Annotated in this window: 58 protein-coding genes, 1 tRNA gene and 1 pseudogene (1 of these 60 only partly in view); 38 read left to right on the forward strand and 22 right to left on the reverse strand. The window is 72.0% G+C overall.

Going from position 1 to position 54,000, the window contains the following annotated elements:
• Window positions 1-45: 45 nt before the first annotated feature.
• Window positions 46-972, reverse strand: a complete 927-nt coding sequence (mshD, locus tag AB8A24_RS28855; protein ID WP_328962706.1) for a mycothiol synthase — start codon at window positions 970-972, stop codon at window positions 46-48.
• Window positions 973-1,140: 168 nt separating this feature from the next.
• On the opposite strand from mshD, the gene AB8A24_RS28860 reads away from it, so the two are divergent.
• Window positions 1,141-2,958: a bifunctional UDP-sugar hydrolase/5'-nucleotidase gene (locus tag AB8A24_RS28860; RefSeq protein WP_369478006.1), complete on the forward strand. Its 1,818-nt coding sequence runs from the start codon at window positions 1,141-1,143 to the stop codon at window positions 2,956-2,958.
• A 107-nt stretch (window positions 2,959-3,065) separates the two neighbouring features.
• Here AB8A24_RS28860 and AB8A24_RS28865 read toward each other — a convergent pair whose 3' ends face one another.
• Window positions 3,066-3,854 (reverse strand): alpha/beta fold hydrolase, encoded by a 789-nt coding sequence (locus AB8A24_RS28865; protein WP_369478007.1) that lies wholly within the window; start codon window positions 3,852-3,854, stop codon window positions 3,066-3,068.
• A 126-nt stretch (window positions 3,855-3,980) separates the two neighbouring features.
• On the opposite strand from AB8A24_RS28865, the gene AB8A24_RS28870 reads away from it, so the two are divergent.
• On the forward strand, window positions 3,981-4,550 hold the full coding sequence (locus AB8A24_RS28870; protein ID WP_328962709.1) for a TetR/AcrR family transcriptional regulator: 570 nt from the start codon (window positions 3,981-3,983) through the stop codon (window positions 4,548-4,550).
• A gap of 141 nt (window positions 4,551-4,691) precedes the next feature.
• Window positions 4,692-5,552: a phosphatidylinositol-specific phospholipase C gene (locus AB8A24_RS28875; RefSeq protein WP_369478027.1), complete on the forward strand. Its 861-nt coding sequence runs from the start codon at window positions 4,692-4,694 to the stop codon at window positions 5,550-5,552.
• Here the strand turns inward: AB8A24_RS28875 and AB8A24_RS28880 are convergent.
• The 3 genes from AB8A24_RS28880 to AB8A24_RS28890 all read right to left on the reverse strand — a co-directional run bounded on the left by AB8A24_RS28880 (window position 5,532) and on the right by AB8A24_RS28890 (window position 9,061).
• The gene (locus tag AB8A24_RS28880) at window positions 5,532-6,965 is read right to left on the reverse strand and encodes a sensor histidine kinase (protein WP_369478008.1); all 1,434 of its coding nucleotides are present in this window, start codon (window positions 6,963-6,965) and stop codon (window positions 5,532-5,534) included. The two genes, AB8A24_RS28875 and AB8A24_RS28880, sit on opposite strands and share 21 nt — an antisense overlap.
• Window positions 6,962-7,693, reverse strand: a complete 732-nt coding sequence (locus tag AB8A24_RS28885; protein WP_328962711.1) for a response regulator transcription factor — start codon at window positions 7,691-7,693, stop codon at window positions 6,962-6,964. The genes AB8A24_RS28880 and AB8A24_RS28885 overlap by 4 nt, the downstream gene beginning before the upstream one ends.
• Before the next feature lie 75 nt (window positions 7,694-7,768).
• Complete coding sequence (locus AB8A24_RS28890) at window positions 7,769-9,061, reverse strand: S1C family serine protease (RefSeq protein ID WP_369478009.1); 1,293 nt, start codon at window positions 9,059-9,061, stop codon at window positions 7,769-7,771.
• A 141-nt stretch (window positions 9,062-9,202) separates the two neighbouring features.
• Here AB8A24_RS28890 and AB8A24_RS28895 point away from each other — a divergent pair, with 141 nt between their 5' ends.
• Window positions 9,203-10,276, forward strand: coding sequence for a MerR family transcriptional regulator (locus AB8A24_RS28895; protein WP_369478010.1), 1,074 nt, complete (start codon window positions 9,203-9,205; stop codon window positions 10,274-10,276).
• Window positions 10,277-10,283: 7 nt separating this feature from the next.
• On the opposite strand, the gene AB8A24_RS28900 is transcribed toward AB8A24_RS28895, so the two are convergent.
• Together AB8A24_RS28900 and AB8A24_RS28905 are read right to left on the reverse strand one after the other, a co-directional pair.
• Window positions 10,284-11,306 (reverse strand): LacI family DNA-binding transcriptional regulator, encoded by a 1,023-nt coding sequence (locus tag AB8A24_RS28900; protein ID WP_030728501.1) that lies wholly within the window; start codon window positions 11,304-11,306, stop codon window positions 10,284-10,286.
• A gap of 24 nt (window positions 11,307-11,330) precedes the next feature.
• A complete protein-coding gene (locus tag AB8A24_RS28905) occupies window positions 11,331-12,146 on the reverse strand; it encodes a response regulator transcription factor (protein WP_369478011.1) in 816 nt (271 codons plus the stop codon).
• A gap of 459 nt (window positions 12,147-12,605) precedes the next feature.
• Here AB8A24_RS28905 and AB8A24_RS28910 point away from each other — a divergent pair, with 459 nt between their 5' ends.
• The 13 genes from AB8A24_RS28910 (at window position 12,606) to AB8A24_RS28970 (ending at window position 22,500) form a co-directional block, all read left to right on the forward strand.
• Window positions 12,606-12,860 carry a MoaD/ThiS family protein gene (locus AB8A24_RS28910; RefSeq protein ID WP_030387258.1) on the forward strand — a complete coding sequence of 85 codons (255 nt, stop codon included), beginning with the start codon at window positions 12,606-12,608 and terminating at the stop codon, window positions 12,858-12,860.
• A gap of 10 nt (window positions 12,861-12,870) precedes the next feature.
• Window positions 12,871-14,469 (forward strand): hypothetical protein, encoded by a 1,599-nt coding sequence (locus AB8A24_RS28915; RefSeq protein WP_369478012.1) that lies wholly within the window; start codon window positions 12,871-12,873, stop codon window positions 14,467-14,469.
• Between the two features lie 63 nt (window positions 14,470-14,532).
• Window positions 14,533-15,249: a DUF2993 domain-containing protein gene (locus AB8A24_RS28920; protein WP_266383691.1), complete on the forward strand. Its 717-nt coding sequence runs from the start codon at window positions 14,533-14,535 to the stop codon at window positions 15,247-15,249.
• 161 nt (window positions 15,250-15,410) lie between these two features.
• Window positions 15,411-15,494: a putative leader peptide gene (locus tag AB8A24_RS28925; protein WP_350206375.1), complete on the forward strand. Its 84-nt coding sequence runs from the start codon at window positions 15,411-15,413 to the stop codon at window positions 15,492-15,494.
• A 176-nt stretch (window positions 15,495-15,670) separates the two neighbouring features.
• Window positions 15,671-16,516, forward strand: coding sequence for a sulfurtransferase (locus tag AB8A24_RS28930; protein WP_328962716.1), 846 nt, complete (start codon window positions 15,671-15,673; stop codon window positions 16,514-16,516).
• 63 nt (window positions 16,517-16,579) lie between these two features.
• Window positions 16,580-16,870: a DUF1416 domain-containing protein gene (locus AB8A24_RS28935; RefSeq protein WP_030011783.1), complete on the forward strand. Its 291-nt coding sequence runs from the start codon at window positions 16,580-16,582 to the stop codon at window positions 16,868-16,870.
• 145 nt (window positions 16,871-17,015) lie between these two features.
• On the forward strand, window positions 17,016-17,279 hold the full coding sequence (locus AB8A24_RS28940; RefSeq protein ID WP_033225902.1) for a DUF3099 domain-containing protein: 264 nt from the start codon (window positions 17,016-17,018) through the stop codon (window positions 17,277-17,279).
• 197 nt (window positions 17,280-17,476) lie between these two features.
• Window positions 17,477-18,184 (forward strand): hypothetical protein, encoded by a 708-nt coding sequence (locus AB8A24_RS28945; RefSeq protein ID WP_369478013.1) that lies wholly within the window; start codon window positions 17,477-17,479, stop codon window positions 18,182-18,184.
• Window positions 18,181-19,032: a hypothetical protein gene (locus AB8A24_RS28950; protein ID WP_369478014.1), complete on the forward strand. Its 852-nt coding sequence runs from the start codon at window positions 18,181-18,183 to the stop codon at window positions 19,030-19,032. Before AB8A24_RS28945 ends, AB8A24_RS28950 begins: the two co-directional genes overlap by 4 nt.
• Entirely contained in the window at window positions 19,029-20,090 is a 1,062-nt protein-coding gene (locus AB8A24_RS28955; protein WP_369478015.1) for a hypothetical protein, read from the forward strand. The genes AB8A24_RS28950 and AB8A24_RS28955 overlap by 4 nt, the downstream gene beginning before the upstream one ends.
• A 280-nt stretch (window positions 20,091-20,370) precedes the next feature.
• Window positions 20,371-20,943 carry an FABP family protein gene (locus AB8A24_RS28960; RefSeq protein WP_030659031.1) on the forward strand — a complete coding sequence of 191 codons (573 nt, stop codon included), beginning with the start codon at window positions 20,371-20,373 and terminating at the stop codon, window positions 20,941-20,943.
• 105 nt (window positions 20,944-21,048) lie between these two features.
• The gene (locus AB8A24_RS28965; protein ID WP_266483812.1) at window positions 21,049-21,504 is read left to right on the forward strand and encodes a Fur family transcriptional regulator; all 456 of its coding nucleotides are present in this window, start codon (window positions 21,049-21,051) and stop codon (window positions 21,502-21,504) included.
• Between the two features lie 21 nt (window positions 21,505-21,525).
• Window positions 21,526-22,500: a folate-binding protein gene (locus AB8A24_RS28970; RefSeq protein ID WP_328962720.1), complete on the forward strand. Its 975-nt coding sequence runs from the start codon at window positions 21,526-21,528 to the stop codon at window positions 22,498-22,500.
• Here AB8A24_RS28970 and dtd read toward each other — a convergent pair whose 3' ends face one another.
• On the reverse strand, window positions 22,501-22,926 hold the full coding sequence (dtd, locus tag AB8A24_RS28975; RefSeq protein ID WP_369478016.1) for a D-aminoacyl-tRNA deacylase: 426 nt from the start codon (window positions 22,924-22,926) through the stop codon (window positions 22,501-22,503). It abuts the gene before it with no gap.
• 136 nt (window positions 22,927-23,062) lie between these two features.
• On the opposite strand from dtd, the gene AB8A24_RS28980 reads away from it, so the two are divergent.
• The 7 genes from AB8A24_RS28980 (at window position 23,063) to AB8A24_RS29010 (ending at window position 27,735) form a co-directional block, all read left to right on the forward strand.
• Window positions 23,063-23,638, forward strand: a complete 576-nt coding sequence (locus AB8A24_RS28980) for an AmfC protein (protein WP_328962721.1) — start codon at window positions 23,063-23,065, stop codon at window positions 23,636-23,638.
• Window positions 23,639-23,699: 61 nt separating this feature from the next.
• Window positions 23,700-24,944, forward strand: a complete 1,245-nt coding sequence (locus AB8A24_RS28985; protein ID WP_369478017.1) for a GNAT family N-acetyltransferase — start codon at window positions 23,700-23,702, stop codon at window positions 24,942-24,944.
• Between the two features lie 36 nt (window positions 24,945-24,980).
• Window positions 24,981-25,742: a putative protein N(5)-glutamine methyltransferase gene (locus tag AB8A24_RS28990; RefSeq protein ID WP_328962723.1), complete on the forward strand. Its 762-nt coding sequence runs from the start codon at window positions 24,981-24,983 to the stop codon at window positions 25,740-25,742.
• Window positions 25,743-25,746: 4 nt separating this feature from the next.
• Window positions 25,747-26,196 (forward strand): hypothetical protein, encoded by a 450-nt coding sequence (locus AB8A24_RS28995; RefSeq protein ID WP_328962724.1) that lies wholly within the window; start codon window positions 25,747-25,749, stop codon window positions 26,194-26,196.
• A gap of 109 nt (window positions 26,197-26,305) precedes the next feature.
• Window positions 26,306-26,689 carry a helix-turn-helix domain-containing protein gene (locus tag AB8A24_RS29000; protein ID WP_030728460.1) on the forward strand — a complete coding sequence of 128 codons (384 nt, stop codon included), beginning with the start codon at window positions 26,306-26,308 and terminating at the stop codon, window positions 26,687-26,689.
• 23 nt (window positions 26,690-26,712) lie between these two features.
• On the forward strand, window positions 26,713-27,255 hold the full coding sequence (locus AB8A24_RS29005) for a hypothetical protein (RefSeq protein WP_369478018.1): 543 nt from the start codon (window positions 26,713-26,715) through the stop codon (window positions 27,253-27,255).
• Window positions 27,256-27,396: 141 nt separating this feature from the next.
• Window positions 27,397-27,735: a DUF2516 family protein gene (locus tag AB8A24_RS29010; protein ID WP_030768091.1), complete on the forward strand. Its 339-nt coding sequence runs from the start codon at window positions 27,397-27,399 to the stop codon at window positions 27,733-27,735.
• An 83-nt stretch (window positions 27,736-27,818) separates the two neighbouring features.
• Here the strand turns inward: AB8A24_RS29010 and AB8A24_RS29015 are convergent, their stop codons facing one another.
• The 3 genes from AB8A24_RS29015 to AB8A24_RS29025 form a co-directional block, all read right to left on the reverse strand.
• Window positions 27,819-29,195 carry a SpoIIE family protein phosphatase gene (locus tag AB8A24_RS29015; RefSeq protein ID WP_328962726.1) on the reverse strand — a complete coding sequence of 459 codons (1,377 nt, stop codon included), beginning with the start codon at window positions 29,193-29,195 and terminating at the stop codon, window positions 27,819-27,821.
• Between the two features lie 438 nt (window positions 29,196-29,633).
• Window positions 29,634-30,683, reverse strand: coding sequence for an NlpC/P60 family protein (locus AB8A24_RS29020; protein WP_328962727.1), 1,050 nt, complete (start codon window positions 30,681-30,683; stop codon window positions 29,634-29,636).
• Between the two features lie 262 nt (window positions 30,684-30,945).
• Window positions 30,946-31,767, reverse strand: coding sequence for a class I SAM-dependent methyltransferase (locus AB8A24_RS29025; protein ID WP_328962728.1), 822 nt, complete (start codon window positions 31,765-31,767; stop codon window positions 30,946-30,948).
• 230 nt (window positions 31,768-31,997) lie between these two features.
• Here AB8A24_RS29025 and mshA point away from each other — a divergent pair, with 230 nt between their 5' ends.
• Both mshA and AB8A24_RS29035 read left to right on the forward strand, forming a co-directional pair.
• The gene (gene mshA / locus AB8A24_RS29030) at window positions 31,998-33,368 is read left to right on the forward strand and encodes a D-inositol-3-phosphate glycosyltransferase (RefSeq protein ID WP_328962729.1); all 1,371 of its coding nucleotides are present in this window, start codon (window positions 31,998-32,000) and stop codon (window positions 33,366-33,368) included.
• The gene (locus AB8A24_RS29035) at window positions 33,361-33,846 is read left to right on the forward strand and encodes a YbjN domain-containing protein (RefSeq protein ID WP_033225935.1); all 486 of its coding nucleotides are present in this window, start codon (window positions 33,361-33,363) and stop codon (window positions 33,844-33,846) included. The genes mshA and AB8A24_RS29035 overlap by 8 nt, the downstream gene beginning before the upstream one ends.
• A 74-nt stretch (window positions 33,847-33,920) precedes the next feature.
• Here AB8A24_RS29035 and AB8A24_RS29040 read toward each other — a convergent pair whose 3' ends face one another.
• The gene (locus tag AB8A24_RS29040; protein WP_328962730.1) at window positions 33,921-35,216 is read right to left on the reverse strand and encodes an MFS transporter; all 1,296 of its coding nucleotides are present in this window, start codon (window positions 35,214-35,216) and stop codon (window positions 33,921-33,923) included.
• Window positions 35,217-35,369: 153 nt separating this feature from the next.
• Between AB8A24_RS29040 and AB8A24_RS29045 the strand changes: the two genes are divergently transcribed.
• Complete coding sequence (locus AB8A24_RS29045) at window positions 35,370-36,131, forward strand: phosphoglyceromutase (protein WP_030728436.1); 762 nt, start codon at window positions 35,370-35,372, stop codon at window positions 36,129-36,131.
• 78 nt (window positions 36,132-36,209) lie between these two features.
• Here AB8A24_RS29045 and AB8A24_RS29050 read toward each other — a convergent pair.
• The 3 genes and pseudogenes from AB8A24_RS29050 to AB8A24_RS29060 form a co-directional block, all read right to left on the reverse strand.
• Window positions 36,210-36,344, reverse strand: a pseudogene (locus AB8A24_RS29050) (site-specific integrase); the annotation flags it as partial.
• Between the two features lie 171 nt (window positions 36,345-36,515).
• On the reverse strand, window positions 36,516-36,806 hold the full coding sequence (locus AB8A24_RS29055) for a hypothetical protein (protein ID WP_328962731.1): 291 nt from the start codon (window positions 36,804-36,806) through the stop codon (window positions 36,516-36,518).
• Between the two features lie 353 nt (window positions 36,807-37,159).
• Entirely contained in the window at window positions 37,160-37,753 is a 594-nt protein-coding gene (locus tag AB8A24_RS29060; RefSeq protein ID WP_328962732.1) for a DUF2867 domain-containing protein, read from the reverse strand.
• A 96-nt stretch (window positions 37,754-37,849) separates the two neighbouring features.
• Between AB8A24_RS29060 and AB8A24_RS29065 the strand changes: the two genes are divergently transcribed.
• Window positions 37,850-38,407 (forward strand): TetR/AcrR family transcriptional regulator, encoded by a 558-nt coding sequence (locus tag AB8A24_RS29065; RefSeq protein WP_369478019.1) that lies wholly within the window; start codon window positions 37,850-37,852, stop codon window positions 38,405-38,407.
• 16 nt (window positions 38,408-38,423) lie between these two features.
• Here AB8A24_RS29065 and AB8A24_RS29070 read toward each other — a convergent pair whose 3' ends face one another.
• From AB8A24_RS29070 to phoU, 3 genes are all read right to left on the reverse strand, one after another.
• A complete protein-coding gene (locus AB8A24_RS29070; RefSeq protein ID WP_369478020.1) occupies window positions 38,424-38,642 on the reverse strand; it encodes a hypothetical protein in 219 nt (72 codons plus the stop codon).
• Entirely contained in the window at window positions 38,630-38,779 is a 150-nt protein-coding gene (locus AB8A24_RS29075; protein WP_167344738.1) for a hypothetical protein, read from the reverse strand. The genes AB8A24_RS29070 and AB8A24_RS29075 overlap by 13 nt, the downstream gene beginning before the upstream one ends.
• A 185-nt stretch (window positions 38,780-38,964) precedes the next feature.
• Complete coding sequence (gene phoU / locus AB8A24_RS29080) at window positions 38,965-39,642, reverse strand: phosphate signaling complex protein PhoU (protein WP_030009600.1); 678 nt, start codon at window positions 39,640-39,642, stop codon at window positions 38,965-38,967.
• Window positions 39,643-39,859: 217 nt separating this feature from the next.
• Between phoU and AB8A24_RS29085 the strand changes: the two genes are divergently transcribed.
• Both AB8A24_RS29085 and AB8A24_RS29090 read left to right on the forward strand, forming a co-directional pair.
• Window positions 39,860-41,059, forward strand: a complete 1,200-nt coding sequence (locus AB8A24_RS29085) for a cell wall metabolism sensor histidine kinase WalK (protein WP_051763887.1) — start codon at window positions 39,860-39,862, stop codon at window positions 41,057-41,059.
• A 41-nt stretch (window positions 41,060-41,100) separates the two neighbouring features.
• Entirely contained in the window at window positions 41,101-41,781 is a 681-nt protein-coding gene (locus AB8A24_RS29090) for a response regulator transcription factor (protein WP_030009598.1), read from the forward strand.
• A 267-nt stretch (window positions 41,782-42,048) separates the two neighbouring features.
• On the opposite strand, the gene AB8A24_RS29095 is transcribed toward AB8A24_RS29090, so the two are convergent.
• A complete protein-coding gene (locus AB8A24_RS29095; protein WP_328962735.1) occupies window positions 42,049-42,741 on the reverse strand; it encodes a DUF461 domain-containing protein in 693 nt (230 codons plus the stop codon).
• Between the two features lie 601 nt (window positions 42,742-43,342).
• Here AB8A24_RS29095 and AB8A24_RS29100 point away from each other — a divergent pair.
• From AB8A24_RS29100 to AB8A24_RS29125, 6 genes are all read left to right on the forward strand, one after another.
• Complete coding sequence (locus AB8A24_RS29100; protein ID WP_003953493.1) at window positions 43,343-43,825, forward strand: CarD family transcriptional regulator; 483 nt, start codon at window positions 43,343-43,345, stop codon at window positions 43,823-43,825.
• 262 nt (window positions 43,826-44,087) lie between these two features.
• The gene (gene ispD, locus AB8A24_RS29105) at window positions 44,088-44,834 is read left to right on the forward strand and encodes a 2-C-methyl-D-erythritol 4-phosphate cytidylyltransferase (protein ID WP_328962736.1); all 747 of its coding nucleotides are present in this window, start codon (window positions 44,088-44,090) and stop codon (window positions 44,832-44,834) included.
• The gene (gene ispF, locus AB8A24_RS29110; protein WP_266383748.1) at window positions 44,824-45,336 is read left to right on the forward strand and encodes a 2-C-methyl-D-erythritol 2,4-cyclodiphosphate synthase; all 513 of its coding nucleotides are present in this window, start codon (window positions 44,824-44,826) and stop codon (window positions 45,334-45,336) included. The genes ispD and ispF overlap by 11 nt, the downstream gene beginning before the upstream one ends.
• Before the next feature lie 94 nt (window positions 45,337-45,430).
• On the forward strand, window positions 45,431-46,837 hold the full coding sequence (cysS, locus tag AB8A24_RS29115; RefSeq protein WP_369478022.1) for a cysteine--tRNA ligase: 1,407 nt from the start codon (window positions 45,431-45,433) through the stop codon (window positions 46,835-46,837).
• 94 nt (window positions 46,838-46,931) lie between these two features.
• Window positions 46,932-47,903: a 23S rRNA (guanosine(2251)-2'-O)-methyltransferase RlmB gene (gene rlmB, locus AB8A24_RS29120; RefSeq protein ID WP_328962738.1), complete on the forward strand. Its 972-nt coding sequence runs from the start codon at window positions 46,932-46,934 to the stop codon at window positions 47,901-47,903.
• Between the two features lie 148 nt (window positions 47,904-48,051).
• Window positions 48,052-49,578: a DoxX family membrane protein gene (locus AB8A24_RS29125; protein ID WP_369478023.1), complete on the forward strand. Its 1,527-nt coding sequence runs from the start codon at window positions 48,052-48,054 to the stop codon at window positions 49,576-49,578.
• Between the two features lie 111 nt (window positions 49,579-49,689).
• Here AB8A24_RS29125 and AB8A24_RS29130 read toward each other — a convergent pair whose 3' ends face one another.
• The 3 genes from AB8A24_RS29130 to AB8A24_RS29140 all read right to left on the reverse strand — a co-directional run bounded on the left by AB8A24_RS29130 (window position 49,690) and on the right by AB8A24_RS29140 (window position 52,202).
• Window positions 49,690-50,457 (reverse strand): NDP-sugar synthase, encoded by a 768-nt coding sequence (locus tag AB8A24_RS29130; RefSeq protein WP_369478024.1) that lies wholly within the window; start codon window positions 50,455-50,457, stop codon window positions 49,690-49,692.
• Between the two features lie 28 nt (window positions 50,458-50,485).
• Window positions 50,486-50,899: a hypothetical protein gene (locus tag AB8A24_RS29135; protein ID WP_030728397.1), complete on the reverse strand. Its 414-nt coding sequence runs from the start codon at window positions 50,897-50,899 to the stop codon at window positions 50,486-50,488.
• A 214-nt stretch (window positions 50,900-51,113) separates the two neighbouring features.
• The gene (locus AB8A24_RS29140) at window positions 51,114-52,202 is read right to left on the reverse strand and encodes a sn-glycerol-3-phosphate ABC transporter ATP-binding protein UgpC (protein WP_328962741.1); all 1,089 of its coding nucleotides are present in this window, start codon (window positions 52,200-52,202) and stop codon (window positions 51,114-51,116) included.
• Window positions 52,203-52,386: 184 nt separating this feature from the next.
• On the opposite strand from AB8A24_RS29140, the gene AB8A24_RS29145 reads away from it, so the two are divergent.
• Window positions 52,387-52,460 (forward strand) — tRNA-Thr (locus AB8A24_RS29145).
• A gap of 85 nt (window positions 52,461-52,545) precedes the next feature.
• Window positions 52,546-54,000 carry the 5' portion of a right-handed parallel beta-helix repeat-containing protein gene (locus AB8A24_RS29150; RefSeq protein ID WP_369478025.1) on the forward strand. It continues 255 nt past the right edge of the window, so only the first 1,455 of its 1,710 coding nucleotides appear in the window; it begins with the start codon at window positions 52,546-52,548; its stop codon lies beyond the right edge, outside the window.

The raw sequence follows: 54,000 nt of genomic DNA on the forward strand, positions 1-54,000 counted from the left end.
GCCTCAAACGCCGGCGAGGCTGGACGTGGCGGGGCCGGGAGGGGGTCAGCTTTCCGTGCGGTACATCAGGTCCACCTCGTGGGTGGTGAAGCCGAGGCCCTCGTACACCGCCAGGGCCGCCGGGTTGTCGGCGTCCACGTAGAGCATGGCCGTCGGCAGGCCCTGGGCCGCCAGGTGGCGCAGGCCGATCGCGGTGAGGGCCTTGCCGAGGCCGCCGCCCTGGGCGCCGGGGCGGACGCCGACCACGTAGACCTCGCCGAGCTGCTCGGCCGCGTGGACCTTCGTCCAGTGGAAGCCGACGAGCTCGCCGTCGCGTTCCGCGAGGAAGAAGCCCTTGGGGTCGAACCACGGCTGCGCGATCCGGTCGTCCAGGTCGCGCTGCGTCAGCGAGCCCTGCTCGGGGTGATGGGCGAAGGCGGCCGCGTTCGCCGTGAGCCAGGCCGCGTCGTCGGCGCCGGGCACGAAGGTCCGTACGGTCACCCCGGGCGGGAGCACCGGCTCCGGCAGCGGGGCCCCGTCGGCCAGCGGCCGGCGCAGCTGGCGCAGCTCGCGGAAGAGGGTCAGGCCGAGCACCTGCGCGAGGTGCCGGGCGGCGGACTTGCCGCCGTGCGCCCAGACCCGCAGGCGCTTGCCGGAGGCGGCCAGCAGGGCGGTACCCATGGCCCGCCCGTGGCCGCGCCCGCGCAGGGCCGGGTGCACGACGAGTTCGGCGGCCGGGGCCTCCACCGGGTCGGTGTCCTCCAGCTGCCCGTAGGCGGAGAGCCGGCCGCCCTCGGTGAGCAGGAAGTGCCGGATTCCCTCGCGCGGCCCCCCGCGCAGCTGGAGCCGGCCCTGTTCGGACACGGCGGTGGTGCCGTCCGTACGTGCGGCGTCCTCGATGAGGTCGAGTACGGCGCTCGCCTGTTCCTCCGTCAGCTCGTCGAGGGTCTGAATCTGCCGTCCCGGCTCCAGGGCCGCTGCTGCGTCAGTCATGACACGAGCGTACGACCGCCGTGGGGAGGGGTGGAGTGCGGGCGCGTGGTCGGTGCTTCTTCTGCGCGTAACCAACGCGATACCGCTACCCCCTGGTAGAGCTACGCGCGTTGACCTTAGGCTTCGGCGGACCTCCCAAGTCTTACCGCTGTCACATAAGGGGATTAAATGCCAGCGACGCCACAACGGCACCGCCGAACCCGCCGGTTGACCCTCGCCGCTCTCGCCGTCACGGCCGGGGCCGGGGCGATGGTCGCGGCCGCACTTCCGGCCGGTGCCGCGAGTGGTGGCGGTGCGGCCAAGAGCCGGACCGTCGACGTGCAGATGCTGTCGTTCAACGACTTCCACGGCACCCTGGAGCCCCCGCAGGGCTCCTCCGGCACCGTGACCGAGCGTCAGGCCGACGGCACCACCAAAGCCATACCCGCGGGTGGTGTCGAGTACCTGGCGACCAGCCTGCGCGAGGCCCGCAAGGGCCACGAGTACTCCGTCACGGCCGCGGCCGGTGACATGATCGGCGGCAGCCCGATGCTGTCCGGGCTCTTCCACGACGAGCCGAGCATCGAGGCGCTGAACAAGATCGGCCTGGACGTCTCCAGCGTCGGCAACCACGAGTTCGACGAGGGCAAGACCGAGCTGCGCCGCATGGGTTACGGCGGCTGCCACCCGGTCGAGGGCTGCTTCGAGTACGGCAAGGACTTCACCGGCGCCGAATTCCAGTACCTCGCGGCCAACGTCACGGACGAGAAGACCAAGCGTCCGCTGATGTCGCCCACCTTCATCTGGAAGAAGGGGGACGTGAAGATCGGCTTCATCGGCGTCACCCTGGAGGGCACTCCGGACGTCGTGACCGCCGAGGGGGTCAAGGGCCTCAAGTTCGGCGACGAGGTCGAGACGATCAACAAGTACGCCGCCGAGCTGAACAAGCAGGGCGTGAAGTCGATCGTGGCGCTGATCCACGAGGGCGGCCTGCCCGCCAACGGCGCGTACAACTACGACTGTGACGTCCCGGGCGCCGGCGCCGGCATCTCGGGCGCGATCGTGGACATCGCCAAGAACGTGGACTCCAAGGTCGACGCGCTGGTCACCGGTCACACGCACCAGGCCTACGCCTGCAACATCCCCGACCCGGCGGGCAACCCGCGTACGGTGACGTCGGCCGCCTCCATCGGCCGCCTGTTCACCGACACCACCCTCACCTACGACCGGCAGACCAAGGACATCGTCCGTACGCCGGTCACCTCGCCGAAGCCGGTGAACAAGGTCGTGGGCCGGGAGCAGCCGAAGGCCCCGGACATGACCGAGCTGATCGACCGTTGGAAGGCGCTGGCGGCCCCGATCGCCAACCGTCCGCAGGGCTTCATCTCGGCCGACATCCCCGGCCGCGGTTCCGAGGCGCCCGAGAAGCCGCTCGGCGACCTGATCGCCGACGCGCAGCTCGAAGCGCTCGCCCCGGCGGACAAGGGCGGCGCGCAGCTGGCCGTCATGAACCCGGGCGGTATCCGCTCGGACCTCGCCTACAAGGCCTCGGGTGACGAGGGCGACGGTGTCGTGACGTACGGCGAGTCCTTCACGGTCCAGCCGTTCACCAACATGATGAACATCGTGGACCTGACCGGCGCGCAGCTGATCACCGCGCTCCAGCAGCAGGTCAGCGGTCCGGTCAACGGGCCCAACCCGAAGATCCTGCAGGTGTCGAAGGGCTTCACCTACACCCTGGACATGACCAAGGCGGGCGCGGACCGCATCGTCGTGGACTCGGTGAAGCTGAACGGCGTGCCGCTCGAGTCCGCGAAGACCTACCGGGTCGCGATGAACGAGTTCCTCGCGGGCGGCGGTGACGGATTCACCGTCCTGAAGGAGCACAAGAACAAGCTCGTGGGCGCGTCCGACCTGGACTGCTTCAACGCCTACCTGACGAAGAACTCCTCGGCGGCGGCCCCGATCGCCCCGCCGGCGGCGAACCGGATCACCGTCATCAAGTAACACCCGAAGTAGCACGCGCGTACAGCACGCCCGGAGGGGGCGGTGGGCCGACCGGCCCGCCGCCCCCTCCGGCGTTCGCCCCGCACCCCCGTGGCGGGGCGGCCGCCTCACAGGGTCGCGAGGAACGTCCCGACGGCGTCGTCGACGCCCTGGGGGTCGGTGAAGGGCACGAAGTGGTCGCCGTTCAGGGGGGTGTACGAGGTCTTGGGGCGGCGCGCGACCATCGCGTCGGCGATGTCCTGGCGCAGGGCCTGGCTGTGGGTCGCGTGGATCAGTAGGGCCGGGCAGGTGCTCGCGAGCCAGGCGTCCCAGTGGTCGCCCCGGCAGGCCTCGATGGAGTCGAGCATGTCCTGAGGGTGGAACGGCAGCCGCCAGCCCTCGCCGGAGGGGAGCGGGCGCAGGGCCTGCTCGACGAACTGGGCCCCCACCGGCCCGGCGGCTTCGAGGAGTTCCTCGCGGGTGGCGGCGGTGTATCGCATGCCGCGCAGGAAGTCGAAGAGGGGGCCCTCGGTGGTGGGCCGGATCTCGACGGTGGCGTCGATGTCGATGAGTGCGGAGATCCGGTCGGGGTGGGCGGCGGCGAGGTGGTAGGCGTTGAGGCCGCCGAGGGAGTAGCCGAGGAGGGCCACGGGGGCGTCCAGGCCGAGGTGGTCGAGGAGGGCGACGGCGTCGCAGACGTAGCCCTCGCGGCGGTGGTGCGGGGCCCGATCGGAGCTGCCGTGGCCGCGCTGGTCGGGGGCGATGACCCGCCAGGCGTCGCCGAGGTGCGCGGCGAGTCCGGCGAAGGCGAGGCCCTCGGACAGGCCGCCGTGCAGGGCGAGGAGCGGGCGGCCCGAGCCGCCGGAGTCCACGTAGGACAGGGTGCGGTCGTCGATCTTCATCTCGTGGCGCTGCATGGTGGTTCTCCCCGTTTCGTCGATCTTCTGATCTGCCGATTCCTGAAGCCTGCCAGGATTTGGGCGCACGCGCAATACACATGTGTAGGGCGCTTGCCCAAAAGAGGTGGCGGCTACGATCCCCGCATGGGAAATCGCGAGGACCTGCTGGCCGGAGCCCGGCACTGCCTGGAGGAGAAGGGCTACCTGCGCACGACCGTGCGCGACATCGCCACGGCCTCGGGGGTGAGCATGGCCGCGATCGGCTATCACTTCGGGTCCCGGGAGGCCCTCCTCAACCAGGCGCTGTTCGCCGCCATGGAGGAGTGGGCCGCGGGGTCCGGCCGGCTCACCGGTGAGGGGGAGACCGCCGGGGAACGTTACGCCGACACCTGGGACCGCAAGATCCGCGACTTCGGTGAGACGCGCTGGCTCTGGCTGGCGTCCGTCGAGGCCTTCGTCCACGCGCAGTCCTCGCCCGAGTTGCTCGCGATCCTCGCCGAGGGGCAGCGGCGCAACCGCCGGATGGTGGCGGCGGCCCTGCGCGGGGTGCCCCAGGAGGAGGTGTCCGAGGCGGACGTACGGGCTCTCGGGTCGATGCACATCGCGCTGCTCAGCGGGGTGATGGTGCAGACCCTGACCGATCCGGAGCAGGCGCCCGACGGTCGCGAGCTGCTCCAGGGGCTGCGGTCCATGGTCGAGTTGCTCGAAAGCTGACCCCTACCGACAGGTAGTAAAGCTGACGTGTGCACGCCATAATCCGGCCATCACCGGGTCGGCGAAGGGGCGGGCATGGGCATCGGCATGGGCATCGGCATCGGCACAAGCGTGGGCACGGGCACAGGCACGGGCACGGGCATGGACCGGCGGGCCTTCCTGGTCGGAGCGCTGGCCGCGGGCGCGGCCCTCGGACTGGCGGCCGCACCCGCCTCGGCCGCGACGCTCGGCACCCAGGACTGGATGGCCGGCCTCGGCGACTCCACCGCCCTCCAGCGCATGACCATCCCCGGCACCCACGACTCCGGCGCCACCAAGGGCGGCCTCTACGTCGCCTGCCAGAACACCTCGATCGCCCAGCAGCTCGACTCCGGGATCCGCTTCCTCGACGTCCGCTGCCGGGTCACCGGCGGCTCCTTCGCCATCCACCACGGGTCCTTCTTCCAGGACCTGATGTTCGGGGACGTCATGGTCGCCTGCTGGAACTTCCTCGCCGCGCACCCCTCCGAGACCGTCCTGATGCGCGTCAAGCAGGAGTACTCCGGGGAGAGCGACGCCACCTTCCGCGCCGTCTTCGACGACTACCTGGACAACCGCGGCTGGCGGCCCCTGTTCCGGATCGCCGACTCCCTGCCCACCCTCGGACAGGCCCGCGGCAAGATCGTCCTGCTCGCCGACAACGGCGGCCTGCCCGGCCTGCGCTACGGCGACGGCAACGTCTTCGACATCCAGGACGACTACAACACGGAGCCCTTCGCCAAGCGCGGCCGGATCGAGAACCACTTCCGCAAGGCCGTCCAGCAGCCCGGCAAGCTCTTCGTGAACTACGTCAGCACCTCCGCCTACATGCCGCCGCGCTGGAACTCCGACCGCCTGAACCCGCAGGTCCACGGCTTCGTCGACGGCGGGGAGATGGCCGGCCGGACCGGCCTCGGCGTCGTCCCGATGGACTTCCCGAACACCCGCTCCGGCCTGGTCACCTCACTGATCCGGCACAACTGACGGATCGGACGGCGGCGGCGTCGGCGCCCCCGGGATGCGGAGCACCGCCTCCGTGCCCGGGCCCCCGTCGGCCGCCGCCCGCAGCTCGGCGCTGCCGCCCGCACGCGCCGCCGTACGGGCCACGATCGACAGGCCCAGCCCGCTGCCGGGCAGGGCGCGGGCCGACGGGGACCGCCAGAACCGCTCGAAGACGTGCGGCAGGTCCTCGGCCGGGATGCCCGGACCGTGGTCCCGTACGGTCAGCCGGCCCGCCCGCAGCGACACCTCGACGGTGCCGCCCGGCGGACTGAACTTCACCGCGTTGTCCAGGACGTTGACGATCGCACGCTCCAGCGCCGCCGCCTCGCCCCGGACGTACCAGGGCCGCAGGTCCGAGTCGAAGCGGAGCTCCGGACCGCGCAGCCGGGCCCGGGACAGCGCCGCCCCGGCGATCTCGTGCAGGGCGACCACCCCGAGCGGGCCGGGGGAGGCCGCGTCCGGCCGGGACAGCTCCTGCAGGTCGCCGATCAGCGAGGCCAGCTCCGTCATCTGCGCCTTGACCGAGGCCAACAGCTCCCGCCGGTCGTCGGGCGGGATGGCCCGGCCGGTCTCCTCGCTGCGGGCGAGCAGCTCGATGTTGGTGCGCAACGAGGTCAGCGGGGTGCGCAGCTCGTGGCCGGCGTCCGCGATCAGTTGGGCCTGCCGCTCCTGGGAGGAGGCGAGGGCCGCCGTCATCGAGTTGAAGGACCGCGACAGGCGGGCGATCTCGTCGTCCCCCTCGTCGGGGATCCGTACGGTCAGGTCCTCGGTCCGGGCGATGTGCTCGACGGCGTCGGTCAGTTCGTCGACCGGCTGCAGTCCCGTACGGGCCACCCACAGGCCGGCGGCGCCCGCGCCGACGACCCCGATGCCGCAGACCAGGAGCAGTACCCAGGCCAGGGTGGACAGGGGCTTGTCGATGTCGGCGAGCGGCTTGGCCACGGACAGCGCGGCGGGCTGACTGCCCACGAGGGCGGGCTGCGTGTACACGCGGACGGGGATGCCGTTGGAGGTGGTCGCGTCGTAGAGCACGGGGCCCCGGCGCCGCTGGGCGACCTCCAGGTCGATCGCGGTGACCTTCAGGGTGTTGTTGCCGTCGACCCAGCAGTGGCCGCCGTCCTGCAGCACGATCTGCACCTGGGCGCTGAGGTTGTTGGCCGCCTGGTCCGGCAGGGGCGGGCCGGGGACGCAGCGCAGCTTGGCGTAGACCTGGTTGGCCTGGGCCGCGGCGTCGGTGGCGCGCAGCGAGCTGTCCAGCTGTTCGCTCAGCTGGGTGCGGACCATCACCCAGGACACCGCCGCCACGCCCGCGACCGCGAGCGCCACCGCCACCGTGACCAGCAGGGCGAGGCGGGAGCGCAGCGGGAGTGCGCGGAATCTGGCCGTCGGGCTCACTCCGGCCCGCTCTCGCCGGCGCGCAGGGCGTAGCCGACCCCGCGCACGGTGTGGACGAGGCGCGGCTCGCCGCCGGCCTCGGTCTTGCGGCGCAGGTACATCACGTACACGTCCAGGGAGTTGGAGCTGGGTTCGAAGTCGAAGCCCCAGACGGTCTTGAGGATCTGCTCGCGGGTCAGGACCTGGCGGGGGTGCGCGAGGAACATCTCCAGCAGGGTGAACTCGGTCCGGGTCAGCTCCACCGGCCGCCCGGCCCGGGTGACCTCCCGGGTCGCGAGGTCCATGCGCAGGTCGGCGAAGGTCAGGGCGTCCTCGTGGCCCCCGCCGGCGGCCTGCGGGGCGGTGTAGGAGCTGCGGCGCAGCAGGGCGCGGACCCGGGCGAAGAGCTCGTCGAGTTCGAACGGCTTGACGAGGTAGTCGTCGGCGCCCGCGTCGAGGCCGGTGACGCGGTCGCCGACGGTGTCGCGGGCGGTGAGCATCAGGATCGGTGTCACGCTGCCGGAGCCCCGCAGCCGGCGGGCGGCCGTCAGCCCGTCCATCCGGGGCATCTGGATGTCCAGGACGATCAGGTCGGGGGCGTACGAGGCCGCCCGGTCGAGGGCGTCGAGCCCGTCGACGGCCGTCTGCACGGCGTACCCCTCGAAGGCGAGACTGCGGCGCAGGGCCTCGCGTACGGCCGGTTCGTCGTCGACGACGAGGATCCGCGCTTCGCCTTCGGCGGGGTTCATGGATGGGTCTCCCGGAGGTGGTGGTCGGCCGTGGAGTGCGGCACGGGACGGCGCCTCCAGCCTCGCACGGGTGGGTCAGAAGCTGGTGCCGAAGCCGTCCGCGGCGGAGCCGGAGCCGGAGTCCGTGTCGGAGGAGCCCGCGCCGCCGGGGCCGCCCTTGCGCAGGGAGTCCAGGTCGGCCTTGATCGTGTCGACCGGGATGGCGAAGCCGAGGCCGACGCTGCCGGCGGCCGAGTTGCCGGAGGCGGGGGAGTAGATCGCGGAGGGCATGCCCACGATGCGGCCGTTCATGTCGACGAGGGCGCCGCCGGAGTTGCCCGGGTTGAGGGAGGCGTCCGTCTGGAGGGCCTTGTACGAGGTGGTGTCGGAGCCGGTGTTCCCGTTGAACTGGCGGCCGCCGAAGGAGAACGGCCAGCTGTCCTCGCCCTGCTGTCGGCCCTGCGGGGACTGCTGCTCCGACTTCGGCACCTTCACCTCGCGGTTCAGCGCGGAGACGATGCCGCTGGTGACGGTGCCGGTGAGGCCGTCGGGGGAGCCGATGGCGACGACCTGGTCGCCGACCTTGACGCCGCCGGAGTCGCCGAGCGTGGCGGGCTTCAGCCCGGAGGCGCCCTGGAGCTTGATCAGCGCCAGGTCCTTGGCGGGGTCGGTGCCCACGATCTTGGCGGGGTACTTCTTGCCGTCGCTCATCGTCACCTGGACCTCGGCGGCGCCGTTCACCACGTGGTTGTTGGTGACGATCTCGCCGTCGGCGGTGAGGACGATGCCGGAGCCGGTGCCCTGGCCGGAGCCGGTACGGACGTCGATGCGCACGACCGAGGGGCTGACCTGCTCGGCGACTCCGGCGACGGTGCCGGAGCTGGACTGCGAGACGGTGGTGCCGTCGACCCCGCCGGTGGTGCCGGCCTGCCGGTCCATCAGCTGCTCGACCGCGGCCGCCGTGCCGCCGCCGACCAGGGCCGCGGCGAGCGCCACGGCGGCCAGCAGGGCGACGGGCCGCTTGGCACGGGGCGCGGGGGCGGCGGCGTGGGCGGGACCGTGAGGGCCGCCGCCCTCGTACCCGCCGCCTTCGCCGGTGCCGTACCCGCCGCCTTCGCCGGTGCCGCCGTACCCGCCGCCTTCACCGGTGCCGCCGTACCCGCCGCCTTCGCCGGTGCCGCCCGCGCCCGCCGGGACCGTCTCGCCCCGGATGACCGGCGGCTGCGGCTGGTGCGCCTCGTGCCAACCGGGTGCGGCCGGCGGGTACGAGGGCGGCGGCGGGTAGGCCGCCGCCTCTGCGCCGGCCGCGGGGTACGCGCCGAACGGCGCGTGCTGGGCCGGGCTGTTCTCCTGCGGGTACTCGCCTTCGCGGCGGAAGCTGTCGGTCATGACACAGACTCTGACCGCCGATCATGAGAGCTTCCTGAGTCAGGCCTGAGAAGCCCGACAGAACCGGGTACGAGCGACATGAGAACCGGCCTTGACCCTCGACCTGGTGGAGGTCCCAGAGTCACGGGTGTGGAGAGCGAGATGCACAGCATTGGCGAGATGGGCCGCGACAGCGGGCTGGGCGTGAGCGCGCTGCGCTTCTACGACCGGGCGGGCGTCCTGCCGCCCGCCCGGGTGGATCCGGCGACCGGATACCGCTGGTACGCGCCCGAACAGCTCGACGAGGCCCGGCTGCTGGCCCGGCTCCGGCAGGCGGGGATGCCGCTCGCGGACATCCGGCTGGTGCTGGCGGCCTGGTCCGGCGGGGACACCGGCCTGGTGCCCCGGCTGCTGGACGGGCACCTGCGACGGCTCGAACGCGAGCTGGCCGATGCGCGCGGCGCGCTCTCCGCGGTACGCGCGCGACTCGGACACAAGGAGAGCACCATGACCACCACCACCCGCACCACCCGGCTGACCGTGCCCGCCGGGGAGTTCGCGGCCGCACTGGACTGCGTACGCTTCGCCGTCGGGACCGACCCCGAGCTGCCGGTGCTCGGCGGGATCCTCTTCGACGTGGAGGAGACGGACCTGCACGTCGTGGCCACCGACCGCTACCGGATGGCCGTGGCCCGCGCCTCGACCACCGGCCACGGCGGCGAGCGGATCCAGCTCACCGTGCCCGCCCCGCTCGTGGACGCCATGCGGGCCCTGCTGACCGACGACAGCCCGGCCCTGCTCACCGTGGACGGGGACGGGATCGAGCTGGAGACGCAGGGCCGCCGGGTCGCCGGGCAGGTCCTGGGCGAAGAGTTCCCCGACTACCGCCGTCTGACCAGGCTCCCCGAGGGCCGCCGCATCCCGCTGGACGTGCCGGCCCTGCGCAAGGCCCTCGGCGGGCAGGACGGCGAAAGGTGCGCCCTCGTCCTGACCGATACCGTGACCGTCGCCGACGAGGCCGACGAAACCGGCGCGTCCGGCATCGGGTCCGGCCACGGCTCCGCCGTCGCCGGGGACCTGGTCGGGGTCAACCCCGTCTTCCTTCTCGACGCGCTCGCCGTCGGGGACGACGACATGCTGCTGGAGTACGTGGGCCCCAAGGCCCCGCTGGTGCTCCTGCGCCCCGACACCGAGGACGCCTACTCCCTGCTGATGCCGTGCACGCTCGACGCGTGACCTGAGCTCAGCGGCAGCCGCAGGAGCGGCGGATCACCAGCGCCGACGGGAACTGCTTCAGCCGTTCCCGTCGGGAGCCGGCCACGCGCAGGCCGTCGTCCAGGACCAGGTCCACGGCCGCGCGGGCCATCGCCGGGCGGTCCGAGGCGATCGTGGTCAGCGGCGGGTCGGTGAGGGCGGCTTCCTTGACGTCGTCGAAGCCCGCGACGGCCAGTTCCCCGGGCACGTCGATGCGCAGCTCGCGCGCGGCGCGCAGCACACCGATGGCCTGGTCGTCCGTGGCGCAGAAGATGGCCGTCGGCCGATCGGGCCGCGCCAGGACCTCCAGGGCGACCGTGTAGGCGTCGTAGCGGTTGTACGGGGCCTCGATGAGCCGGCCCTCCACCGAGCGGCCGGCCTCCTGCATGGCCCGCCGCCAGCCCTCGACGTGGTCGGCCACCGGGTCGCCGACGGACGGGGTGTTCTCGACGCCGCCGATGCAGGCCACGTACTCGTGCCCGTGCTCCAGCAGGTGGCGGGTGGCGAGCTGGGCGCCGCCGATGTCGTCGGTGACGACGGCGACGTCGTCGATCGCCTCCGGACGCTCGTGCAGCAGCACGATCCGGGCGTCCCAGGCCTCGATCTCCGACGCCGCGCGCTCGCTCATGCCCTGGCTGACGAGGATCAGGCCCGAGACCCGCATGCCGAGGAAGGCGCGCAGGTAGTGGACCTCGCGCTCGTCCCGGTAGTCGGAGTTGCCGACCAGCACCATCTTCCCGCGCTCGGCCGCGGCCTGTTCGACCGCGTGCGCCATCTCCGCGAAGAAGGGCTGCCGGGCGTCCGGGACGATCATGCCTATGAGGTCGGTGCGCCGCGAGGCCATCGCCTGGGCGACCCGGTCCGGGCGGTAGCCCAGGTCCTTGATCGCGGCGAGGACACGCTCGCGCGTGGCCGGGGCAACCGGCCGGGGTCCGTTGTTGATGACGTAGCTCACGACGGCGGTAGACGTACCCGCAAGTCGTGCAACGTCATCCCGCGTCACCTTGGCCACGCGCGGCAGTCTACGCGGGGTGACCTACCTCTGGGCAGGGCGTCCGGCCGAGTGGATGCTCACAGCGTCCTCGGCCGATCGGGTGACGGCCGGAGCCGTCTGCGCGGCGGTCTGGGCCGCTGCCTTGGCGGCCGCCTGGGCAGCGGCTTCCGCCGCCGCCCGCTCGACCTTCTCCGGCGTGACGAAGCGGTAGCCGACGTTGCGGACCGTGCCGATCAGGGACTCGTGCTCGGGGCCGAGCTTGGCGCGCAGCCGTCGTACGTGCACGTCGACGGTCCGGGTGCCGCCGAAGTAGTCGTAGCCCCAGACCTCCTGCAGCAGCTGGGCGCGGGTGAAGACCCGGCCCGGGTGCTGGGCGAGGTACTTGAGCAGCTCGAACTCCTTGAAGGTGAGGTCCAGGACGCGCCCCTTGAGCTTGGCGGAGTACGTGGCCTCGTCCACCGACAGGTCGCCGTTGCGGATCTCCATCGGGGAGTCGTCCGAGCCCAGCTGCTGGCGGCCGGTGGCCAGCCGCAGCCGCGCCTCGACCTCGGCCGGGCCCGCGGTGTCCAGCAGGACGTCGTCGATGCCCCAGTCGGCGGTGACGGCCGCCAGGCCGCCCTCGGTGACGACCAGGATCAGCGGACAGCCGGGTCCGGTGGAGCGCAGGAGCTGGCACAGCGACCGCACCTGCGGCAGGTCGCGGCGGCCGTCCACGAGGATGACATCGGCTCCCGGGGTGTCCACCAGGGCGGGGCCCTCGGCCGGGGCGACCCGGACGCTGTGCAGCAGCAGGCCGAGGGCGGGCAGCACCTCGGTGGACGGCTGCAGGGCGTTGGTGAGCAGCAGGAGTGAGCTCACGACCGACCACCTGCCCGGGTCGGACGGTGGTGCACGGTTCGCTGGTCCATCACGTCGGTTCCTCCTCGGTCCCGTCGAGGACATGCGCGGTACTGCTTCGTACGTCTTGCCCGGCGTCCCGCGGCCCCCGCGCCCTGGGGTCCGCATGGATACCACTGTTCTCGGTTCGTTCAACGTGCTGAAAGCACAAAAGGACCCGGGGGCAACGTTGCCCGGATCCTCTCGCCAAGCAGAATAGCCCACCCGTCGATGCGTGGCCGAGGCCTCTTCCGCTTCCACTTCTGTGGTTCATGCCACGCTCCGGCCCTGCGTAAGCCCAGGATTCACCGGATCGGGGGCCCGCCGAGCGGTACCTGGGGGCCACCGGGCGCACACCCGGCGCGTCGGGGCACGCCGGGGTCGGCCGCGGGAGGGGCCATCATGGAGGCCGACGGTAGAGAGCCGACGATAGGAGCTGCAGTGGCAACCGGAACCATCCGCTACTGGGCGGCGGCCAAGGCCGCGGCCAAGACGGCGGAGGAGCCGTACTCGGCGGGCACACTCGCCGAGGCGCTCGACGCCGTGCGGGAGCGCCACCCCGGGGAGCTGACCCGGGTCCTGCTGCGCTGCTCCTTCCTCGTGAACGACGAGCCTGTGGGCAAGCGCCCGCATGATTCCGTCCCGCTGACCGAGGGGGGCACCGTCGAGGTGCTCCCGCCGTTCGCGGGCGGGTGAGCGGGAGCCGATGAGTACGCCTGAGGAACAGCAGCGCCGGCAGTACGCGCAGCAGCACCAGCAGCAGCACCAGCAGCACCAGCACCAGCAGCAGGAACAGCAGGAGGACCCGTACGGGACCCAGACCTGGCAGTCCGACACCTGGGACACCAGCTACCAGCCGGTGCATCCGCCGCTGGGCGCGGTGCCCGGGCAGCCGGCGGCGCCCGAGGGCTGGTTCCGCGACGAGGCTCCGGCGGCCCCCGTGACACCGGCCGCCCCGGGCCCCTGGCCGGACGGCTCCGCCTCCGCCGCCGGTGGCTACGCACCCGCCCCGGCACCGACCCCGGGCCCGTACCAGCAGCCGGCGGCTCCGGAGAGCTGGTACCGCGACGAGGTCCAGGCCCCGGCTCCCGCACCGGCTCCCGTGCAGGACTGGCCGCAGGGCGCCGAGACGGCCTACCTGCCGCCGTACCCGGGCCCCGAGCAGCAGCACCAGCCGCAGCAGCCCCAGCAGCAGCCGGTGGCTCCGGAGGGCTGGTTCCGCGACGAGGTCCAGGCCCAGGCCCCGGCTCCGGTCCAGGACTGGCCGCAGGGCGCCGAGACGGCCTACCTGCCGCCGTACCCCGGCCCCGAGCACGACCAGCAGCACCAACCCCAGCCGCAGCACCAGCAGCCGCCGGCGGTCGAGGAGACCGCGTACCTGCCGCCGGTGGCCGACGTGTCCGCCGCCGAGCGGACCGCCTACCTCCCGCCGCAGCCGGCCGCCGCCACCGCGGGCGAGGCCCCGGGCAAGGCTCCGGCCGAGGCCCCGGGCGAGCCGCTGGAGATCACCTCCTGGTCCCCGCCCACCCTCGCCGGCAACACCCTGCGCGCCGTCGACCCCGCCCAGGCGCGCGCCGAGGGCCGGTCGCCGATCATCGACCCCGGCCCGCAGTCCGCGATACTGACCGCCGTCCTCGGGCTGCTGCTCGCCGTGGCCGCCGCCCTCGGGCAGTACGCCCTGCTCCTGCCGCTGATCGCCCTGCAGGGCCTCACTGCGGCCGGCTGGTTCCGCCTCAACGGGATGTGGCCCGCCCGTCAGGGCATCGCCCTCGCCTTCGCCGGAGCCCTCGCCGCCGACGTGGCCGTGCTCGCCGTCGACCCCTCGTACGGGCCCGGCGCGATCGTCGGGACCCTGGGCGCCTGGGTGCTGCTCACGCTCGTCCTGCAGTTGCGCAGCCACGCCGATCCCGACGAGCGGATGTACGGGCTGATGGCCTCGGTGGCCTCGGCCGCCCTCGCCATCATCTGCGCCGGCTACCTCGCGGCCGACTCCGCCGCCGCCACGGTCGGCGCCGCGGCCGTCGCGGTCGCCGTCTTCGCCCGGGCGCTGCCGCTGCCCACCGCCCCCTCGGTCGGTGTCTCGCTGGCCGCGGCCGCCGGCGCCGGCATCGCGGTCGGCGGGCTGACCTCGGTCGGTACGGGCGGGGCGCTGATCGGCCTCGTCGCCGGGGCGTGCGCGCTGGTCGGCCTGCGCGTGGCGGCGTACGACTACCCGTCGAAGTTCGTGCACATGACGGCCGGTGTGGCCCTGCCGCTCGCGGCGGCCGCCCCCGCCGTGTACCTGATCGGCCGGGTGGTGGGCTGATCCCTGCCTGACGGCGGGCATGGTCAACTAGAACGCACGTACCGACTAGTAGGGGGAGGGAACGTGCGTTTCCTGCGCGTCGTTGTGATCATCGGAGTGGTTCTGGGGGCCTTGTTCGTGGGGGTGGACCGCTGGGCCGCGAGTTACGTCGAGAACCGGCTGGCCGACCGAATACAGGCGCGGCAGGGCCTGGCCGGTTCCTCGGAGGTGGAGGTCCACGGCTTCCCCTTCCTGACCCAGGTCCTCAGCCGCGATCTCGATCGGGTCGACCTGAAGCTGCGGGGCGTCGAGATCACCGCCGAGGACCGCAAGACGCGGCTCTCGGAGCTGGACGCGAGCTTCCGCGGCGTGAAGCTGAACGGTGACTACAGCGGCGGCACCGCCGACCGGGCCGAGGGCACGGCGCTGATCACGTACGCCGACCTGACGGCGGCCTCGCAGACCGGTGCGACCCTCTCCTACGGCGGGGCGCCGGGCAAGGTGAAGGTCACCGCGACCGTGAACGTCTTCGGCAAGACCCTGACGCACAGCGTGGTGTCGACCGTCACCCTGGAGGACGCGCCGGGCGGAAAGGGCGGCAAGACCGTCCGCGTGCGTGCCGACGAGGTGCCCGGCGGGGGTGTTGCGGTGGTCGAGAAGGAGATCCGCAAGAGGACCGACTTCGACCGCAATCTCGGCAGCGGTATGCCGGCCGGACTCCAGCTCTCGTCCCTGACCTCGGACGAAGCCGGTGTGCACCTCACACTGGGCGGCACGAACGTGGTGGTGGCCGGATCGTGAGACGGGGCGGTCCGATCCGCAGAAGGACGGGCCGTGCGGCAGGTCCCTGGGGTGGCGCGGCGGCCGCCCGGGGGCCTCATATCCCAATATTCGGACGATCCTGTCTCGCTATATGACACGCCGGTGACAGGGCGGCCGATTCGTCCCTACGATCCATGGCTATGAAGCATCAGCAGGCGGACCTCACGAAGCGACGGGCAGTAGACCTGTGTCGCGTCGCCGCCATGCTCTGTCGATCCATGTGACCTGTGAGCGCATCCGCTCCATCGACCGGACGACGGCCCTACGGCCCTTCCCGCGTGACCGCACCAGCCTCCTGAACCCCTGACGCCTCCCCGCTCAGGACCTCGAGCGCACCCGCAGGCACGCAGTACGCGTCACCCGCACAGCCCCGCCGCACACTGCCCCGGAGGAGAACACCATGAGCCGCAGCGACGTCCTCGTAGACGCCGACTGGGTCGAGGCCCACCTGAACGACGCCGATGTCGTGATCGTCGAGGTCGACGAGGACACGTCCGCGTACGACAAGAACCACATCACCAACGCGGTCCGGATCGACTGGAAGACCGACCTCCAGGACCCGGTCCGCCGCGACTTCGTGGACCAGGAGGGCTTCGAGAAGCTCCTCTCCGCCAAGGGCATCTCCAACGACGACACCGTCGTCCTCTACGGCGGCAACAACAACTGGTTCGCGTCCTACGCCTACTGGTACTTCAAGCTCTACGGCCACCAGGACGTGAAGCTCCTCGACGGCGGCCGCAAGAAGTGGGAGCTCGACTCCCGCGACCTGGTTGACGGCAAGGACGTCCCGAACCGCCCGGCCACCGCGTACAAGGCCAAGGCCCAGGACACCTCCATCCGCGCCTTCCGCGACGACGTCGTGGCCGCGATCGGCTCCCTGAACCTGGTCGACGTGCGTTCGCCCGACGAGTTCTCCGGCAAGCTGCTCGCCCCGGCGCACCTCCCGCAGGAGCAGTCGCAGCGCCCCGGCCACGTGCCGAGCGCCCGCAACATCCCGTGGTCGAAGAACGCCAACGACGACGGCACCTTCAAGTCGGACGACGAGCTGACCGCCCTGTACCAGGCGGAGCAGGTCGATCTGGCGAAGGACACCATCGCCTACTGCCGCATCGGTGAGCGCTCCGCGCTCACGTGGTTCGTGCTGCACGAGCTCCTGGGCCAGGAGAACGTCAAGAACTACGACGGTTCGTGGACCGAGTACGGCTCGCTGGTCGGCGTGCCGATCGAGCTCGGCCCCAACAAGTAATCCAGACCAGCGGGCACGCGACGCCCTCGTAGGTACGACTTCTCTCAGGACAGGACAGAGAACATGTGTGGAGCACAGATCGGCGGGCCCGACCTCGCGACGCTGAAGCCCGGTGAGACCGCCATCCAGGGCCAGATCACCAAGGACGGCGAGCCGGTGTCCGGCTACGTCCGCCTGCTGGACTCGACCGGCGAGTTCACCGCGGAGGTCCCGACCTCGGCGACCGGTCAGTTCCGCTTCTACGCCGCCACCGGCTCCTGGACCCTGCGGGCGCTCGTCCCGGGTGCCCAGGCCGACCGCGCCGTGGTCGTCGCCGAGGCCGGCGGCGTGACGGACGTGGCGATCGCGGTCTGAGCACCGCACATGTGATCGCCTGATCGAACGGCCGAAGGGCCGCACCCCCGGGGGTTGGACGCCACTGGAACGGGGTGCGGCCCTTCGTGCCGTCCGCGCACGCCCGCACCCTTGCGCGCGGGGGCGCCGGATCTACGCTGGAGGCATGTACGCCCGGCGTCGACGCGTCTACTTCCTGCTCATGGGCGGATGCCTGTTCCTGTTCGTCTCCGCCTGGGCCTTCGTGCGCCTGTTCTCGGTGGAGGCCGCGGTGGCCATGTGCGTGGTCGCGATGGTCATCCCGCCGGTCGCCGCGATGATCGCCAACCGGCGCGGCCCGGACGACCGCTGGTGGGACGACCCCTCGGGCGACGCGAAGTCCGACGAGTGGTGGGACGAACTGGACGGAAAGCGGCGTCACGAGGATTGAAACCTCGCGAGACGAGAATGTGATCTACGTTCGTACAACTGCTCCCCACCGCTACGGGTCATGGGGTACGCGCGGGTAACCAGCTCGCGCCACCAGTCCTGTGGGGGACCCTTTTGGAACACGAACAGACCATCCCGGAGCAGCGGAAAGAGGGGGAGAGTGCACCGGAGTCGGACACTTCGGTCCCGCGCCGCCGGGTGGGGCGCACGGCTCTCCTGATCGCGGGCGCGGCCGCGCTCGGCGTCCTCGCCGGAACGATCACCGGCTACGCGGTCCAGTACGACCGCGAGCCGACACCGCTGCCGCCGCTGGCCCAGCAGACGATGGACGGGCCGAAGCCGCAGGCGATGAACGACGCGACGACCCGGCGCTCGATCAACGCCAACCGCTGGCACAAGGCGGACGAGGAGCTGGCCAAGAAGCTGCTGGACGTCCCGAGCGGAGCGAAGAGCGAGTTCTCGGGCGTCCTTCCTCTGGACATGTTCGCCGCGGACTACTACGAGGAGGTCTCCGGGGGGCTCGGCACCCTCATCACTGACCGGACCCGGAGCGTCGCCTCCGTGGAATGGGCCGAGTCCGACCGGAACTTCATCGAGATCAACCTGATCCAGTTCCACGACCGCAACGAGGCCGAGGACTTCCAGCTGGGCATCGAGCACTACATGCCCACCAAGGAGTACGCGGGCAACGCGGGCAAGGAGGTGCCGGGGGTCCCCGACGAGTTCGGCCACATGTGGGTCGACTCGAAGGCGCAGGAGAAGCCGGGCTACGAGCCGCTCCGCGGTGGCCGTGCCGTCGTCCGCCGCGGCGACATCGTGGTGACCGTCCAGTACGTGAACAACCGCGGCGAGGTCGACGAGAACGCCCTGGCCGACCTGGCCAAGCGACAGATGGAGCGGCTGTGAGCGAGCAGCAGAACGTGAGCGAGCAGCAGAACGTGACCGACGCCGCCGGCGCGGGACCCTGGGCCGAGCCGACGGCCGCCACCGCGCCCCGGCGCAAGGTGAACCGCAAGGTGGTCACGCTGGTGGCGGCCGGGGTGGGCGTCGTCGTCCTCGTCGGCGGCGGCCTCGGAGCGGCGGCCGCGCTCGCCGGCGCCGACCGGACCTCGCCGACGCGGTACTGGCTGGCCGAGGACCACACGACCAGCGGCACGCAGGCCCCGGTGCCGTCCGTGCCCCCGAACGCGCTCACGGGCAAGCTGCTGCCGATGCCGAAGGACTACTGGGCCGGCCCCGACATCGACAAAGAGGGCAACTACTACTTCATCTCGGGCGACCGGGCACTGGAGACCTTCAAGGACACCCGCAAGGGCCTGTCCAGCAGCCGGCGCGGCGAGCGCGACAAGGTGCTCGCCGACCTGAAGCTCAAGGGCCTGGCCGGGCGCAGCTACTCGCGCAAGGACGGCGTCGGCGGCGGTGTCGTCGCCGAGATCCAGCTCGTGCAGGCCGACCCGCAGCAGCTCACCAAGTTCGGCGAGTTCGCCGGGAAGCTGATCGAGCTCTCCGGTTCCGACGGCGAGGCGCCGAAGGTGGACGGTCACCCGCAGGCCAAGTGCTCGGTGAACTCCGTCGTCGTCGAGAAGGACAAGGACAAGAAGGAGAAGCTCCAGTCCCTCGACTGCCTGGCCGTCGAGGGCGACCTCATGGTGAGTTTCCGGATGTACGGCAGCGAGGGATTCGTGGTGAAGGACGCCGCGAGCCTGTTCAAGCAGCAACTCGACCACATCAAGTCCCCCGGAGAGTCCGCGTGAGCGAGCAGACCACCACCGCGGCCACCGAGCCCGAGCCCGCGCCCGCGACCGCCCCGGAACCCACCGACACGGCCGCGGGGACCGCCGACACGGCCCCGGAACCCACCGACACGGTCACGGAGCCCATCGACACGCCCACGGAGACCGCCGCGACCGAGGCGACCGCCGAGGCTCCCGCGGCCCCCGAGGCTCCCGCGACCCCCGCGACCGTCGAGGCGGTCACCGAAGCCCCCGCGACCGCCGAGGCCGTACCGGCCCCGCCCAAGGACCGGCGCAAGCTGTTCGCCGCCCTGCGCTGGACCGCCGCCGTCGTCGTCTTCGCCACCGTCGGCGCGGGGGTCGCGTACGGGATCACCCGGCCCGAGCGCACCGACATCCCCGGCCTGTCCACCGAGGACGACGGCCGCTGGACGTTCCCCACGCTGTCCCAGCCCGCGCTGCCCGCCGGCGCCCCGCTGCCCCAGGGCCCGGACAACGAGGACGGGACGCACTACGCGCCCCTCACCGGCCTGCTGCTGCCCGCTCCCATGGGCTCCAAGGCCGACGACACGGTCAAGGCGGACAAGGACGGGACGGTGCCGGTCGACGCCTTCCTGGAGGAGTACACGCCCGAGGAGCGTCCGAAGCTGAAGCAGTCCCTCGAATGGGACGGGCTGCGGCAGATCGCCGGCCGGGGCTGGACGACGCCGGACGGCACCCGTACGCACGTGTACCTGCTGCGCTTCCACTCGTCCGGCTTCGTGGACGCGTTCAAGGGCTGCGACAGCAACATGCGGCTGAACGGGGTCTCGGCCCTCGACCTGGACGACGTGTGGAGCAAGGCCAAGAACTCCCAGATGAACAGCACCATGCTGGACTTCCCGGGGGCGGCCAACTTCGATGGCACCGAGCTCAGCGTGTACCAGGAGCTGAAGCCCCTCCTCGGCGAGGAGCAGAGCAAGATCGGGTGCCTCCGGACGGGTGACGTCCTCGGCATGGTCGTCCAGACCCGAAAGGGCGAGGTGGCCCCCGTTCCGTTCCACCAGACCGTGATCCTGCAGAGCCAGCTGCTCAGCTGACCGCCGGGCCGGTCCCGGGCCGGACCGGGGCTTCGGGCCACCTCACACGGTGCGCCCGGCCCCGGCCCAGTACGCTTGGGGACCGGCCCGTACCCCCGAACGAATTCCGAGGAGCACCCCGTGCTTGAGGCAGTCTTCACCTCCCTGCTGGTCCTGGTCTGCGTCGGCGTCATGGCCTTCACCGGCCTGGCCGTCAAGAAGCTGTACCAGGGTCAGCGCTGAGCATCCGCTCAGCAGACCGCCCCGGAACCCCTCCCACAGATCGCCTGAGCAGCCATTCATGATCCAGATCCCGTCCGACCTGAACCCGGGCCTCGTCCCCCTCGCCTTCCTCCTCGGCAACTGGGAGGGTGCGGGAGTCTTCGACTTCCCCGGTGAGGAGAAGTGCAACTTCGGCCAGGAGGTCGTCTTCAGCCACGACGGCCGGGACTTCCTGGAGTACACCTCCCACACCTGGGTCCTCGACGCCGAGGGCAACAAGGTGCGGCCGCTGGAGTCCGAGTCGGGCTACTGGCGCATCGACAAGGACCGCAAGGTCGAGATCGTCATGGTCCGCGACCAGGGCGTCGTCGAGGTCTGGTACGGCGAGCTCGCCGACCAGAAGCCCCAGATCGACCTGGTCACCGACGCGGTCGCCCGTACCGCGGCCTCCGGCCCGTACAGCGGTGGCAAGCGGCTCTACGGCTATGTGAAGAGCGACCTCATGTGGGTCGGCGAGAAGGCCACGCCGGACGTCGAACTGCGTCCGTACATGTCGGCCCAGCTGAAGAAGGTCGTCACGCCCGAGGAGGTCGCCGAGATGGCGCGCAACCTCCCGGACATGCCGGACGACGGCATCGCCTTCTTCCGCTGAGTCCACAGGCCGTACGCACGTACGCGCCTACACACGTACGCAAGGCTGTGCGAAAGGGGATCGCGGGACCGCCCGCGGTCCCCTTCGCGCGCATACACTGGCCGGGTGGGGAGCAGCGTGGACACCGAAAGCTCTGACTGGAAGAGCGACCTGCGGCAGCGCGGATACCGGCTGACACCGCAGCGCCAGCTCGTGCTGGAAGCCGTCGACGCCCTGGAGCACGCCACCCCGGACGAGATCCTCGTCGAGGTGCGCAAGACCGCCTCCGGGGTCAACATCTCCACCGTCTACCGCACCCTGGAGCTCCTGGAGGAGCTCAAGCTGGTCTCGCACGCCCACCTCGGGCACGGGGCCCCCACCTACCACCTCGCCGACCGGCACCACCACATCCACCTGGTCTGCCGTGACTGCTCCGAGGTCATTGAGGCGGACGTGGACGTCGCCGCCGAGTTCACGGCGAAGCTCCGTACCACCTTCGGTTTCGAGACCGACATGAAGCACTTCGCGATCTTCGGCCTGTGCCGCAAGTGCGCTGCGAAGCAGCGTGCCGCGCAGTCGTAGCAGGGTCGTACGCTTGGTCCCATGACCAGCAGCCCCTTGCTCCATCTCCCCGGCGCCGTACCGGCCGAAGGCCGTGACGAGGGCGTCGCCGCCCACTACGGCGAGCTGTACGGCGAACAGCGCGCCCTCGCGGAGGGGCGCGGCTTCGTCGACCTCTCGCACCGCGGAGTCGTCACCGTCAGCGGGCCGGAGCGCCTGAGCTGGCTGCACCTGCTGCTCACGCAGCACCTCACCGAGCTGCCGGCCGGGCAGGCCACCGAGGCGTTGATCCTCTCCGCCAACGGGCACATCGAGCACGCGCTCTACCTCGTCGACGACGGCGAGACCACGTGGGCGCACGTGGAACCGGGCACCCAGGGCGAGCTGATCGCCTACCTGGAGTCCATGAAGTTCTTCTACCGTGTCGAAGTCGCCGACCGCACCGAGGAGTTCGCGGTCGTGCACCTCCCGGCCGGCTCCATCGCCGAGGTCCCCCGGGACAAGGAGCACGTCGTCCGGGAGACCGCGTACGGCCGGGATCTCTTCCTGCCCCGCGCCGAGCTGGAGTCCTTCGCCGCCGCGCACGGCCCGGCCGCGGGCCTGCTCGCGTACGAGGCCCTGCGCGTCGAGGCGCACCGGCCGCGGCTCGGCCTGGAGACCGATCACCGCACCATTCCGCACGAGCTGGGCTGGATCGGCACCGCCGTGCACCTGCAGAAGGGCTGCTACCGCGGCCAGGAGACGGTCGCCCGTGTCCACAACCTGGGGAAGCCCCCGCGCCGCCTGGTCTTCCTGCACCTGGACGGCTCGGAGGTGCTGCTCCCGGCGCACGGCGCCCCGGTGCGGCTCGCCTCGGACGGGGAGGAGGGCCGTCAGCTGGGCTTCGTGACCACGGCCGTCCGCCACCACGAGCTGGGCCCGATCGCCCTCGCGCTGGTCAAGCGGAACGTGCCGGTCGACGCGCCGCTGCTGGTCGGGAACACGGCCGCGGCGCAGGAGGTCGTCGTAGCGCCCTGACTAGATGTCGATGACGACGGTGAACGGGCCGTGGTTGGTCAGCGAGACCCGCATGTCCGCGCCGAACCGGCCCGTCGCCACCGTCGCACCCAGCGCGCGCAGCCGCGCCACGACCTCGTCGACCAGCGGCTCGGCCACCGGGCCGGGCGCCGCCGCGTTCCAGGTGGGCCGGCGACCCTTGCGCGCGTCGCCGTAGAGCGTGAACTGGGAGATCACCAGCAGCGGTGCGCCGTTGTCGCTGCAGGACTTCTCGCCCTCCAGGATCCGTACGGACCACAGTTTGCGTGCCAGCAGCTCCGCCTTCTCCGGGGTGTCGTCGTGCGTCACCCCCACCAGCACGCACAGCCCCTCGCCGACGATCTCGCCCACGGTCTCGCCGCCCACGACGACGCTCGCGCCGTCCACCCTCTGCACCACTGCTCGCATACCACCTGTGTACCAGGCTTGCACCCGTCCGGGGCCGATCGGGTGGAGTGGGACTGCGTGGGGGCCACGGGGAGTGGCACGATGCACGCAGGCGGTGCGGGTGCGCCGCACCGGTCGAGGGGACGGACCCGTTCGTATGAATACTTCTGGTACCTCCGTACCTGCGTCACCCGCTTCCGTCGCGGCTGCCGCGGTACGACCGCCCGCGCAGCGCACGGCCGAGACGCAGGGGTCGCCGACCCCGACCACCGCGCTCGGACTGCCGGAACTGCGTGCGCTGCGCCGTGACGCGCAGCGCGACGAGGCCGATCTGAGCTACGTACGCAGACTGCTCCAGGGCCGCATCGACATCCTGCGGGCCGAGCTGGCCCGGCGGACGGACCCCGAGGCGCCGGTGGTGGACCGGCTCTCGGTGATCCTTGCCGACGCCCCCTCCAGCCGCAGCGCCTCGGCCCGGCACGTCACGCTCGGCACCCCGCACAGCGAGGAGTACCGGGTGTTGGCCGCGGAGATGCTGTCCGACGTGGAGCTCTCGGACCTGGGCGCCCGTACGGACGACGAACTGCACGACGGGATGGGGCGGCTGGTGCGCTACGAGCAGCAGGTCTCGCGGCGCCGACAGCAGCTCCAGCGCACGGTGGACGACTGCAGCGCCGAGATCACCCGGCGGTACCGGGAGGGCGAGGCGCAGGTGGACGACCTGCTGGCGTAGGGGCTGTCCCCGGGAAATATTCGGGCGACCGGCGGCGGTCGGGGGATTAGCGTGGGCGGTTATGAGTGCTGACGTCCGGCCGATCGCCGAATCCGAACTCCCCGACTGGGTGCGCACCGTGCACACCGGTTTCCTGACCACATCCCGGGTGACCGAGGCCGACATAGCCCTGCGCGCCAAGTACACCGACTTCTCACGGACGCACGGGGCGTTCGACCCCGACAGCGGTCGCTGCGTGGCGACCCTGCGCTCCTTCCCGCAGGAGTTGACCGTGCCCGGCGGGGCGGCCGTCCGCGCCACCGCGATCTCCAACGTGGGCGTGCTGCCCACCCACCGCCGCCAGGGCCTGCTGACCCGGTTGATGGCCGCCGAGTTCGCCGCGGCCGAGGCGCGCGGCGACGCGCTGATGACACTGGTCGCCGCCGAGTACCCGATCTACGGGCGGTACGGGTTCGGGCCGGCCACCTCCCTCGTGGAGTGGGAGATCGATGTCGCGCGCACCGGGCTGGACCGGAGGCTGTCGGCGCCGGTGGACGGCGGGCGGATCGAGCTGGTGGACGTCGAGGAGCTGAGGCGGGTGGGGCCCGAGCTGCACGAGCGGCTGCGGGCACGCACGACCGGGGCCGTGAACCGGGACGAGCGCTGGTGGAGCACGGCGACCGGCCTGGAGGCGTGGTCGTACCGGCCCTTCCAGGACAAGTTCTACGCCGTGTACCGGACGGCGGAGGGCGAGGTGGCCGGTCTCGCCGTCTACAGCGCCGACGACCACTGGACGGACGCGAAGGTTCCGCAGAGCACCGTGCAGGTCAGGGACCTGCTGGCGGTCAGCCCGCAGGCGGAGCGGGCGCTGTGGCAGTTCCTGTGCTCGATCGACTGGGTGCTGAAGGTCCGCACCGGCTATCGGGCCCCCGACTCCCTCGTCCCGGACCTGCTGCCCGATCCGCGCTCGGCCCGTGTCGTCTCCAGCGCGGACTTCCTGTGGGTGCGGGTGCTGGACGTCGTACGGGCGCTGGGCGCGCGGACGTACGAGGTGCCCGGGGTGCTCGTCCTGGAGGTCACGGACGGGACGGGGCCGGCGGCCGGCCGCTACCGGCTGGACGCGGGCACCGGTGTGTGCGAGCGGACCGAGGAGGCGGCGGACCTGCGGCTGGACGTGGCCGCGCTGGGCTCCCTGTACCTGGGCGACGCGTCCGCGGTGCGACTGGCCGCGCTGGGACGGGTGACGGAGGAACGGCCGGGGGCGGCCGCGCTGGCCGACGCCATGTTCCGTACCGCGCGCCGTCCGTGGTGCCCGGACATCTTCTGACCGCGTGCTGATGAACGAGAACCGAGGACCGAACTCTTGACATCACTTGTGGAATCCCTGCGCGCGGCGGGCTGCGTCTTCGCGGAGGAGGAGGCGGAGCTCCTGACCGGGGCCGCCACGGACGCGGACCACCTGGCGGAGCTGCTGGCCCGCCGGGTGGGCGGCGAGCCGTTGGAACACGTCGTCGGCTGGGCGGAGTTCTGCGGACTGCGCATGGAGGTCGGCGCGGGCGCCTTCGTACCGCGCCGGCGCACCGAGTTCCTGGTGCGGGAGGCGGTGGCCCTGGCCCGCCCCGGCGCGGTGGTGCTGGACCTGTGCTGCGGGGTCGGCGCCCTGGGCGCGGCGGTGGCCGCGCAACTGCCGGGCGGCGCCGAGCTGCACGCGGCCGACATCGACCCGGCGGCGCTGGTGTACGCGCGGCGCAACGTGGCCCCGTACGGCGGCCGGGTGTGGGAGGGCGACCTGTACGCGGCGCTCCCGTCCTCGCTGCGCGGCCGCGTGGACGTGCTGGTGGTCAACGCCCCGTACGTGCCGACGGAGGAGATCGTCCTCATGCCGTCGGAGGCGCGCGACCACGAGCCGCTGGTCTCGCTGGACGGCGGGGCCGACGGCCTGGACATCCACCGCCGGGTGGCGGCGGGCGCGTTGCCCTGGCTGGCCCCGGGCGGTCACCTGCTGATCGAGACGAGCGCCCGCCAATCCCCGTCGACGGCCTCGGCCCTGACCTCGGCGGGCCTCGCGGTCCGGGCGGTGACCTCGGAGGAGCTGTACGCGACGGTGGTCATCGGAACGGCCTGACGACGTGGCGTTCGAGGTGCTGCCGGGCACGGGTCTGGCCCTGCCGCGGGGCGCCGACGTCCTGCGGTTCGGCAGCTCCGAGCGGGAGGCCCGGTGGGCCGTCGCGACCTTGGCGGACGTGCGGGGGACGTGGGTCTGCGGGACGGGCTGGGCCTTCACCGCCCGCTACGAGGGCCTGGAGCTGCTGGCCTACGGGGACTGCCCGGACCGCCTCGGCCGCACCGGCCACGACCGGCACGGTCTCGCGGCCGTCCACCTCGGCCGGTACGAGGCGGAGCCGACCGGGCCGTCCGCCGTCCCGGTGGTCCTGCGCGGCGTCGACCTGTTCGGGTACCCGGCGGCCGAGGTGCTGGAGGCCCTCGGGCCCGGCCCGCACCCCGGTGTGACCCTGCCGCGGGCAGGATCCCCGACCGGCCACTACCTGCCGGAGGTACGGCTCGCGGCCACCCCCTAGGACTGCTCCCGCCCGAGCAGCGGGGCGACGGGGTGACGGGGTGAGCCAGGTGGGAGCTGTTGCAAGCAGGTCGCTTGCAATAGTTAGCAGAGTCGGGCAGGATCTGAGCATGGCATCGCTCAACGTCGGAAATCTCGGCGAGTACCTCCGTGAGCAGCGTCGGCAGGCCCAGCTTTCGCTGCGGCAGCTGGCGGAGCAGGCGGGGGTGTCGAATCCGTACCTGAGCCAGATCGAGCGCGGGCTGCGCAAGCCGAGCGCGGACATCCTGCAGCAGCTCGCCAAGGCGCTGCGGATCTCCGCGGAGACGCTGTACGTGCAGGCCGGGATCCTGGATGAGCGGGACCCGGACGAGGTGGAGACGCGAGCCGTCATACTCGCCGACCCGTCCATCAACGAGCGGCAGAAGCAGGTGCTGCTCCAGATCTACGAGTCGTTCCGCAAGGAGAACGCGCTCGACACGCCCGCCGACGAGATGCCGTCGAAGACGAACTGAAGTTGATCCGGGAGGACCAGCACATGGCCATCGCCGATGACCTGAAGAAGACCCTCACCGACCCCACTCCCCTCTACTTCGCCGCCGGCACCGCCGACCTGGCCGTGCAGCAGGCCAAGAAGGTGCCCGACCTGATCGAGCAGCTGCGCGCCGAGGCCCCCGCGCGCATCGAGGCCGTGAAGAACACGGACCCGAAGGCTGTGCAGGAGGCGGTCACCGCCAAGTTCAACGAGGTGCTCGGCGCGATCGACCCGAAGAAGTTCGGGGAGACCGCCCAGGACCTCGCGCTGCGCGGTGTCGGCGTGGCCGCCGAGTACGCGGTGCGCGCCAAGGAGACGTACGACAAGGTCGCCGTGCACGGTGAGCAGGCCGTGCGGAACTGGCGGGGCGACGTCTCCGCCGAGATCGTCGACATCGCCGTGGCCGTCGAGCCCGAGTCCGCGGCGGAGCCGGTGTCGGAGCCGGTCGCCGAGGCCGCCGCCGACGAGAAGCCCGCCGTGAAGAAGCCCGCCGCGCGCAAGAGCACGGCGAAGAAGGCCACGGTCACGGCGGACGACGCGAGCTGAAGCGGAACCGCATGAGTGACGGCGGGCCGGGCACCCTTCAGGTGCCCGGCCCGTTGTGATTCATGAAGGCGCCCGTGCCGGTAGCGTGGAGTCGGGCGGCACCGGAAGAGCGAAGCAGAAGCTGAGAAGGCGGTCGAAGCGATGTTGATCGATGGGTTCGATCGGGGCGTGATCCCGTTCCTCGGGTACGTCATGCTGGCGCTTGCCGTCGTGGCCTTCGTGATCGCGCTGGTGGCGCGCGAGGACGCGTACCGGGCGGCCGACAAGCAGAGCAAGACCTTCTGGCTGGTCATCCTCGGCGTCACCGTGGCCGTGGACTTCCTCCTGGGGATGCTGTTCCTGCAGATCGCCGGTCTCGTCGCGACCATCGTCTTCTTCGTCGACGTACGCCCGGCCCTCAAGCAGGTCTCGGGCGGTGGCGGCCGGCGCGGCGGCAGCAGCAGTGACGGGCCGTACGGGCCCTACAACGGCGGACGCTAGGCGCGCAGCGGCCGGAGCAGGAGCGGGAGCGGGAGCCCCGTGGCGGTGGTCGTGGCTGCGGTCGCGGCCGTTGTCCGGTGGGATCAGCCCTCGGCGCGGGAGAGCAGGACCACGGCCACGTCGTCGGTCAGCTCGCCGCCGTTGAGGCGGCGGGCCTCGGTGACGGAGGCCTCCAGCAGGCCCTCACCGCTCAGACCGCGATCCAGGTGGCGGTTGATCATGTCGACCATGCCGTCCTGGCCCAGACGTTCCTTGCCCTCGCCGATGCGGCCCTCGATCAGGCCGTCGGTGTAGAGCATCAGGCTCCAGGTGCCGCCGAGCTCGACCTGGCGGCGCGGCCAGCGGGCCCGGGGCAGCAGCCCGAGGGCCGGGCCGCTGTTCTCGTACGGGAGCAGCCGCGCGCGGCGGCCCGGCCGGGATATCAGCGGAGCCGGATGGCCGGCCAGGCACAGACCGGCGCGGCGGCCGTCCGGGGCGATGTCGACCGTGCACAGCGTCGCGAATATCTCCTCGCACGGCCGCTCCACCTCCAGGACCTCCTGGAGGGTGGCCAGCAGGTCGTCGCCGCAGAGCCCGGCCAGGGTCAGGGCGCGCCAGGCGATGCGGAGCTCGACGCCGAGCGCGGCCTCGTCCGGGCCGTGGCCGCAGACGTCGCCGATCATGGCGTGGACGGTGCCGTCGGGGGTGCGGACGGTGTCGTAGAAGTCACCGCCGAGCAGGGCCCGGCTGCGGCCGGGGCGGTAGCGGGCGGCGAAGCGGAGGTCGGAGCCCTCCAGGAGGGGCGTGGGGAGCAGACCGCGCTCCAGCCGGGCGTTCTCCTGGGCGCGCAGTTTCGATTCTGCGAGCTTGTACTGGGCGATGTCCGCCCGTTTTCTCTCCACGGCGTAGCGGATGGCACGGCTCAGCAACCGGCCGTCCAGCTCGTCCCGGAAGAGGAAGTCCTGGGCGCCGACCCGGACGGCCTCGGCGGCGCGCTCGACGTCGTCCTCGCCGGTCAGGACGAGGACGGCGTGGCGCGGGGCGATGCGCAGCACCTGGCGCAGGGCGAGCAGCTGGTCCACGGCGGTGGCGGTGCCGGTTCCGTTGACCGTGCCCGCCGCCCCGTTGACCGAGCCGTTGGCCGTCGCTCCGGGCGTACGGGCGCTGGCGTCCGGGAGGGACAGGTCGAGGAGGATGCAGTGCACGTCGGGCGTGAGCAGCCGCTCGGCCTCGGTGAGGTTGCGGGCGGTGCGGAGCCGGATGCGGTGGCCGTCCGCGTCGAGGATCTCGGGGACGGTGAGACCGCCGGCCGGGTCGTCCTCGATGACCAGGAGGGTCAGCGGGGTCGTGTGAGGGGCGGTCGTCTGAGGGGTCGCTTGCGCGACGCCCGTGGCGGCTACGGCCGGGGCGGCGGTGTGCAGAACGGCCTGACCGCTCTCCGTGGCCGAGGTGTCCCTCTGCCGCGGTACGGGTACGGGCATCGTCTCCGGTTCCTTCCCTCCCCCCGAGGGTGCGCTCGTCCGGCAGACCCTAGCGGTCCCTGCCCGACAAACGGAATGCCGTTCTTGGCGAGGGCCTCCGTCATATGCGGTTATCGCGGGGGAAAATCGGCCTCACTGGATGACAAAGGTCACGGCGGGGCCGTGTTCCGTCCCGTCCACCGAGACGTGTCCGAGGCCCGCCGGGTTGCCTGCGTCACCCGATCCCATCCGCCCGGTCGAAGATCCCCGCGCCGCGCCCGTGGCCCCGCGCCCGTGGGCCCCGCGCCCGTGGGCCCCGTGTTGTGTCCATGGTCCCGTGTGGTGCCCATGGCCCCGTGCCCGGGTCGTCGAACCCCGCCGGTCGAAGCCTCCCGCGCCGCGCGCCGGCGGGTACCGGGCGGAGCCCCGGCACCCGTGTCGCCGGGCGACCCGGCAGGGTTACGCGTCGGGGCGGACCACTGCCTTGATGGGCATCGAGCCCGCGCCCGCGAGGGTCACGTTCCGGCCGGGGCGCGGGGCGTGGACCATCGCGCCGTCGCCGACGTACATGCCGACGTGGGTCGCGTCGTCGAAGTAGATGATCAGGTCGCCCGGGCGCATGTCCTTCAGCGCGACCTTCGGCAGCAGCCGCAGCTGCTCCTGCGAGGTGCGCGGGATGCCCCGGCCCGCCGCCAGCCAGGCCTGGGAGGTCAGCCCGGAGCAGTCGAACGACGACGGGCCCACGGCGCCCCATTTGTACGGCTTGCCGATCTGGGCGGTGGCGAACTGCACGGCCCGCTTGCCCGCTTCCGTCGCCGCGCCGTTGACGTCCTTCATCGCGCCCGTCGACAGCCACGCCGTCTGCGCCTTGTACTGGGCTTCCTGTTCCAGCTGGATCAGCCGGGCCTTCTCCTCGGCCTCCAGCTTGCTCTCCAGCTCCTCAGCGGCCTTGATCTTCTCCTCGACCTGCTTCTTGGAGTCCTCCGACTTGACCCGGTTGGCCTCCAGGATGGCCCAGCGGTCGCTCGCCTCCTGGGCGTAGCGCTCCAAGTCGGCCTGGGTGCGGTCCAGTTCGGAGAGCATGTTCGAGGCGGCCTTCTCGCCCTGACGCAGTCGGCCCGCCCCGTCGAGGTAGTGGTTCGGGTCGTTGCTCAGCGCCAGCTGCGCGCCCGGCGGCATCCCGCCCGAGCGGTACTGGGCACGAGCGGCGGCGCCCGCCCGGTTCTTCAGGTCGGCGATCTTCTCCTTGCCGGCGACGACGAGACGGGCGATCTCGACGATCTTGTCCGACTGGGCCTTGGTCTCGGCCTCGGCGAGGTTGTAGGCGTCGGTGGCGGTGCCCGCCTGCCGGTACAGGTCCTCGATCTCCTTGCGGACCTGCTCCAGGGACTTGACGCCCGGTTCGGGGAGGGGCGCGGCCGGAGCCGCCGGTGCGGCGGGCGCGGCGGGTGCCGCCGGAGCCGCGTACGCGATGCCCGTCGCGAGGCCCGGCGCCGTCAGTATCGCCATCGTGCACAGCAGCACGAGAGAACTTGCGCCTCGCCATTGCCTTGCGGCTCCCATGGTCCCCCCAGGCACCCGAGCCAGACCTCGTATCAGATCTGACTATTCATCAGTAACTTCGCACTGCCATCGGGATGGTGCCACGAGTCGACGAATTACAACACCCTTGTGGATGGCGATCCGATCTTGTCCACCCGACGGGCGTCATTTCCAGCCCCGCACGGTTCAACGGACCACCCCGACCCCCTGGTTCCCCCGCACACCGCATTCACTCCACCGGGCGCAACGCCTCCCAGGGCAGCGTCAGTTCCCCCTGCCGCCACCGCCGCGGCCCGTCCACCAGCGGCCAGTCGCCGGACAGCGCCCGCGCCGTCCGGATCCAGCGCTGCCGTGCCCCGTAGGCGGCGTACGGGGCCGCCGCCGCCCACGCCCGGTCGAAGTCGCGCAGGAACGCGTGCACCGGCTCGCCGGGCACGTTCCGGTGGATCAGCGCCTTCGGCAGCCGTTCCGCCAGGTCCGAGGGGCGCTCCAGGGAGCCCAGCCGGGTCGCGAACGTCACCGTGCGCGCTCCCTCCGGGCCCAGCGCCACCCACACGTGCCGCCGCCCGATCTCGTCGCAGGTCCCCTCCACCAGCAGCCCGTCCGGGGCCAGCCGCCCGCACAGCCGCGCCCAGACCTCGGCGACCTGCTCCTCGTCGTATTGGCGCAATACGTTTGCCGCGCGGATCAGCGACGGGCGGGCCCCACCGTCCAGCGGTACCTCGAAACCGCCGTGCCGGAAGCTCAGCCCCTCCCGCTCGTACGGCTTCGCCCCCGCCACCCGCGCCGGTTCGATCTCGATGCCGACCACCCGCACCCGCGGCGCCGCGTCCCGCAGCCGCGCCAACAGTTCCACCGCCGTCCACGGCGCGGCCCCGTAGCCCAGGTCCACCGCGACCGGCGCCTCCGCGCGCCGCAGCGCGGCCCCGTGGGTGGCCGCGATCCAGCGGTCCATCCGGCGCAACCGGTTCGGATTGGTCGTCCCGCGCGTCACCGAGCCCACAGGGCGGCCGGGCGTGCGGCTGGGGGGCGGGGTACTGCGGGAGGCCATGAGCCGAGGGTAAGCGGAGGGCCCGCACACCATGAAAACCCCGCGACGCACCACCGAATACGAGGAAACCTCCAGGAAAACCGGACACCCCGGAATGCGGGGGACGGCCATCCGGGTTGCACTCCTTGCAGGGCGTCCTCCGCGCCCTCGCCGTCATGCCGTCCGGCATGTCGTCCGTCATGCCGTCCGAGCGTCGGGCGCGCGCCGTCCGAGCCGAGAGGACTGGTCCCTTGAGCCAGTACGTGTCCCGCCTCAGTGGCCGCCTCGCCGCCGCCCGTGCCACCCGCCACGAGCCGCCGCGGCTGCGTCTGCCGGCCGTCGGCCACCACCGCAAGCCGCGCCGCGTGGCCATGCTCAGCGTGCACACCTCACCGCTGCACCAGCCCGGTACCGGCGACGCCGGCGGCATGAACGTCTACATCGTGGAGCTGGCCAAGCGGCTCGCCGCCATCAACATCGAGGTCGAGATCTTCACCCGGGCCACCACCGGCGGCCTGCCGCCCGTGGTCGACCTGGCCCCCGGCGTCCTCGTACGGCACGTGGACGCGGGCCCCTACGAAGGCCTCGCCAAGGAGGAGCTCCCGGCCCAGCTGTGCGCCTTCACCCACGGCGTGATGCAGGCCTGGGCCGGCCACCGCCCCGGCTACTACGACCTCGTCCACTCCCACTACTGGCTTTCCGGCCACGTCGGCTGGCTTGCCGCCGAACGCTGGGGCGTCCCGCTCGTGCACGCCATGCACACCATGGCGAAGGTCAAGAACGCGGCGCTGGCCGAGGGCGACACGCCCGAGCCCGCCGCCCGCGTCATAGGCGAGACGCAGATCGTGGCCGCCGCCGACCGGCTCATCGCCAACACCGCCGAGGAAGCCGACGAACTCGTGCGGCACTACGAGGCCGACCCCGCCAAGGTGGCCGTCGTCCACCCCGGCGTGAACCTCGACCGCTTCACGGTCGGCGACGGCCGGGCCGCCGCCCGCGCCCGCCTCGGCCTGCCGCCGGACGCCGTCATCCCCCTCTTCGCCGGGCGGATCCAACCGCTGAAGGCCCCCGACATCCTGCTGCGCGCCGTCGCCGTCATGGTCGACCAGGACCCCTCGCTGCGCCGCCGCCTCTTCGTCCCCGTCGTCGGCGGGCCCAGCGGCAGCGGCCTCGCCAAGCCGGAGGGCCTGCAGAAGCTCGCCGCGAAGCTCGGCATCGCCGACCTCGTGCACTTCCACCCGCCGGTCGCGCAGGACGGCCTCGCGGACTGGTTCCGGGCGGCGTCCGTGCTGGTCATGCCCTCCTACAGCGAGTCCTTCGGGCTCGTCGCGATAGAGGCCCAGGCCGCCGGTACCCCGGTGCTCGCCGCCGAGGTCGGCGGGCTGCCCGTCGCCGTCAACGACGGGGTCACGGGGCTCCTCGTACCCGGGCACGACCCGGTGGACTACGCGCGGGAGCTGCGGCGCTTCGTCGACGAGCCGGCGCTCGCGGACCGGATGGGCGCCGAGGCGGCACGGCACGCGCAGTTCTTCGGCTGGGACACCGCGGCGAGCGGCACGGCCGACGTCTACACCGCGGCCATGCATGATCATCGCCGTCGCGTACGCTCCCACCATGGCTGACACCGCCGAGATCGTCGAGAGCGCGCTCACCGCCGCGGAGCTGGACTGGGAGAGCCCCCAGCCGGGGACCTACGTCGTCCAGCTCCCCGGCACCCGCAAGCTGAGCACCACCTGCTCGCTCAAGGTCGGCCGGCACTCGCTGTCGGTCAACGCCTTCGTGATCCGGCACCCCGACGAGAACGAGGCGGGCGTCCACCGCTGGCTGCTGGAGCGCAACCTCAAGCTGTACGGCATGGCGTACGCGGTGGACCGCCTCGGCGACATCTACCTCACGGCCCGCCTGCCGTTGTCGGTGGTCACCCCGGAGGAGCTGGACCGGCTGCTCGGCACGGTGCTGGAGGCCGCGGACGGCTCGTTCAACACACTGCTGGAGCTGGGCTTCGCGAGCGCGATCCGGCGCGAGTACGAGTGGCGGGTCTCGCGCGGCGAGCCGACCTTCAACCTCGACGCGTTCAAGCACCTGACGCGGCCGTCGTAACGGCTGAAATACAGCCTCGCCGGCGTTCGAGGCGCGGGGTCCGGGGCGGAGCCCCAGCGACGGCGCAGGCCGCGCTACGCCCCGGCGTCGGCCGGAACGGGCTTCGACATCGCCGCGCCGGCACCACCGGCCACGGCCGTACCGCCCGTACCCGCACCCTCGGAGAGACCCCGCATCAGCAGCCAGTAGCCGGCTGCCGCCACCGTGCCCAGGACACCGGTGGCCGCCCACAGCAGGTCCGCCCCGTACCGGTCGATCACGAAGCCCGCCATCAGCGGCGCGACCAGCGCTGCCACCGCCCAGGACAGGTTGTAGACCCCCTGGTAGCGCCCGCGCCCGTGCACCGGCGAGAGCCGCACGACCAGGCCCATCTGGGTCGGCGAGTTCACGATCTCGGCCAGGGTCCACACGCACACCGTCAGCGCGTACGCCCACACCGGCCCGGCGAAGGCCGTCAGCGCGAACCCGTACCCCGCCAGCAACGCCGAGATCACCAGCAGCTTCTGCGGGTCGCGGTGCTCGATGAAGGCCGTGACCGGGATCTGGAGCAGCACGATCAGCAGCCCGTTCACGGCGACGACCAGCCCGTAGTCCCCGGGCGAGAACCCGGCGGCGCCCATCGCGACCGGCAGGCCGACCGAGCCCTGCGTGAAGATCAACGAGATCAGGAACGACAGTCCGACCACGCTCATGAACCGGCCGTCCCGCAGCACCGTCCCGAGCCCGATCGCGGGCTCCTCGCCGGTCCCCTTCCCCGCACCGGTGGGCGCGCCCTCGGGCCGGGACTCGGGCAGCTTGACGAAGACCAGCACCGCGCAGGCGAGCGTCAGCGCGGCCTCGCCCAGGAAGCCGGCCAGGTAGCTGTACTCCGCGATCAGCCCCGCCGCCGTCGCGCTGACGGCGAAGCCGAGGTTGATGGCCCAGTAGTTGAGGGCGAAGGCCCGTACGCGGTCCTCGGGGCGGACGATGTCCGCCATCATCGCCGCGACCGCCGGCCGGGAGGCGTTCGAGGTCATACCGACCAGCAGGGCCACGGCCGCGATCGCCGCCGGATGTTCCATGAAGCCGAGCAGGGCCACCGAGAAGGCGGTCGACGCCTGGGCCGCCAGCAGCGTGGGCCGGCGCCCGAGCCGGTCGGTCATCACACCGGCGACCAGGGAGGAGATCACACCGCCGAGCCCGTGGAGGGCGACGACCAGTCCCGCGAAGGAGGCCGAGTAGCCCCGGTCCAGGGTCAGGTACAAGGCCATGAAGGTGGCGACGAAGGCCCCGAGCCGGTTCACCAGGGTGCTGGTCCAGAGCCACCAGAAGGCCCGGGGCAGCCCGGAGACGCTCTCCCGGGCGGCGTGTGCCAAACGGGCAGCGGACATGAAGGATCCCCCCGGCGGTGTAAGCATCACTCGTACGGCGTGCACATTACGAGCGGCAGGGCTCCGGGCGCCAGTCGATTGACGCGCGCCGTCAATCCGGCGGGACCCCGCACCGCGCGCGAGCGCCCACGGGCGTCCACTAGGCTCGTACGCATGGCCGACGCACCGTACAAGCTGATCCTCCTCCGCCACGGCGAGAGCGACTGGAACGCGAAGAACCTGTTCACCGGCTGGGTGGACGTCAACCTCACCGAGAAGGGCGAGAAGGAGGCGGTCCGGGGCGGTGAGCTGCTCAAGGACGCCGGCCTGCTGCCCGACGTGCTGCACACCTCGCTGCAGAAGCGCGCCATCCGCACGGCGCAGCTCGCGCTGGAGGCCGCGGACCGTCACTGGATCCCGGTGCACCGCTCCTGGCGCCTGAACGAGCGCCACTACGGTGCGCTCCAGGGCAAGGACAAGGCGCAGACCCTCGCGGAGTTCGGCGAGGAGCAGTTCATGCTGTGGCGTCGCTCGTACGACACCCCGCCGCCGGTCCTGGAGGACGGTACGGAGTTCTCGCAGTCCGCGGACCCGCGCTACGCGTCGATCCCGAACGAGCTGCGTCCGCGCACGGAGTGCCTCAAGGACGTCGTCGAGCGCATGCTGCCGTACTGGTACGACGGCATCGTCCCGGACCTGCTCGCGGGCCGCACGGTCCTGGTCGCCGCGCACGGCAACTCCCTGCGCGGTCTGGTCAAGCACCTGGACGGCATCTCGGACGCCGACATCACGGGCCTGAACATCCCGACCGGCATCCCGCTCGTCTACGAACTGGACGCCGACTTCAAGCCCCTGAACCCGGGCGGCACCTACCTCGACCCGGACGCGGCCGCGGCCGCCATCGAGGCCGTCAAGAACCAGGGCAAGAAGAAGTAAGTTTCGTGATCATGCCTCCCACCTGCGCACACGGCGCCGGTGGGGGGCATTTTCAGACCCTGGGTCCACTCTGGGCCCTCAGGCCGGCGGCTCTTGTGGGCGGAGCGCCTCGTAGAGGGCCTTCCGGGCCCGGTCCCGGCTGCTGGGCATCAGGTGCGCGTACACCTTCAGAGTCAGCCCAGGGTCGGAGTGCCCGAGGTGCTCGGCTTCAGCTCCTCGCAGCCTGCGGCCGCCAGTCGGGCGCGCCGTGCCAGTGCGGCGGCCGACCGGAGCCCGTGCGCGCAGCAGGGCCCTGTCCGGAGACTCCAGGCAGGGCCCTTGTGCTGACTCGGCGGCGTGACGGCCGCCTTGGCCGGGGTGACGGCCCTCTCGCGTGGAGTGGGGTCAGGGGGCGGCCGGCGCGGCGGGCGCGGCCGGGGCGACGGCCGGTGCGGCGGGCTTGGCCAGGAGGGCCTCCGCCGTGTCCTGGAGCGCGGCCACGTTGCCGTTGGACAGGACGACGTTGGGGTTCAGGACGCGCTCGATCGGCACGTGCACGACCTCCGAGATGTCGGAGACGTTGAGGTTGTTCAGGAGCGAGAGCAGCGGGTTGTCGGCGGCCTGGGCGGGCGCACCGCCGAGGAGCAGGACGGCGCCGGCGAGAGCGCCGACGAGCGAGGTTCGATTCAGCTTCATGCGCGGGGAACGCCCCGCCCGTCCCCCCGGTTACCGCCCCACCCCACCGGTCCCCCGTTCAGCCCCGCCCGACCCCCCATCCGGCCGGACCGCCCCCTTCCAGCCGCGCACAGAGCCCCCCGCTCGCCGGGGAACGGCGGGCGGGGGCTCCGGTGCCCACGGGGCTCTCCTCTGCTTCGGGGGCCCCAAATGAGCGTGAGCCCGCATCGCGGCGTGGGCGACCGGCAGGGGCTGAAAAGCGGGCCCGCCAGGCCCGGGCAAGAAGGAGTAACCTTCGTGATCATGCCTTCCACCTGCGCGTACGGCGCGGGTGGGAGGCATTTTTCGGGCCCGGGGCCGGCTCGCGGCGGGGCTCAGGGGGTGGCGGTGGGTGCGTTCTCGCGCCACTCGCGGCCGATCGAGCGCAGCAGCGCCGGGTAGACCCCCAGGTACCGGAAGGGCTTGATGCCCAGCATGTAGAGGGTGCCCAGGCGGCCGTTCGGCTTCACCAGGACGGTCATCTCGCCGTGGTACCCGCCGTTGCCGTCCGGGACCCAGCCGATGTGCAGCACCCCGTGCACGGTCCGGTTGGCGGTCTCCGCCGCCCACTCGTCGTGGGTCTGGAAGATCGAGGTGAACGGGGCCGACCGGAGGTCGGGGCCCCGCTCGCCCTCGCGGAGGTCGGCCGGCAGGCGGTCGCGCAGGGTCGGGACCCGGGTGCCGAGGCCGCCGTCGGGCCTGTCCCAGCCGAACAGCTTGCCGAGCCCGTGGCGGACCGCGAAGAGGACGCGCGCCACGGGGGAGGAGGCCGGATCCCCCGCGCCCTGCGCGAACTGGCGCACCAGGCGGGCGAGGTCGTCCGGCCCGCCCGGGGTCGGCAGTGCCCACACGTCCTCGACCTGGAAGTCGCCGGCGATCTCGTGGATCCGCCAGGGTCGGGAGGTGTGCGCGGTCTTGGGGAGTCTCATCGGTCGGCCCCTATCTATACGATGCCGTATAGATCGAGGCTAGCACTCATCTATACGGAACCGTATAGATGGGGGCCGCGTGAGGAGGAGCACGGCATGGGCGCGACCCGCACACCACGCGGAAAGTGGATCGAGGAAGGATTGCGGGCCCTCGCCGCCGGCGGCCCCGAGGCCGTCCGCGTCGAGGCGTTGGCGCAGGCGCTCGGCGTCAGCAAGGGCGGCTTCTACGGGTACTTCGGCAGCCGGGGCGCACTGCTCACCGAGATGCTCGACACCTGGGAGCACGAGGTCGCCGAGGCCGTGATCGAGCAGGTCGAGGGCGGCGGGGGAGACGCGCGGGCCAGGCTGGAGCGCCTGTTCGCGATCGCCTCGTCGGCCGACGGGCCGGTCAGGGGCACCACCGCCGACCTCGCGATCCGCGACTGGGCCCGGCGCGACGAGGACGTCGCGCGGCGGGTGCGGCGTACCGACAATCGGCGCATGGAGTACCTGCGTTCGCTGTTCCGCGTCATCTGCGCCGACGAGGACGACGTCGAGGTCCGCTGCCTGCTGGCCTACTCGCTGCGGATCGGCGAGCACTTCATCCACGTCGACCACGGCGGCCGCACCCGCGCGGAGGTCATGGAGCTCACCCGGAACTGGCTCCTGAGGTAGCCGGCCCGGAGACGAGCTAGCCGGGGTAGGTCTCGAACGTGACCACGGCGCTGTCCTCGCCCTCCCAGGCGACCTGGACCTCGATCTTGTCGATGTCGCCGTTCCCGAAGTTGGGCGCCTTCGGGTAGTTGATGTGGAGGAAGGGGTTCCGCGCGCACGCATGCGAAAGGCCCCGTCCGGTGATGGACGGGGCCCGTCTTCGCGTGCAGCCGGTGGAGGCGGTCAGCCGCCGCACTGGCAGGGGGCGCCGGACTGGCAGCCGCAGCCGCAGCCGGAGCCGCAACCGCAGGCCGCGAGCAGCGGTAGCCGCAGCGGCTCCGGCCTCGGGGGCTGCTCCTGCTCCGGGGTGATGGGGACGGGGGAATCGGGCATGGTTCCTCCTCGTAGGCGGCCGTACGGGACTTCGTACGTCGGACCGCCCTCGCCCTCATTCATGCCCAGCACCACCGGCGCGTCAACGGCGCATTGGGGCTCGGCACGGCCCGCGGCCCGCCCACGGTCCGCCCACGGTCCGGACGCCCTCGTCCGGACTCCCCGCCTCCGACGAGGCCGGTGCGTCAGACGCCCTCGACCTGCGTCGGCTGCTGCAGGTCGTCCGCGTGCTCACCCGTCACCAGGTACACCACGCGCTTGGCCACCGACACCGCGTGGTCCGCGAAGCGCTCGTAGTAGCGGCCCAGCAGGGTCACGTCCACGGCCGTCTCGATGCCGTGCTTCCAGCGGTCGTCCATCAGGTGCTGGAACAGCGTGCGGTGCAGCTGGTCCATCTCGTCGTCGTCCTGCTCCAGCTGGAGCGCGAGGTCGACGTCCTTCGTGATGATCACCTCGGCGGCCTTCGCCATCAGGCGCTGCGCCAGCTGCCCCATCTCCAGGATGGTGGCGTGCAGGTCCCGCGGCACGGCCCGGTCCGGGAAGCGCAGCCGGGCGAGCTTCGCCACGTGCTGGGCGAGGTCGCCGCTGCGCTCCAGGTCGGCGCTCATCCGCAGGGAGGTCACGACGATGCGCAGGTCGGTGGCGACCGGCTGCTGGCGGGCCAGCAGGGCGATGGCGCGCGCCTCCAGGTCGTGCTGGAGGTCGTCGACCTTCTGGTCGGCGGCGATGACGCTCTCGGCGAGCTTCAGGTCGGCGTCGAGCATGGACGTCGTGGCCCGCCCGATCGCGGAGCCGACGAGTCGGGCCATCTCGACCAGGCCTTCTCCGATCGAGTCCAGTTCCTCGTGGTACGCGTCGCGCATGTCTCGTGTCCCTCTCTCGACCTACTACTGCGGTACTGCCCGGGGGCGGGCCGGGGCGGCCAGCGGCCCCACGGTGACACGGTGAGCCGCAAACGCGTCCGACTCCGGCACCACAAGTGAATCAACCCCGTCGCCAGGGTGAACTCTGGGCGACGACTGTTCGAGGTGCCACCCGAACGGCTGTGGAAGTGTCCTCGCGCCTGCTTAACCTGGATCCATGGACGTGAACGCGGCGGTCGCCGCAGCTGCAGCGATCGCCGGTCTTTGCACCGGTGTGATCGCGATGCTGGCGTTCCGCTGGAGCGAGCGCGACCAGGCCCGCCCCACCCGGAGCTCCATGCGCCCCGACATCAACGCGGTGCTGCCGCCCGGCGTGGACACGGTCCTCTCCGTGCTGCGCTCCTCGGCGGTCGTACTGGACGAGGGCGACGCGGTGGTCAAGGCCAGCTCGGCGGCGTACGCCCTCGGCCTGGTCCGCGGCGGCAAGCTCGCCGTGGAGCCGATGCTCCACATGGCCCGCGACACCCGCCGCGACGGGGAGATACGCCAGGTCGAGCTGGACCTGCCCCGGCGCGGTACCGGTCGGGGAGAGGCCCTCGCGGTCTCGGCGCGCGTCGCCCCGCTCGGCTCCCGCCTGGTGCTCCTCCTGGTCGAGGACCTCACCGAGGCCCGCCGCATCGAGGCCGTACGCCGCGACTTCGTCGCCAACGTGTCGCACGAGCTGAAGACCCCGGTCGGGGCGATCTCCCTGCTGTCCGAGGCCGTCATGGACGCCGCGGACGACCCCGAGGCGGTCAGCCGCTTCGCCGGCCGCATGCAGATCGAGTCCACCCGACTGATCAACCTCGTGCAGGAGCTCATCGACCTCTCCCGGGTGCAGAACGACGACCCGCTGGAGGACGCCGAGCCCGTACGCGTGGACACGCTGGTCGCCGAGGCCATCGACCGCTGCCGCCACACGGCGTCCTCGAAGCAGATCACCATGGCCGCGGGCGGCACCGCCGACCTGCGCGTATGGGGCAACCGCGGACAGCTCGCAGCCGCCCTAGGAAATCTGGTCGAGAACGCCGTCAACTACAGTCCCGCCCGCACCCGCGTCGGCATCGCCGGACGCAGGGTGACGGCTCCTGGGGGAGACTTGATCGAGATCGCCGTGACCGACCAGGGCATCGGCATCCCGGAAAAGGACCGCGAGCGCATCTTCGAGCGCTTCTACCGCGTGGACCCGGCCCGCTCCCGAGCCACGGGAGGAACCGGCCTCGGCCTTGCGATCGTGAAGCACGTGGCGGCCTCGCACGGCGGGGAGGTGTCGGTATGGAGCTCGGAGGGCCAGGGTTCCACGTTCACCCTGCGACTCCCTGAAGCGGCCGCGCCGGCCCCGGCGGCGGCCCACGCCACCCACCCGACCCCTGCCTGACCCAGAACCGCCCCAGCCATTCCTGCCCCGGAGGTCCTTCCGTGACCCGAGTGCTCGTCGTCGAGGATGAGGAATCCTTCAGCGACGCCCTGTCCTACATGCTCCGCAAGGAGGGCTTCGAGGTCGCCATCGCCGCGACCGGGCCCGACGGGCTCGACGAGTTCGAGCGCAACGGCGCCGACCTCGTCCTCCTCGACCTGATGCTCCCCGGCCTGCCCGGCACGGAGGTCTGCCGGCAGCTGCGCGGCCGCTCCAACGTCCCCGTGATCATGGTGACCGCCAAGGACAGCGAGATCGACAAGGTCGTCGGGCTGGAGATAGGAGCAGATGACTACGTCACCAAGCCCTTCTCCTCCCGCGAGCTGGTCGCCCGCATCCGCGCGGTCCTGCGCCGCCGCGGCGAGCCGGAGGAGGTCACCCCGGCGGCCCTGGAGGCCGGCCCCGTACGGATGGACGTCGACCGCCACGTCGTCACCGTCTCCGGCGGCAAGGTGGACCTCCCGCTGAAGGAGTTCGACCTGCTGGAGATGCTGCTGCGCAACGCGGGCCGCGTGCTGACCCGTATGCAGCTCATCGACCGGGTCTGGGGCGCCGACTACGTCGGCGACACCAAGACGCTGGACGTCCACGTCAAGCGCCTCCGCGCCAAGATCGAGCCGGACCCGGGCGCGCCGCGCTACCTGGTGACGGTGCGCGGCCTCGGCTACAAGTTCGAGCCGTAGGCCGCGGGCGCTCGCGCGGTCCGGGGCCGGTCGGAGGCCGGCACGGCGTCCCGAAGCCGGTGAGGCCCCCGGGCCTCGCCGTGCGAGGGGCGCACGCGAGATGGGGTTCGAGCCGGACCCGGGCGCGCCGCGCTACCTGGTGACGGTGCGCGGCCTCGGCTACAAGTTCGAGCCGTAGGTCGACCCGGTCCTGAAGGCCGTACGGGAAGGGCCCCCACCCGCTGATGCGGATGGGGGCCCTTCCCGTATGCGTACGCGGGGTCCGCGTCAGTGGCCGGCGCTGTGCGAGGGGGAACCCGACGGCGTACCGGTGGCGCTGCCCGAGGCGGACCCGGACGGGGTGGCGCCCGCGGCCGCGCCGGTGGCCCCGGCGGACGGGGAGCCGGACGGGGAGCCCGACGGCGTGCCCGAGGGGGTGCCGGACGCGGTGGCGGCCGGGGCCGGGGCCGCGGTCGGGCCGAACGGCGCGAACGCACCGGTGGCCGGGACCACGAAGGCCTCCAGCTCGATGCCGCCCGTGCTGCTCAGCTGGAAGAGGACCTTCTGGACCTCGCCGTCCCGGACGGTCGCGGCGCCGTCCTCGATCACGGCAGAGGCGTTGCCCTTGCCGCCGATCACGACGTAGCCGAGGGCCGGCACGGTGACCTTGCCGGAGCCTTCGGCCGGCTTCAGCGCGACCTTGCCCTTGCCACCCGGGAGGGTGATGCCGTCAAGCGTCTGTGCCTTGGTGCCGTTGTTGAAGACCGTCGCGGAGACGACCGCGGGACCCTTCTCGCCCTTCTGGCCCTGGGTGATCACCAGTGCGTTCTGGACCTCGATGTCGCCCTTGGTGGCGGCGGCGTTGTCCGGCTTGATCTGGAGGGTCTGCGCGTCCTGGCCCGCACCGCATGCGGCCAGCGAGGCGATCGAGAACACGACGGCGGTGGCGGCGAGGGCGCCGCGTCGAAGGCTGCGGCTCACGGCGGCGGCATCTCCTTGGACGAACGGAAGGGGCGGGTGGACGCTCGGAACGGCCGAGGTAAAGCCGCTCTAAGGGTGTGTCAGCGCGCTTAGGTTACCGAGCCGCCGCCCGGCCCCCGCACCCGACCCTCCGCAGCGCAGCCGCCGCCCTGGGAGCGTCCCGCGATCTTGCATTCCGCCGTGCCGTTCACCGAGCCGTTCACCGCGCCGATCTTGTGGCGCTCGCATATCGTGCGCCGGCCCCCTGCTGATCAATTTCCGGATTCCCTCGAACGCACTTCGTGATCAATTCAGGATTGGGCCGGAACCCGCCCGGTGAGGGCGGTCGCCAGTCGGACGGAGTAGTTCGGTTTCTCGACTCGGAACCCGGCAAAACGGGACGTACGTCACACTGATGGGGGTGCCGGGCAGGTGTAGCGTGGCCCTTTCGCCTGGTCCGCGCAGCCCCCCCGACCTGCGAATACCCTCTTCCGGAAGCTCTCCGCAGCACGTTCCTGTTGCTGTTGTCAAGCCCCGAGATGTGCCCTGACCTGCGAAAACGCCATTCATAACGGTCAGTTCTCGTGTTACCCTGGATAGCCACGGAAGGGGTACCTGTCACATGACGTTCAAGGTTGGCGACACCGTGGTCTATCCCCATCACGGGGCCGCGCTGATCGAGGCCATTGAGACTCGTCAGATCAAAGGCGTGGACAAGACCTACTTGGTGCTCAAGGTCGCCCAGGGCGACCTGACGGTTCGTGTGCCTGCGGACAATGCGGAGTTCGTCGGCGTTCGCGACGTAGTCGGCCAGGACGGGCTGGACCGGGTCTTCGAGGTGCTTCGCGCACCGTATGCAGAAGAGCCGACGAACTGGTCCCGGCGCTACAAGGCAAATCTGGAGAAGCTCGCTTCTGGCGATGTCATCAAGGTCGCCGAAGTGGTGCGTGACCTGTGGCGTCGTGAGCGCGAGCGCGGGCTGTCCGCGGGCGAGAAGCGCATGCTCGCGAAGGCACGCCAGATTCTGGTGAGCGAGCTCGCGCTCGCTGAGAACACGAACGAGGACAAGGCCGAGGCCCTCCTCGACGAGGTGCTCGCGTCCTGACGCGAGTCCCCGTGCACCACTTGGTGCGCAGCTTGCCGCGGTGCCCGATGACAAGGTCTCTCCTCCACGAGAGGCCTGTTGCCGGGCGCTGCGGCATGTCTGTATCCGTACCTTTTGCCTTACTGCCACCATCGCGATGGCGTGCCGGGCCCGGGCAGCCTGCTCGACCGGTCGTCACGGAAGGGGCGAGGGGCGTCGCACCCGGCACCCTTCAGGCCATACCCATGTCGGCCGAAGTCACAAACCTGGCTCGGAGCTACTGATGTCTGACGTTACGCGTCCCCACCGCACCGCCGCGGTGATCCCGGCCGCCGGCCGGGGGGTACGCCTCGGTCCCGGTGCCCCCAAGGCCCTGCGGGCCCTCGGCGGCACCCCGATGCTCATCCACGCCGTACGCGCGATGGCCAGCTCCCGCGCGGTCTCCCTCGTGGTGGTCGTGGCCCCGCCCGCGGAGGCCGCCGAGGTGCGCCTGCTGCTGGGCGAGCACGCGCTGCCCGAGCGCACCGAGCTGCTGGTCGTCCCGGGCGGGGAGACCCGCCAGGATTCCGTCCGCGCCGGCCTCGACGCGCTGCCGCCGGACGTCACCTCCGTACTCATCCACGACGCGGCCCGCCCGCTCGTCCCCGTGGACACGGTGGACTCGGTCATCGAGGCCGTACGCGACGGCGCGCCCGCCGTGGTGCCCGCGCTGCCCCTGGCCGACACCGTCAAGGAGGTCGAGCCCGGCAAGCCCGGCGAGCCCGAGCCGGTCCTCGGCACGCCCGAGCGGGCCCGGCTGCGCGCCGTGCAGACCCCGCAGGGCTTCGACCTCGCCACCCTCCGGCAGGCGCACGCCGCGATCGCCGTCGCCGGCGAGGGCGCCACCGACGACGCCGGAATGGTGGAACGGCTCGGCGTCACCGTCGTGGTGATCCCGGGCCACGAAGAGGCCTTCAAGGTCACCCGCCCGCTCGACCTGGTCCTCGCAGAGGCCGTACTCGCCCGCAGGAGGGCCACCGATGGCTACTGAGCCGACCACTCCCGTCGCGCCGCTGATCCCGCTCGTCGGCATCGGCACCGACGTCCACGCCTTCGAGACCGGCCGCGAGCTGTGGTGCGCCGGCCTGCTCTGGGAGGGCGAGGACGGCCTCGCCGGCCACTCCGACGGTGACGTCGCCGCCCACGCCGCCTGCGACGCGCTCTTCTCCGCCGCCGGCGTCGGAGACCTCGGCGCGCACTTCGGCACCTCCCGCCCCGAGTGGTCCGGAGCCGCGGGCGTCACCCTTCTGGCGGAAGCGGCCCGTATCGTCCGCGCCGAGGGCTTCGAGATCGGCAACATCGCCATCCAGGTGATCGGCGTACGCCCGAAGATCGGCAAGCGGCGCGAAGAGGCGCAGAAGGCGCTCGCGGCCGCCGCCGGCGCCCCCGTCTCGGTGTCCGGCACCACCACCGACGGGCTGGGGCTCACCGGCCGCGCCGAAGGGCTCGCCGCCATCGCCACGGCCCTCGTGTACCGGACGAACCCGGCCTGATCGCTCGTAGCGGCCGAACATCTTCGGCAACAAAGGTGCCCCGGGTCCCGAAAGGGTCGCGGGGCACTGCTACAGGGCCACTACCCTGGATGCCGTGACTATTCGCCTGTACGACACCAGCGCCCGGCAGATCCGCGACTTCATCCCGCTCACCGCGGGCTGTGTCTCGATCTACCTGTGCGGCGCCACGGTGCAGGCCGCCCCGCACATCGGGCACATCCGGTCGGGCCTCAACTTCGACATCATGCGCCGCTGGTTCGAGCACCGGGGCTACGAGGTCACCTTCATCCGCAACGTCACGGACATCGACGACAAGATCATCACGAAGGCCGCCGAGCAGCGCCGCCCGTGGTGGTCCATCGGCTACGAGAACGAGCGCGCCTTCAACGACGGCTACACCGCGCTCGGCTGCCTCCCGCCCACCTACGAGCCGCGCGCCACCGGCCACGTCACCGAGATGGTCGAGATGATGCGCGGCCTCATCGAGCGCGGTCACGCGTACGAGTCCGAGGGCAACGTCTACTTCGACGTGAAGTCCTTCCCCGGCTACCTCTCGCTCTCCCGCCAGGAGCTCGACAACATCCGCCAGCCGGAGAGCACCGGCGAGACCGGCAAGCGCGACGCCCGTGACTTCGCCATGTGGAAGTCCGTCAAGCCCGGCGAGCCCTCCTGGGAGACCCCTTGGGGCCGCGGCCGTCCCGGCTGGCACCTGGAGTGCTCCGCCATGGCGCACAAGTACCTCGGTGAGGCCTTCGACATCCACGGCGGCGGGCTCGACCTGATCTTCCCGCACCACGAGAACGAGATCGCCCAGGCCCAGGCCTTCGGCGACGAGTTCGCCAAGTACTGGGTGCACAACGCCTGGGTCACCATGTCCGGCGAGAAGATGTCCAAGTCGCTGGGCAACTCCGTCCTCGTCTCCGAGATGGTCAAGCAGTGGCGCCCGATCGTCCTGCGCTACTACCTCGGCACCCCGCACTACCGGTCGATGATCGAGTACAGCGAGGAGGCCCTGCGCGAGGCCGAGTCGGCCTTCGCCCGGATCGAGGGCTTCTACCAGCGCGTCATCGAGAAGGCCAGCGGTCCCGTCGAGCCGGCGCGCGAGGTCCCGCCCGCCTTCGCCGAGGCGATGGACGACGACCTGGGTGTCCCGCAGGCGCTCGCGATCGTCCACACCACCGTCCGCCAGGGCAACAGCGCGCTCGCCGCCGACGACAAGGACGCGGCCATCGCGCGCCTGTCCGAGGTACGGGCCATGCTGGGCGTCCTCGGCCTGGACCCGCTCGACCCGCACTGGGACGGTGGGAACGGGTCCGACCGCGGCGAGGAGCTCCACGGCGCCGTGGACACCCTCGTACGACTCGTCCTGGAGCAGCGCGAGTCCGCCCGGGCCCGCAAGGACTGGGCGACCGCGGACGCGATCCGCGACCAGCTCCAGCAGTCCGGGCTGGTCATCGAGGACAGCCCCACCGGTCCGCGCTGGACGCTCGGCCCCCGCTGAGCCCAGCAGCTGAGCTTGGTGTGCTGCCCGGCGCTCCGGGCGGCACACTCTTCATACGTACATATCGCAGCACCAACGAAAACAGGTAGAAGTCATGGCCGGGAACAGCCAGCGCAGGAACCGTCGCACGTCCAACAAGAAGGGCGCGACGGTCGGCAGCGGTGGCCAGCGGCGCAAGGGCCTGGAAGGCAAGGGCCCCACGCCCAAGGCCGAGGACCGCAAGAAGCACAAGGCCAACCGCATCAGCAACGCCATGGCCCGCCAGGCGGCCAAGCGTCGCCCGGCCCCGCGCCGCGGTGGTCCCAAGGGCACCAGCGAGATGGTCGTCGGCCGCAACCCGGTCTTCGAGGCGCTGCGCGACGGTGTCCCCGCCACGACGCTCTACGTCCAGCAGTTCATCGACAACGACGAGCGCGTCCGCGAGGCCCTCCAGCTCGCGGCCGAGCGCGGCAACATCAACCTGATGGAAGCCCCGCGCCCCGAGCTCGACCGCATGACCAACGGGCTCAACCACCAGGGCCTGGTCCTCCAGGTCCCGCCGTACGAGTACGCGCACCCCGAGGACCTCACCGCGGCCGCCTACGACGAGGGCGACGACCCGCTGATCGTCGCGCTCGACGGCGTCACCGACCCGCGCAACCTCGGCGCGATCGTCCGCTCCGTCTCCGCCTTCGGCGGCCACGGCGTGGTCATCCCCGAGCGTCGCGCCGCCGGCATGACCGCCGGTGCGTGGAAGACCTCGGCCGGCACCGCCGCCCGCACCCCGGTCTCGCGCGTCACCAACCTGACCCGCGCCCTCCAGGACTACAAGAAGGCCGGCATCACCGTCGTCGGCCTCGCGGCCGAGGGCACCCACGAGGTCCAGGACCTGGAGGTGCTCGGCGGTCCGGTCGTCATCGTCGTCGGCTCCGAGGGCAAGGGTCTCGGCCGGCTCGTCGGCGAGAACTGCGACTACCTCGTGCGCATCCCGATGCCGGGCGGCGCCGAATCCCTCAACGCCGGTGTCGCCGCCGGTGTCGTGCTCTACGAGGCGGCCCGCCGCCGCGCCGTCCGCGGCCGCGTCTGAGCTCCGCGCGACTGATCCACTTGGCTCAGGGAATGTGACCCGTGAGCGTGTCACCCCGCCCGATTCGGGCGGGGTGGCTTGATCTTGACGGGTCTCGGACACATCCCTGACGTCAAGGCAGTGTCCTAAGCACTGATCACTCGGTTAGATGAGTGTGGACACCAGAACGTCAGGGTTCGACGACCAGCCCGCGCTGAGCATGGTCAAGGTGCCGTGCGACCCCGCACAGGTCATCGTCAACCACGCCAGCTTCCGCGTGCGGCTCGCACCGAGCCCGAGCGCGCGTTCCAAGCCCGCGAAGGCCCCCGGCCGCGCACCCGTTCTGGGTGGCGCCGTGGTGGCGGCCGCCGGGGCCACCCGCCGCCGGGCCCCCGTGGTCTGGAGCGGCAAGTCCGACGCCGGCGACGCCGCCGCCATGGGCGGTCTGCTCCAGGCCGTCCGTGAGGCCGGCCGCGGACACGACGAGTACGACGGCGGCGCCACCCAGGTCATCCCCCGCGTCGACCTGGCCCACGACCTCGCCGAGGACACCGTCGCCACGCCGACCGTCATCGGCCAGCGAAGCTACGGGGACCCCACCGAGACCCGCCCGCCGGCCGCCGTACGCGACCTGCCCTACCAGCAGGAGCCGCCCGGCTTCGGCCCCGGGGCCGACTCCCGCCGGGCCGGCCCCGACACGCGCGGGCAGGCCTCCTACTACCCCGGCCGCCGGATGAACCTCGGCGTCGTGCTGCTCCCGCTGCGCGTCTTCCTCGGCTTCATCTCCATCTACGCCGGCATGGGCAAGCTCTGCGACCCCGTCTACTTCGACGGCGGCGAGCGCGGCTCCATGGTCACCTGGCTGCACACGCTGAACCCGTGGGCGCTCGCCGAACCGCTGCGCGACTTCGCCCTCGCGCACCCGGTCGGCGCGGGCCTGAGCGTCGCCTTCCTCCAGGTCATCGTCGGCGTGCTCACGGTCTTCGGCCTGTGGCAGCGGTTCGCCGCCTGCTTCGGGGCGCTGCTGTCCGCCGCCCTGCTGATGACGGTGAGCTGGAAGACCGTCCCGGCCTACGACGCGCCCGACATCATCTACCTCGCCGCCTGGAGCCCGCTGATCATCGCGGGGGCCCCCGTCTACTCCCTCGACGGCCGCCTCGCCGGCGAGGCCTGGCGGACCCTCGGCCCGCGCTCGGAGATCTGGCGGCTGCGGCGGCGCGTCCTGCGCCGCGGGGCCGTCATGGCCACCGTCGTGTGCGGGCTCACCCTGCTCGTCGGCTCGCTCCTCGGCGGCGCCGTCCGCTCCTCCACCGTCGTCACCGTCCCCGGGCCGGGCGAGGCGCCCAGCAACTACCTGCCGGGCCGTCCGCTGCCGCAGGCACCGGCGAGCCCGCAGCCGGGGCAGCAGCGGTCCACGCAGGCGCCGAGCAAGGCCGCCTCGCCCTCGGCGAGCGCGACCGAGCCCGCCGCGAAGTCCGGGAAGACCGCGTCCGGCAGCCCCTCCAAGGGGACCTCGGGGACCCGCTCCGAGTCGCCGGCCGCGACGCGCGGCACCACCGGCAAGCAGCAGACCCCGCGCAGCACCCCCCGGCAGTCCTCCGCACCGAGGCAGCCGTCCTCCTCCGCGGGGAGCAGCACGGGCGGCGGGGCTCCGGCCCCCAAGCAGCCCGGCCTGATCGGCGGGCTCATCGGCTGACACCGGCACACGGCCATCGGGGCCCGGCGCGCGCGAGCGTGCCGGGCCCCCGTGCGTGTGCCGGGCGCGCGAAGCCGCGTACGTACGGGCACCGATCGGCCGTGACGGGCCTCAGGGGCCCTTCTGAGCCGCCAACTCCCGTGCGGCCTCGGTGAGGTCCTTCGCGGTGTCGATCGCCCGCCAGTAGGCGCCCTGCGGCAGCGGGAAGCCCGCGAGGCGTCGCTCGCGGGCCAGACGCGGGAACGTCGTGCGCTCGTGGTCGCCCAAGTCCGGGAGCAGCGAGGCGAATTCGGGGCTGAAGACGTACACGCCGGCGTTGACGAGGTAGGGCGACGGTGGGGCCTCGATGAAGTCCAGCACGTGCCCGAACTCGTTGGTCTCCACGACCCCCCACGGGATGCGCGGCCGCGCCAGCGCGAGCGTGGCCACCGCGTCCCGCTCCGCGTGGAAGGCGGCCATCTCGCGGAGCGAGAAGCGGGTCCACACGTCACCGTTGGTCGCGTACCAGGCCCCGTCGGGGTGCGGGAGGTGCCGGGCGGCGTACTTGAGACCGCCGCCGCGGCCCAGCGGTTCCTCCTCGACCACCGTGGTCACGCGGAGCGGCAACCGGGCCCCGGCCAGCCACTCCTGGAGCACCTCGGCCAGGTGCCCGCAGGAGACCACGGCGTCCGTGACCCCCTCGGAGGCCAGCCAGGCCAGCTGGTGCCCGATGATCGGCACGCCCGTCCCCGGGATCTCGACCATCGGCTTCGGACGGTCGTCCGTGTACGGCCGCAGCCGCGAACCCTGGCCGCCCGCCAGGACGACGGCCTGGGTGGGGGCGGCGGGGAACACGGCTGCGGGGGGTGCGGGTGGAGCGGATCGGTGGTCGTCGGTCATGACGGCCAGCGTAGGGACGTGACGAGCGTCAGCCCATGGAGGCGACGCCGGAGGCGTACGAGGTGTCGCAGACGGGCCGGGAGTACGACTGGGCCTTCGTCGGGCCGTAGGCGTCCACGGCGGCACGCCCCAGCGCCCGCGCGATCCCCACGCAGTGCTCGGCGAGCGAGGGCCGCTTGTTCACCTCCTGCTGGAGGTGGGTCAGGACGTCGTCCGGCCGCTCGCCCTGCTGCAGCTCGCCGACGAGCTGGTCGCGCAGCACCTCGTGCGCGGCACGCGGCTTCGCGGGGACGGAGACGTCCTCGGCGGCGGCGGTCAGGACCTGGGAGGACGAAGTGTCCGCCCAGGGGACCATGGTGACCGCGAGGGTCCCGGACAGGACCAGGACGACGGGCAGGACCAGGGCGAGGGAACGGCCGATTCGGCGGGCAGTGTGGGTCACGAGGGCGAGAGTAGCGCTCGGTGAGGATTTGGCGACATTTAGTCACTCTGTCGGGGGATGGTTCGACGTGGTTTTTCGAATCAAGGGTTGACGGTTGGGGCCGAATGGCCCGGTCTGCCGGGGTTCCGGCACCGGTCGCGGGCGGGCAACGGACGCCGAAGGGGCGCCCCTTGACGGGACGCCCCTCCAACGACCGCGAAACCTGCGGGAGCTGCTACTTGGACAGTCGCTCGCCGGAGGAGGTCGAGAAGACGTGGATCTCGTCCGCGCGCGGCACCACGTGGAGGTTGGAGCCCTTCTCCGGGACCTGACGGCCGCCCACGCGCACCACGAGGTCCTGCGAGCCCTCGGCGGTGGTGGTGGAGCCGTAGACGTAGCCGTCGGCGCCGAGTTCCTCGACGACGTTCACGACCATGGTCAGACCGCCGCTCTCGGCGACGTCGAAGTGCTCCGGGCGGACGCCGACCGTGACGGTGCGGTCGCCCGCGTCGGCCGCCGCGGACAGCGCCTCGCGGGACACCGGGACGACGCTGTCGCCGAACTTCACGCCGCCGTCGGTGATCGGGACCTCGACCAGGTTCATGGCCGGCGAACCGATGAAGCCGGCGACGAAGAGGTTCGCGGGACGGTCGTACATGTTGCGCGGGGTGTCGACCTGCTGGAGCAGCCCGTCCTTCAGGACGGCCACGCGGTCGCCCATCGTCATCGCCTCGACCTGGTCGTGGGTGACGTAGACCGTGGTGATGCCGAGGTCGCGCTGGAGCGCCGCGATCTGCGTGCGGGTGGAGACGCGGAGCTTGGCGTCGAGGTTCGACAGCGGCTCGTCCATCAGGAACACCTGCGGCTTGCGCACGATGGCGCGGCCCATGGCGACGCGCTGGCGCTGACCGCCGGAGAGCGCCTTGGGCTTCCGGTCGAGGTACGGGGTCAGGTCGAGCATCTTCGCCGCGTCCTCCACCTTCTTGCGAATGGTGGCCTTGTCCTCACCGGCGATCTTGAGCGCGAAGCCCATGTTGTCGGCGACGGTCATGTGCGGGTAGAGCGCGTAGTTCTGGAACACCATCGCGATGTCCCGGTCCTTGGGCGGCAGGTGCGTGACGTCGCGGTCACCGATGCGGATGGCGCCGCCGTTGACGTCCTCCAGGCCGGCGAGCATGCGCAGCGAGGTGGACTTGCCGCAGCCGGACGGGCCGACGAGGACGAGGAACTCGCCGTCCTGGATCTCCAGCTCGAGCTGGTCGACGGCCGGCTTGTCGCCGCCGGGGTACAGACGGGTCGCCTTGTCGAAAGTGACAGAAGCCATGGTGATGAATCCCTTCTACCGGCAGGAACGTGCCGGACGATCCGAGTGGAAGGAAGAATGGGTCTAGTCCACCAGGTGGACTTCCGCTCGACGCTACCCGTCCGGACGGCCGCTGTCAGCATCGGGAAGGTGTCGAATTTCGCATTACGCGATGTGGGCCGCTGTGTAGAGTGATGACGGTTGCGCCTCCTTAGCTCAGCTGGCCAGAGCAACGCTCTTGTAAAGCGTAGGTCGTCGGTTCGAATCCGACAGGGGGCTCCGAGGAAGTACACAGAGGCCCTGTCGTCCGAACGGGCGGGAGGGCCTCTGACCGTTCGGGGGCTGTCCGGCAGGGGAGGCGGAGATGGTCGCGCGGTACGTCGTCGCACCGAACGGGGGCAGGCGAGCCCACCGGGACATCACCTCCGCCCTCGCCGAGGCGGCCCGGCGCGGACGGCCGGCGCTGATCGAGATCGAGCCCGGCCACTACGAGGAGACGCTCACCGTCCGCGGCGAGACCCGACTGGTCGCGGTCGGGGGCCCCGGCTCGGTCGTGGTCACGCGGCCCCGCGGCACCGTCCTGGACTCCTGGGCGCCGGTGGTCGTCCAGGGGCTCGTCCTGCTCGGCCGGGGCGCCGACGTGGTGAGCTGCCACGCCGGGGCGCTGACGCTGGAACACACCGAGATCCGGGCCCACGACGGGGTCGCCGTGCACGCCCGACCGGGCACCTCGCTGACGCTGCGGGACAGTACCGTCCTGCACGGCCGGGTCCTGCTCGCCGGCGCCGAGGGGCTCGTCGAACGGTGCCGGTTCACCGACGCCGCGGACAACGCGCTCGCCGTGATCGACGGCGGCCGGCTCTCGCTCACCGGCAGCCGGATCGAGGGCAGCCGCCTCCACGGGTTACGCGTCAGCGGCGGATCGGCCCGGATCGAGCGGTGCGTACTGACCCGCACCGGGATGGCCGCGGTCTTCGCGGACGCGCGGGCGGAACTGACCGTGACCGACTGCCTCGTCGAGTCCGTGCAGGCGGAGGCCATCGCCTACGTCGAGCAGTCCCGGGGCAGCGTGGAGCGCACCCGCGTCCTCGACGCGCGGTACGGGATCGCGGTGGCGAGCGGCGCCGACCCGGTGGTGCGCGACTGCGTACTCACCGGCTGCCGCGACACCGGCCTCGACATCAACAACGGCGGCCGCGGCCGGTTCGAGAACTGCGAGATCACCCGGGCGGGCAACGTCGCGGTCCTCGTGACCAAGGGCGGTGCCCCGGAGGTCCACGACTGCCGTGTCGCCGACGGCAAGGTCGCGATCGCCGTCACCGACGGCGGCCGCGGCCGGTTCACCCGGATCGACATCCGCGACCTGACCAGCGCCGCCCTGCGGGTCCACGACGAGGCCACCGCCGTCTTCGAGCACATCACGGTGGAACGCTGCCCGTCCGGGCTGGAGACCCGGGGCAACGGCGGCACTCAGGCCGAACTCACCGACAGCGTCATGCGCGACGTCGCCATGGCCGCGGTCACCGCCCTCGGACAGACCTGGGTGACGCTGCGCCGGGTGACCGTGGAGCGGGCGGCGCTGGCCTTCGGCGCCGGGGAGGAGGCACAGCTGCTCCTGGAGGACTGCGGGGCCGCGGCGGTCACCACCGGCGGGGCGTCCGCCTTCGGCGGCGCGCGCGTCCTCGCGCGGAACCTCACCGTCACCGGAAGCGACGGACTGGGCGTCTTCGCGCGGGACACGGCCCGGCTGGAGATCGAGGGCGCCACCCTCGTCGACTGCGCGGTGAGCGGCGCGAGCTTCGTCGACGACTCCGGAGGC

Source organism: Streptomyces sp. BF23-19, assembly GCF_041106355.1.
Taxonomy (GTDB): Bacteria; Actinomycetota; Actinomycetes; order Streptomycetales; family Streptomycetaceae; genus Streptomyces; species Streptomyces virginiae_A.

What these genes read in the sequence shown, in the direction of transcription:
- AB8A24_RS29040 (WP_328962730.1), bottom strand. Translation starts at nt 35,216, where the DNA reads ATGTCCGCTGCCCGTTTGGCACACGCCGCCCGGGAGAGCGTCTCCGGG.
- AB8A24_RS29045 (WP_030728436.1), top strand. Translation starts at nt 35,370, where the DNA reads ATGGCCGACGCACCGTACAAGCTGATCCTCCTCCGCCACGGCGAGAGC.
- AB8A24_RS29055 (WP_328962731.1), bottom strand. Translation starts at nt 36,806, where the DNA reads ATGAAGCTGAATCGAACCTCGCTCGTCGGCGCTCTCGCCGGCGCCGTC.
- AB8A24_RS29060 (WP_328962732.1), bottom strand. Translation starts at nt 37,753, where the DNA reads ATGAGACTCCCCAAGACCGCGCACACCTCCCGACCCTGGCGGATCCAC.
- AB8A24_RS29020 (WP_328962727.1), bottom strand. Translation starts at nt 30,683, where the DNA reads ATGGCGATACTGACGGCGCCGGGCCTCGCGACGGGCATCGCGTACGCG.
- AB8A24_RS28940 (WP_033225902.1), top strand. Translation starts at nt 17,016, where the DNA reads ATGTACGCCCGGCGTCGACGCGTCTACTTCCTGCTCATGGGCGGATGC.
- AB8A24_RS29100 (WP_003953493.1), top strand. Translation starts at nt 43,343, where the DNA reads ATGACGTTCAAGGTTGGCGACACCGTGGTCTATCCCCATCACGGGGCC.
- AB8A24_RS29015 (WP_328962726.1), bottom strand. Translation starts at nt 29,195, where the DNA reads ATGCCCGTACCCGTACCGCGGCAGAGGGACACCTCGGCCACGGAGAGC.
- AB8A24_RS28985 (WP_369478017.1), top strand. Translation starts at nt 23,700, where the DNA reads ATGAGTGCTGACGTCCGGCCGATCGCCGAATCCGAACTCCCCGACTGG.
- AB8A24_RS28930 (WP_328962716.1), top strand. Translation starts at nt 15,671, where the DNA reads ATGAGCCGCAGCGACGTCCTCGTAGACGCCGACTGGGTCGAGGCCCAC.
- AB8A24_RS29005 (WP_369478018.1), top strand. Translation starts at nt 26,713, where the DNA reads ATGGCCATCGCCGATGACCTGAAGAAGACCCTCACCGACCCCACTCCC.
- AB8A24_RS28935 (WP_030011783.1), top strand. Translation starts at nt 16,580, where the DNA reads ATGTGTGGAGCACAGATCGGCGGGCCCGACCTCGCGACGCTGAAGCCC.
- AB8A24_RS29025 (WP_328962728.1), bottom strand. Translation starts at nt 31,767, where the DNA reads ATGGCCTCCCGCAGTACCCCGCCCCCCAGCCGCACGCCCGGCCGCCCT.
- AB8A24_RS28885 (WP_328962711.1), bottom strand. Translation starts at nt 7,693, where the DNA reads ATGAACCCCGCCGAAGGCGAAGCGCGGATCCTCGTCGTCGACGACGAA.
- AB8A24_RS28870 (WP_328962709.1), top strand. Translation starts at nt 3,981, where the DNA reads ATGGGAAATCGCGAGGACCTGCTGGCCGGAGCCCGGCACTGCCTGGAG.
- AB8A24_RS29140 (WP_328962741.1), bottom strand. Translation starts at nt 52,202, where the DNA reads ATGGCTTCTGTCACTTTCGACAAGGCGACCCGTCTGTACCCCGGCGGC.
- AB8A24_RS29130 (WP_369478024.1), bottom strand. Translation starts at nt 50,457, where the DNA reads ATGACCGACGACCACCGATCCGCTCCACCCGCACCCCCCGCAGCCGTG.
- AB8A24_RS29125 (WP_369478023.1), top strand. Translation starts at nt 48,052, where the DNA reads ATGAGTGTGGACACCAGAACGTCAGGGTTCGACGACCAGCCCGCGCTG.
- rlmB (WP_328962738.1), top strand. Translation starts at nt 46,932, where the DNA reads ATGGCCGGGAACAGCCAGCGCAGGAACCGTCGCACGTCCAACAAGAAG.
- AB8A24_RS28960 (WP_030659031.1), top strand. Translation starts at nt 20,371, where the DNA reads ATGATCCAGATCCCGTCCGACCTGAACCCGGGCCTCGTCCCCCTCGCC.
- AB8A24_RS28915 (WP_369478012.1), top strand. Translation starts at nt 12,871, where the DNA reads ATGAGTACGCCTGAGGAACAGCAGCGCCGGCAGTACGCGCAGCAGCAC.
- AB8A24_RS29075 (WP_167344738.1), bottom strand. Translation starts at nt 38,779, where the DNA reads ATGCCCGATTCCCCCGTCCCCATCACCCCGGAGCAGGAGCAGCCCCCG.
- AB8A24_RS28970 (WP_328962720.1), top strand. Translation starts at nt 21,526, where the DNA reads ATGACCAGCAGCCCCTTGCTCCATCTCCCCGGCGCCGTACCGGCCGAA.
- ispD (WP_328962736.1), top strand. Translation starts at nt 44,088, where the DNA reads ATGTCTGACGTTACGCGTCCCCACCGCACCGCCGCGGTGATCCCGGCC.
- AB8A24_RS28980 (WP_328962721.1), top strand. Translation starts at nt 23,063, where the DNA reads ATGAATACTTCTGGTACCTCCGTACCTGCGTCACCCGCTTCCGTCGCG.
- AB8A24_RS28890 (WP_369478009.1), bottom strand. Translation starts at nt 9,061, where the DNA reads ATGACCGACAGCTTCCGCCGCGAAGGCGAGTACCCGCAGGAGAACAGC.
- ispF (WP_266383748.1), top strand. Translation starts at nt 44,824, where the DNA reads ATGGCTACTGAGCCGACCACTCCCGTCGCGCCGCTGATCCCGCTCGTC.
- AB8A24_RS28925 (WP_350206375.1), top strand. Translation starts at nt 15,411, where the DNA reads ATGAAGCATCAGCAGGCGGACCTCACGAAGCGACGGGCAGTAGACCTG.
- AB8A24_RS29000 (WP_030728460.1), top strand. Translation starts at nt 26,306, where the DNA reads ATGGCATCGCTCAACGTCGGAAATCTCGGCGAGTACCTCCGTGAGCAG.
- AB8A24_RS29035 (WP_033225935.1), top strand. Translation starts at nt 33,361, where the DNA reads ATGGCTGACACCGCCGAGATCGTCGAGAGCGCGCTCACCGCCGCGGAG.
- AB8A24_RS29065 (WP_369478019.1), top strand. Translation starts at nt 37,850, where the DNA reads ATGGGCGCGACCCGCACACCACGCGGAAAGTGGATCGAGGAAGGATTG.
- dtd (WP_369478016.1), bottom strand. Translation starts at nt 22,926, where the DNA reads ATGCGAGCAGTGGTGCAGAGGGTGGACGGCGCGAGCGTCGTCGTGGGC.
- AB8A24_RS28865 (WP_369478007.1), bottom strand. Translation starts at nt 3,854, where the DNA reads ATGCAGCGCCACGAGATGAAGATCGACGACCGCACCCTGTCCTACGTG.
- AB8A24_RS29085 (WP_051763887.1), top strand. Translation starts at nt 39,860, where the DNA reads ATGGACGTGAACGCGGCGGTCGCCGCAGCTGCAGCGATCGCCGGTCTT.
- AB8A24_RS28875 (WP_369478027.1), top strand. Translation starts at nt 4,692, where the DNA reads ATGGACCGGCGGGCCTTCCTGGTCGGAGCGCTGGCCGCGGGCGCGGCC.
- AB8A24_RS28895 (WP_369478010.1), top strand. Translation starts at nt 9,203, where the DNA reads ATGCACAGCATTGGCGAGATGGGCCGCGACAGCGGGCTGGGCGTGAGC.
- mshD (WP_328962706.1), bottom strand. Translation starts at nt 972, where the DNA reads ATGACTGACGCAGCAGCGGCCCTGGAGCCGGGACGGCAGATTCAGACC.
- AB8A24_RS29010 (WP_030768091.1), top strand. Translation starts at nt 27,397, where the DNA reads ATGTTGATCGATGGGTTCGATCGGGGCGTGATCCCGTTCCTCGGGTAC.
- AB8A24_RS28860 (WP_369478006.1), top strand. Translation starts at nt 1,141, where the DNA reads ATGCCAGCGACGCCACAACGGCACCGCCGAACCCGCCGGTTGACCCTC.
- phoU (WP_030009600.1), bottom strand. Translation starts at nt 39,642, where the DNA reads ATGCGCGACGCGTACCACGAGGAACTGGACTCGATCGGAGAAGGCCTG.